Origin of the sequence: Kitasatospora sp. NPDC089913 (assembly GCF_044748625.1) — a bacterium.
In the GTDB taxonomy this organism is placed as follows: Bacteria; Actinomycetota; Actinomycetes; order Streptomycetales; family Streptomycetaceae; genus Kitasatospora.
The window spans coordinates 1-56,147 of record NZ_JBIVGI010000022.1; the positions used below are offsets into that span (position 1 = coordinate 1).

A 56,147-nucleotide genomic window follows, 5' to 3' on the forward strand; every position below is an offset into this window, starting at 1 on the left:
CCGCCCCCTCGCCGCCCCCCCCCCCGGGGGGGGGGGCGCGGCCGCGGGGGGGGGGGGGGCCGGCGGCGGCGCCCCCGCCCCCCCCCCCCCCCGGCGGGGCCCCCCCCCCCCCCCCCCCCGCGACCGGCGGACGGGCTCAGGGGCGGAGCGTCGCTCAGCCGCCGATGTGCGGGGCGAACAGGGCGGCGAGGTTGCCGTTGCCCTGGAGGGCGCCGATGTTGCCGGCGTTCCCGGTCGCCGCGAGGGTGTTGTTCTGGTTGCTGGCGCCGGAGCCGGTGGCGGTCTGCTGGGTGCTGACCACGTTGCCGTGGACGTTGCCGATGATGTTGCCGGAGCCGGTGTTGCTCACCACGCTGCTGTTGGAGTGGTGGTCCGCGCCGGCGCCGTTGTCGGCGTGGGCGGTGCCGATGCCGGCGAGGAGGAAGGCCCCGAGGGCGGTGACGGCGGCGGCTGCGCGGATACGGGACACGATGGTCTCCCTGAGGGTGGGGTGCGAATGGTGGCGCTTCCGGAGTGGCCGCTCCGCAGCGCCGTTGCCTGACGTCGCACGAACAGGATTCACCAGGGCCCCGGACGAACTCCACCATTCGGGCGAGGATTCGCCCGATGGTGGTACCCGGATGATTGTCCGACCGCCGCCCGGACCTGGGGTGTTCGAAGGTTCCTTGGTGAATGCTTTACTGTTCCATTGCCAAGAGTAGACCCTTCAGGCCCTCAGGAGTCCGCCCCGTGACCAGCCTCGCCCTCGGCCCGTCCTGGCTCGATCCGACCTACCTGATCTCCACCTTCGGGCTGATCGGCATCCTGGCCATCGTCTTCGCCGAGTCGGGCCTGCTGATCGGCTTCTTCCTCCCGGGCGACTCGCTGCTCTTCACCACCGGTCTGCTGGTGGCCGGCGGCACCTACCTGCACCAGCCGCTCTGGCTGGTCTGCGCGCTGATCGTGCTGGCGGCGGTGGCCGGCGACCAGGTCGGCTACCTGTTCGGGCGGAAGGTCGGACCGGGCCTGTTCCGCCGCCCCGACTCCCGGCTGTTCAAGCAGGAGAACGTGGAGAAGGCGGCCGCCTTCTTCGACCGGCACGGCCCGAAGGCGATCGTGCTGGCCCGGTTCGTGCCGATCGTGCGCACCTTCACCCCGATCGTCGCCGGGGTGAGCGCGATGAACTACCGCGTCTTCGTCCTCTTCAACGTCGTCGGCGGCGTGCTCTGGGGCGCGGGCGTCACGGTGCTCGGCTACTTCCTCGGACAGATCCCGTTCGTCCGGGAGAACATCGAGGCGATCCTGATCGGCATCGTGCTGCTCTCGGTGGTCCCGGTGGCCGTCGAGCTGCTCCGCGCCCGGCGCTCCGGCCGGGCCGCGCAGGCCGCCGGGGCCGGGCACCCCGACCGCGCCGCGGCGCCCGCCGCCGGGGCCGGCGGCCGCCATCGCGCCGGGTAGGCGTCCGCGACCGGCCGCCCCCGCCGCCCCGTACATGTGCGTCCGGCAGTTCGATCGGGCATGGTGTATCCGGAGATCGAACGGCGGCCCGGGGGACCGGCACCGCCAGGGGCGGCAAGGAGCGGAAGTGCCGAAGCGGGGCCGGCCGGGCGGCGGCAAGAAGGCCAGGGGCGGCCGGGGCGGCCGGTCGCCCCGGCCGCGGTCCGGGCCCGCCGCGGAGCCGCGCCCGCTCCACCCGTCCGCCGCGCCGCCCACCGAGGGTCTGCTCGGGCATCCCGCCCCGGTCGTCGAACCGACCGTGGAGATCCCGCTCCTGCTGCCCGCGCCCGAGACCAGGGGCCTGCTGGCGCCCGAGCCCGAACCCCGGCCCGAGCCTCAGCCCGAGCCCGAGCCCGAACCTCGGCCCGAGCCTCGGCCCGAGCCTCGGCCCGGGCCCGGGGCGCCGCCGGTCGACGAGGTACCGGCCGCAGCGGTACCGGCCGACACCGGACCGGCCGCCCCGGGCCGCCGCCGTTCGGTGGCCGAGGACACCCTCACCCCCGAGGAGTGGCGGGCCGCCGGCTACACCCCGCCGCTCGGCATCCCGGTCGGCGCGCTCAGCCCCGGCGCGCCCGGCGAGGCGCCCTGGCCGGACCGGATGCGCACCCTGCTGCGCACCCCGATGTCCGAGCGCCCGGCCTTCGAACGGACCGCCCGCGAGCTGCACCCCTCGGTCGCCGCCGGTCGCAACGTCCCGCGCGTCCTCGACCTGACCCTGCGCATCGGCGAACTGCTGCTGGCCAGCGGCGAGGCCGCCGAGGACGTCGAGGCGGCGATGCTCGGCATCGCGCACGCCTACCGGCTGGACCGCTGCGAACCGCAGGTCACCTTCACCCTGATCGGCATCTCGCACCAGCCCTCGCTGGTCGAGCCGCCGATCACCGCCGACCGGGTGGTGCGCCGCCGCACCTCCGACTACACCCGGCTGAACGCGGTGTACGAGCTGGTCGCGGACATCACCGCCGAGCGGGTGAGCGTCAACGACGCCTACCGCCGGCTCGCGGTGATCCGCCGCAACCGCCACCCGTACCCGGCCTGGATGCTCGCCCTGAACACCGGTCTGCTGGCCGGCGCGGCGACCTTCCTGGTCGGCGGGCGGATCGACGACAAGGCCTGGCTGGTCTTCCTCAGCGCCTTCGTCGCGGCCGTGCTCGGCGACCGGCTGGCCTCGCTGATCGCCCGTCGCGGGCTGCCGGAGTTCTACCAGTTCGTGCTGGCCGCGATGCCGGCCGCGGCCTCCGGCATCGTGCTCTCCTTCAACGACCTCGGACTGCGCGGCTCGGTGGTGATCACCGGTGGGCTGTTCGCGCTGCTGCCCGGACGCGCCCTGGTCGCCGCGGTGCAGGACGGTCTGACGGGTTTCTACATCACCGCCGCGGCCCGGCTGCTGGAAGTGATCTACCTGGTGGCGGGCATCGTCATCGGCGTGATGCTGATCCTCTACCTGGGGGTCGGCTTCCAGGCGAAGCTCAAGCCGGACGAGTCGCTGGTGGGGATCAGCTACCCGCCGGTCCAGATGGTCGCGGCGCTGGTGCTCACCTGCGCCTTCGCGATGCTGCTGCAGACCGACCGGCGCTCGCTGGCCCTGGTCACCCTGAACAGCGGCATCGGCTGGGCCAGCTACGGGGTGCTGGCCTACAACGCCCAGCTCTCGCCGATCGTCGCGACCGGTGTGGCGGCCGGCCTGGTCGGCCTGTTCGGCCAGCTGATGGCGCGCTACCGCAACGGCTCCGCACTGCCGTACGTCACCGCGGCGATCGGACCGCTGATGCCCGGTTCGGCGCTCTACCTCGGCATGCTGTCGTTCGCCCAGGGCCACCCCAGCGGCGGCCTGGTCCAGATCACCAGGGCGGCGGCGATCGCCCTGGCGCTGGCCATCGGGGTGAACCTGGGCGGGGAGATCGCCCGGCTCTTCATGAAGCTCCCGGTCGGGGTCGAGCGACCGTCGCTCGCCCCGGTGATCCCGCGCCGGGCGGCCAAGCGCACTCGCGGTTTCTGACGCCGATCGTTGGCCTCCGGGCCATGTCGTGGCAGACCGCACGCAGCACCAGGAACGAAGGTAAGACGCATGACCACACTGCTGGACGGCTACCGCGAGCACATCGTCGACGCGCACAAGCAACCGCTGTTCCTGCTGCTGGTCGGGTTCATCACCTCGTTCGTCTTCATCCGGTTCAGCGTGCGGATGATCAGGGCCCAGGTCCGCTGGTGGCCGGGCAACGTGACACCCGGCGGGTTGCACATCCACCACATGGTCTTCGGCCTGGGCTTCCTGCTGGTCGGCGGCATCGGGGTGTTCGCCACCTACGGCGGCCACCCGTGGATCGACCTCTTCGGCCTGCTCTTCGGCATCGGCTGCGGACTGGTGCTGGACGAGTTCGCGCTGATCCTGCACCTGGACGACGTCTACTGGAGCGAGCAGGGCCGCAAGTCGGTGGACGCGGTGATCTTCGGCATCCTCTTCACCGGCCTGCTGCTGGTCGGCTACGTGCCGCTCGGCGCCGAGCCCACCGGGGAGACCAGGTGGGGCCTGGTCACGGTGATCTCGGTGAACGCGCTGGCCATGATCGTCACGCTGCTCAAGGGCAAGATGTGGACCGGCCTGCTCGGCATCATGGTGCCCGGCCTCTCCTGGGTCGGCGCGATCCGGCTGGCCCGGCCGAGCAGTCCCTGGGCGCGCTGGCGGTACGCCGGGCGCCCGCGCCGCCGGGCCCGGGCACTCCGGCGCGAGCGTCGTCTGCACCGGCGTGCGGACATCGCCCGCACCTGGCTTTTCGACCTGATCGCCGGGGCGCCGGACAAGGTGTCGGCGAACCACCCGGCGGCCCACCGGGTGGCCGAGCGGATGGCCGCCCGGGCCAGCGCCCACCTGGACGCGCACGCCGCCCGGGCCCTGGCCCGGCGCTCCGCGCGGCTCGCCGACCGGCGCTCGGCGGCGGGCGGGGAGCACCCGTCCGGCAGTCACCGGAACGCCGGGGCGAACGGCAACGGCGGCGCCGCCGGCAACGGAGCGGCGTACGGCGGGCCGGGCGGATACGGCGGCTCGGCCGATCGGGTGGGGCCGCGGGACGGGTCCCAGCGGCGCCGTCGCGCCGTCCGGGCCGGCCGGGGCCGGACGTACGCCGTCCGGCCGACCGGGCAGCCACTCCGTCCGGGGCGACACCGCTGGTTGCGGCCGCGGACACGTCGGATGAGCCGTTAGTTCGTATACCCTGGCCGCCCGGTCGGGACCGTCCTGCAGTCAGATCATCAGATGGTCACCCGGCCGGCGGTGCGGATGTGAGGTGTGAATCCCGCCTCGCTTGAGAACATGGCGGGCAGTGACCGTCTTGTCACGGAACGGGATGTTTTCGCCGCACCTCTCGGCGCCGGACCGGCGACGGGCGGGCGACGGTCCGGCGATCCGTCGGAGCCGTTCGGCCCCCGCCGTCCCCGGTCCCGTCGCCGCGGCGCCCCCCCCCCCGGGGGGGGGGGGGGGGCGCGCCCCCCGGGGGGGGGGGGGGGGGGGGGGGGGGGGGGGGGGGCCCCCCCGGGGGGCCGGGGGCGGGGGCCCGCCCCCCCCGCCGGGGGGGGGGGGCCCCGCGGCCGCTCCCTCGTGACCGTACGAAGGGATGAATCGTGGCGCGCGGATTCCTGCCGACCCTCCTGTTGTCCCTCACCGCCCTGCTCGGGCTGCTTCCGGCCGCGGCGGCCGCCCCGGTGGAGCCGGGCGGGGCCAGCACGGCCGCCGAACCGCCGGGGGGCGGCGTTCCGGCCGGGCCCGGTTCCGCCGGTGGGCCCGGTTCCGCAGACGGGCCCGGTTCCGCCGGTGCTCCGGCGGAGCAGGCCTATCCCTCCGCCGAGGAGATCGACCGGTCCCGGGCCGAGGCCGACGCCACGGCCGGCTCGGTCGCCGTCATCGAGGCGGGCCTCACCGCCGCCAGGGCCGAACTCGACACCGCCGCCCGGACCGCCGAACAGGCCGTCGAGGCCTACAACGGCGCCCAGCTGGCCCTCACCCGGGCCAGGGCCGAGGAGTCCGCCGCCGCGGACCGGTCGGCGGCCGCCGAGGCGGAACGGTCCGCCGCCGCCGAGGACGCCGCGGCACTGGCCGCCGAGACGTACCGGCAGGGCACCAGCGCCGAGCTCTCCGCGATCAACGCCCTGCTCGGCGCACGCGGCCCGCGCGAGGCGGGGGACCGGGCCGCCGTGGTCGGGGTCGCCAGCGACCGTTCCCGGCAGATCCTCGACGCGGCCGTCTCCACGGCCGCCGGCGCCGCCCGGGCCGTCGCCGCCGCGCGCACCGCGGCCGAGGCCGCCGAACGGGCCGCCGCCGCGGTGGGCGCCGCCAGGGAACGGGCCGAGGCCAGGCTGACGGACCAGCAGAACCAGGTCGCAGCGACCGGCCTGAAACGCGAACGGCTGCTCGCGGAGCTGGCGGCCGCCCGCCACACCACGGTCGAACTGGAACGCCAACGGCGCGAGGCGCTGGAGGCCATCGCGGCCCGGGAGGCCGAGGCGGCGGCGCGCGCGGCGGCCGAGAAGGCCGCCGCCGAACGCGAGGCGGCGGAACGGGCCGCGGCCGAGCTGGCCGCGGCGGAGAAGGCGGCCGCCGAACGGGCCGCCGCCGAGGCCGCCGCCGCTTCGGCCGCCGCTGCCGCCTCCCCCGCGAAGACCGGCCCGGCCGCGGCCGCACCCCCGGCCGGACGGCCCTGGTCCGCGGAGAACGCGGCCTCCGCCGTGGCCTTCGCCCGCGCCAGGATCGGCCTGCCCTACATCTGGGGCGGCGAGGGCCCGGCCGGCTACGACTGCTCCGGGCTGACCATGATGGCCTGGCGCGAGGGCGGCAAGCGGCTCAACCACTTCGCCGCCGACCAGTACGCGCAGTCCACCCCGGTCACCTACCGCCAGCTTCGCCCCGGCGACCTGGTCTTCTGGAGCGCCACCGGCCGGGCCGCCGACATCCACCACGTCGGCCTCTACATCGGCGACGACCAGATGATCGAGGCCCCCCGCGCCGGGATGCCGATCAAGCAGGCCAGCCTCTGGATCATGGGCACCCCGGACTTCTACGCCCGTCCCTGACCGGCCGCGCGGGTGGAGCGCGGACTCCCCGGTCCGCCTCGTGCTTCCCCGCGGCGGCCGCGCCCGTGTTCCGCGCCCGCAGGACCGGTGGGACGGCGGACGGGCAGTCCGACGGCAGCGTCCGCCGATTCCCGCGGCGGTCCGGGAGCAGTCCCGGTCGGGGCTAGCGACAGAGCGCCATGATCCTGTCGTCGAAGTCGGGGAACTCCCGGGACGCCGCCTCGATGACGGCGCCGGGCGACTGCCGCCGATCGGGGGCGAAGCGCTCCGCGACGGCCGTCAGCTGCTGGTCGGGACTCGGGCTCCAGTCGGGCTGGTAGAGGGTGGCCGCCTCCCAGGGGCCGAAGCCGCCGGCGAGCAGCCACAGGAAGTCGCCCAGGTCGCGTGCCAGTACGGCGGTCTCGCCCTCGGAGCCGAGGAAGACGACGGGTTGGTCGACGAGCGGGCGACCCGGGCGGACCAGCCAGAACGCCGCGTATCCACCCGTGCCGTCCTGGCCGAACACGCGGAAGTCGTCACCGCTCGAGTCCGTGTTGCCGGTCCAGGCCCGGAACCAGTCGGCGGTGTCCTCGGCGGAACGGAAGGCCGGGAAGGGCTCGAAGTCGATCCCCCTGCCGTCGTCGTGGTCGAAGGGGACCGCCAGTGCGGCGGCGAGCGCGGCGGGGAACCGGCGATCACTGGTCTGCGTCACGCCGAGAGGCTAGCGGCCACCACCGTCATCGACGTCGGCTCGTCCCGGTCGGACGGGGTGTCAGGCTCCCCGGTCGGCCGTAGTGCCGGCCACCCGGGCCGATGTTCCGGGGACGCCGGGGTGTCCCGCTCCAGGATCCTCCCGGGCCCGGCCCGGGGGCCGACCGGGCGAGCGTGGGCCCCGGAATAAATCGGATGCCGTTGCCGAAACCCCGCCGTACGGTGGGCGAATGGGCAACGAGACGAACGGCGGGTCCGGAGGGCCGGGTGGCGGCCGACCGGGGGAGCGGGCGGACGCGGCGGACGGGATCGAGATCCGCGCGATCGGGCAGGACGAGGTGGAGGCGTGGGACCGGGCACTGGCCCTGGGCTTCCTGCGCTCGCACGTGGGCCGGGCGACCGAGTTCCGCCGCCGGCAGTGGGAGCCGGACCGGATGGTCGGTGCGGTGGACGACGGCCGGTTCGTGGCCACCTTCCGCAGCTTCGACACCGAGCTGACCGTCCCCGGCGGCGCGGTCGTCACGGCCGACGCGATCACCGCCGTCACCGTGACCGCCACCCACCGGCGGCGCGGCCTGCTCCGCCGGATGATGACCGGGGACCTCGAGGCCGCCCGGGAGCGTGGCGCCGCGGTCGCGATCCTGATCGCCGCCGAGTACAACATCTACGGCCGTTACGGCTTCGGCCCTGCGACCCGGGGCCACGGCTGGAACATCGACCTGCTCCGGGCCGGCGGCCTGCGGGACGGCCTGCCGACCGTGCCCGGCGGGCGGATCGACCTCGTCGAGATGGCGGAACTGCGCAAGCTGGGTCCCGAGCTGTTCGACCGCTGGCGGGTCACCCAGGCGGGTGCGATCGCCCGCGACGAGGTGACCTGGCAGCGGGCGACCGGTGAGATCGAGGTGCCGGGCTTCGACTGGAAGGAGCCGTTCGCGGCCGTCCACCGCGCCGCCGACGGCACCCCGACCGGTCTGGCCGTCTACCGGATCGACGACAACTGGGACGGCTCCTACCCCAACTGCACGCTCACCCTCACCGACCTGTTCGCCCTCGACCGGGCCTCGGCCACCGAGCTCTGGCGGTTCGTCCTCTCGATCGACTGGGTCCGCAAGGTCGTGGTCGAGAACGTCGGTCCGGACGACCCGCTGCCGCTGCTGCTGAACGACCCGCGGGCCGCGACGCCGCACGAGGACAACGCGGACTTCATGTGGCTGCGGGTGCTCGACATCGAGGCGGCGTTCAACGCCCGGACGTACGGCGCGGCCGGCCGTACGGTGCTGGAGGTCGACGACCCGGCGGGCTACGTCGCGGGCCGCTGGGCGTTCGAGGTCGCCGCCGACGGCACCGGTCGCTGCGTCCGGACGGCCGACGAGCCCGATCTGGCGCTGGACGCCTCGGCGCTGGGCGCGATCTACCTGGGTGGCGAGACACTGCCGAGGCTCGCCCTGGCCGGGCGGGTCACCGAGCTGCGCCCCGGTGCGGCGGCGGCCGCGGACCTGCTGTTCCGCACCCCGCTGGCGGCCTGGAACATCGACGGATTCTGATCGGGCCGCACGGTCCGGACCGGCCGGCCCGCTTTCCGCGGGCCGGCCGTTCTGCTGCGGGCGGCGATTCTGCTTCGGGGGCCCGTTCTGTCGCGTGCCGTTTTCTTCGCGCTATTTGACGGCGGTCTTCCCGATGGTGGGAAGAATGAAGTCCTGGATGAGCCCCTTGGCGTCACGGACGATCGGCCGGAACACCCGATAGCGCGAGAGGTTGATCACCCGGGCCGCCATGGGGGTGGACCGGCGGACGAATTCCCTGGTCCGCTCGGTGTCCTCGGTGCGGTCGAAGACCCAGTAGAGGACGACGACCATGAGGTGCAGCCAGAGCACGTCGGGCAGCAGCTCGACCAGTTCGGCGTCCAGCTTCGGTGCCAGGTCAGAGCCTTGAAGGACGTCGCGGAACAGGGCGACCGCGGTGGCCCGGGCCGGGTGCGACTCGTTGGAGAACGGGCTCAGGGCACTGGTGGGGTCGGCCGCCGTCCGGAAGAACTGCGCGGCGAACTCGTGGTACGGGGCCGCCGTGTCCAGCCAGGAGACCAGGGCGATTTCCAGGCGCTCGGCGAAGTCCCGGGTATCGGCCATGCGCTTTCTCGCGTCCGCCGCATGGTCGTACGTCATCCGGTCGTAGAAACCCTGAATGAGAAATTCTTTCGCCGAAAAATAGTAATAAGCATTTCCGACCGAAACGCCGGCCTCGGCGGCGATGGCGCGCATGGTGGTCTTCTCGTAACCGCGTTCCTGGAATAGCCGCATCGCGGTCTCCAGGATCAGGGCCCGGGTCTGCTCGCTCTTGTCCGTCTTCGGCCGGGCGCGACTGCCACGTGTCTCGGCGGCCGGTGCGGCGGCCGGTGCGGCCGGCTCCGAGGGAGTGTCGTCGGTGTGCTCCGCGCCGCCGGCGGTGCCGCCGGTGCCGGTGCCGCCGGTGCCGTCGTTCGTCGCGCTCGGGCCGTTCGTCGCTGCCAGGTCGTCCACGGCCCCGAGCCTAGCCCGATCGGCCGAGTCCCAGGCGGTGTCGGCGCGGACGGCACCGGATGCCCCCTCCGCATCCGGTGCCGACACGCGCGCCGTCCTCCGTGGACTCTCGGCGAGCCTCTTCGAACGCGTTCAAAAGCATGCCATGACTTCGACCGGGGCTTGAACGCGTTCAGGCCGGATGAGAGGCTCGTTGCGTGATCACCACCATCCGCCGGGGGAACGCCCGGGACGCCGAGGACGTCGCCGCCCTGCACGCCGCCAGCTGGTGCAGCGCGTACGCCGGCATCGTCCCCGACAGCGCCCTCGGTGACGGGCTGGCGGACGAGCGGCACGAGATCTGGGAACTGCGGCTGAGTGTCGACTACGGCGCCCCGGAGGCGACCCCCGAACTGCTGATCGCCGAACAGGCGGGCACCACCGTGGGATTCGCCTACCTGGTCCCGATGCCGGACGGCCGGGTGCTGCTCGACAACCTGCACGTCCGCCCCGGGCTGACCGGCTCCGGGATCGGCGGCGAGCTGCTGGACGCCGCCCGCGCCCACGTGACCCGACAGCACCCCGGGGCCGACCTCTACCTGGAGGTGCTGCAGGCCAACACCCGCGCGATCGCCTTCTACGAGCGCGCCGGCGGCCGGCGCACCGCGGCCGGTCAGGGCGTCTTCCCCGGCGGTCACACGCTGCCCGAGTACGAGTACACCTGGTCGGCCGTCGCGCCGGCCGGTCAGTCGCGGTCGTAGACCGTCACCGGCACCCCCGTTCCGTCGGTCGGGCCCGCACCAGGGGCTCCACCGGCTCCCAGCGCCCGCCCGCTTCCGACACCGGTGCGCCCTCTCGGCTCGGGGCGGGGTGCAGACATGCGGGACCACCACCCCCTTGCCCAGGGGTGCCGCGGCATCGCCCCGGACGTACTCGACGGCGCTCGCCGCCGTCGTCATGATCGCAAGCTGGCCGGTGGCACCGACAGTGGGCCGGAAGCCGTTCCGGCCGGAGGCCGCGGCCCCGCGCCCAGGTGGCGGCGGCCCGCGAGGGCGATCAGCAGGGCGAGCGCCGCCGCTCCCGCCGGGATCCAGTACCCCGCGCCGGGCCCGGCGTGTTCGGCGAGTGCGCCCGCCAGCGCCGAGCCGGTCGATATGCCGATCATGATCCCGGACACCGCGATCGCCATCGCCTCGTTCAACTGCCGCCGGGGCAGCTGCTCCTGGATCAGCGTCATGCCGGTGACCATGGTCGGTGCGGTGCCCGTGCCGGCCGCGAACAGGGCCGCCCCGAGCAGTGCGAGTCCCGCGCCGCCCAGCCCGGCGGCGAGCGGCAGCAGCAGGAGCCCCGCCATCGCCGCCAGGCCCCGCAGGAAGCGGGCACCCGCGGAGCGGGTCGGTCGCAGGGTGCCGAACACCAGCCCCGCCGCACACGACCCGGCCGCCACCAGGGCCAGCAGTCCGCCCGCGACCGGGCGGTGCCCCAGCGCGTCCGCGTACGCGACGGTGGTCAGATCGAGCGCGCCGAAGACCATGCCGGTGCTGAGGAAGGTCAGGGCGAGCACCCGGAGCGCCGGCACCCGCAGCGGCGAGCGCGGCCCGGCCGCGGCATCGGTGGCAGCGGCGTCGGTGGCAGCGGCGTCGGGACGGTCCGCCGGCGGCGGTTCGGTCCGCCGCTGGGCCGCGAAGAGCAGCGCGCCGACGGTGCCGACCCCGCCGGCGGTGAGCATCCCGGCCTCCGGGGCGACCGTCGTGCACAGGACCATGCCGAGCACCGGTCCGGCCATGAAACAGAGCTCGTCCAGGGCCTGTTCGAGGGAGTTGGCGAGGTGCCGGTCCTCCGGCGCGTCACGGAGCAGGTGCGCCCAGCGGGCCCGCGCCATACCGCCGAGGTTCGGCACCGCGGACCCGGCCGCCCAGCAGAGGTGGAGCGTCCAGTCGGGTGCGCCGAGGCGGACGCAGAGCAGCAGTCCGCACAGTGGCACCAGGTTGTACAGCACCGCCGGAACGGTGATCCGGGCCTGCCCGAACCGGTCGACGAGCCGGCCGATCAGCGGCATGCCGATCGCCACGGCGACCAGTCCGGCCGCGGCGACGGTGCCCGCGAGCGCGTAGGAGCCGCGACGTTCGGCGATCAGCACCACCAGCGAGACGCCGGTCATCGACATCGACAGCCGGGCGAGCAGCCCGGCCAGGGTGAAGGCGACGGCGCCGGGCCGGGTGAACAGGCGTCGGTAGGGGGCGAACACAGGACTCCGCGGGACAGAGGGGGAGGGAAGGGCTCCAGCCTCGGGCCGCCGGTGGTTCGCGGTCCAACACCTGTTCCGCCGCATCAACAACAAAGTGATGTCGGTACCGGGCGGGTGGGCTCCGACGGCAAGGATCGCCCGGCCGGGCGTTGCTAGCCTGCCGCCATGCCCCACGACCTGCATCCCCGCCTGCTGCGCGGCTTCGTCGCCACCGCCGAGACGCTGCACTTCGGCCGCGCCGCGGAGCGGCTGCACGTGGCCCAGCAGGCGCTCAGCCGTGATGTCAGGACGCTGGAGCGGCTGCTCGGCGACACCCTGTTCCTCCGTACCACCCGCAGTGTCGAACTCACCACCGCCGGGCACGGTCTGCTGCCCAAGGCCCGCCGACTGCTGGCCCTGCACGACGAGATCCTGGCCGGTGTCGCGCACCGGCCACTGCTGCTCGACCTCAACAGCGACGTCACCGGGCCGGACCTCACCAGCGACCGGCTGCTCCAACGGGCCCGCGCCGCTTGGCCGGAGGGCGAAATGCTGGCCCGCTTCCACGGCGGTCTGGCGGCCGCGGCCACCGAACTGCTCGCCCATCGGCTGGACGTGTCGTTCGGCCGCTACGCCGGACTGCCCGCCGAGGCGCGGGCCCGGCTCGCGCAGCGCCCGGTCCGGCTGGAGGCGGTCTCGGTGATGATGGCGGCCGGCCATCCGCTGGCCGGTCGGCCGGCCCTGCGGCTCGCCGAACTGGCCGGGCACCCGGTGGACATCTGCGCGGGCAATCCGGCGACCACCGAGTGGGCCGACCTCGGCCGGCGGCTGCTGGACGAGCACGGTCTGGACGCGGCGCCCCCGCGGGTCCCGCCGGTGGGGGTGGACGAGACGGCCCGCTACCTGGCCCGGCACGGCGACCCGATGCTGACCACCGTCGGCGGCCCGGCACTGCCGGGCTCGGTGAACGTGCCGCTGGTCGATCCGGTCCCGCTCAGCCTGGTGAGCCTGGTGCACCGCCCGGACCTGCGGCATCCCGGACTGACCGCACTGCTGACCGCGGCGGCCGAACTCGGCGGGCGCGAGGGCTGGTTGCGCCGCCCGGCGGGCAGTTGGCTGCCGTCGCCGGACGCCGCGCTGCTGGCGGTCTAGCCGGGGCTGTCCTTCCGGCCGTCGTTCCGGTCGGAACCACCGGAGCGGGAACTGCCGGACCGGGGATCGCCGGAACAGGAATCACCGTGCCGCGACGGGTTGTTGTGGCGGAATGCGACTCCACCCCTGCCGCTCGGGGGTCGGCAGGGGTGGAGTCGGGTGCGGACGGGCGGTCGGCCGGGGGCGTCGCGCGCCGCACGACCGGGGGTGCGGGGCCCGCGGGCGAGGTCGGCCGGGTCAGGCCGCCTTCACGGCGGAGATGTCGAAGGTGAGCTTGACCTTCTCGCCGATCAGCACGCCGCCGGTCTCCAGTGCGGCGTTGTAGGTCAGGCCCCAGTCGGTGCGGTCCAGGACGGCCTTGCCCTCGAAGCCGACCCGGTCGGCACCGTAGGCGTCGACGGCGTGGCCGGTGAAGTCGAGGTCCAGGGTGATCGGGCGGGTGACGTCCTTGATGGTGAGCTCGCCGCTCATCCGGTAGGACTCGTCGCCCACGCGCTCGGCGGCGGTGCTGCGGAAGCGCATCTCCGGGAAGGTCTCGGCCGCGAAGAAGTCGCTGGTGCGCAGGTGCTCGTCGCGCTGGGCCTGGTTGGTGTCGATGCTCGCGACCTTGATCACCAGATCGGCGCGCGAGTCGGTCGGGGTGGTGCCGTCCAGGTGCAGCTTGCCCTCGTACTCGGTGAAGCGGCCCTTGACGTTGGTGACCATCGCGTGGCGGACGGCGAAGCCGATCTCGCTGTGGGTGGTGTCGATGGTCCAGTCGCCGGTCAGGTGTCCGAGCCCGAGGTCCTGGCCGGCCGGGTTCTCGGCGACGGCGACGGCGGTGGTCGCAGTGTCGGTGGTCTTGGTGCGGTTGAACAGGCCCATGGCTCCTCCTCGGGTTCGAAGCCATTTGTTTAGGCTTCAACTTGATGGCTCCACTGTAGACCCGACTGGTTCAAAGTTCAACCACCTGCTCCGGGAATCTCGTGGCGTGTCGGACGGGGCCCGGTTCGCGTCCCCCGTCACCGCCCGCCCGGCCCCGGTGGCCGGCGGTATCGTCGGGCCGGTCCGGCGGTCCCGCTTGACCCTCGACCCGGTCGAGGCCCCAGAGTCCCCGGCATGGAGAGCGACCTGCGCAGCATCGGCGAGCTGGCCCGCGACAGCGGTCTGAGCATCAGTGCCCTGCGGTTCTACGACGGTGCCGAGGTGCTCGCCCCCGCCCGTGTCGACCCGCGCACCGGCTACCGCTGGTACGCCCCCGGACAGCTCGCCGACGCCCGACTGCTCGCCCGGCTGCGCCGGGTGGGTCTGCCGCTGGCGGACATCCGGGCCGTGCTCGGCGCGGTGCCCGGCAGCGGTGCCGCCCGGCGGGTGGTGGACGAGCATCTGCGCCGGCTGGAGGACGGCCTCGCCGACGCGCGCCGTGAACTCTCCCTGATCCGCCGGTTGATCGACCAGAGGGAGAGCCTCATGACCACGACCCCCGCCGAGTACCGCTTCACCGTCCCCGCCGTCGGGCTGGCCGAAGCCCTGGACGCGGTCCGCTTCGCCGTCGGTGACGACCCCGGGCTGCCGGTGCTGTCCGGCGTGCTGTTCGACCTCGACGGCGGCCTGCTGCGCCTGGTCGCCACCGATCGCTATCGGATCGCCCTTGCCGAGGTGCCCGCCCGGCCGGTGGAGCCCGCGGAGTCTGCTGTGCCTGCGGAGTCTGTCGAGTCCGCCGACTTCGCCGAGTCCGCCGCGCCGGCCGCGCCGGCCGCGCCGGCCGCGCCGGCCGCGTCGGCCGTCGTGCCGGTCGCGCTGGCCGATGCCGTCCGCGCGCTGCTCGGCTCCGCCGCGGGGGCGGTGGAACTGGCGCTCGGCGCCGGAACGGTGCACGTCACGGTCGGCGGCCACCGGATCGAGGGGGCCGCGCTCGACCACGACTACCCCGACTACCGGCCCCTCGTCCGGCTGGAGCCGGCCCACCGGATCGGCCTGCCCGCCGCCGAACTGCGCGCGGCGCTCGTGTCGGCCGTGACCAGCAGCCTGCCGTCCGGTCCGCACGGCGCGGCCTGCGAGGTCGCCCTGCTGACCGTCGACAGTGAGGGCCGGTTCGCCGTCGCCGCCCCTGGGGCCGATGCCGACGGGTCGGACGACATCCTCCGGGTGGCGGTCAACCGGGACTTCCTCCTGGAGGCCGTTCCGGTCGATGCCCCGGGGCAGCTGCTCCTCGAACTCGGCGGCCCGATCACCCCCCTCGCCGTCCGTACCGCCGACCGCCCCGGCACCTTCTCCGTCCTGATGCCCGTCCGCCTCCCCGCCTGACCCGGAGCGTCCCCGGTCCGACCTCGGAGCGGGTCGAGGCCGGGGCGGCGGTCGTCCCGGCCGTCCGGGGGCGCGATCCGCAGGGCGGGCGTTTGCTGGCGCTAGCACTGTGCTTGCAATTGCAAGCGCGGTGGGGCAGGGTGTTCGCATGGCCTCACTGAACGTCGGCCCGCTGGGCGAGTACATCCGCGAGCAGCGGCGCAACGCGCAGTACTCGCTGCGGCAGCTGGCGGAGGCCGCCGGCGTGTCCAACCCCTACCTCAGCCAGATCGAGCGAGGGTTGCGCAAGCCGAGCGCGGAGATCCTGCAGCAGATCGCCAAGGCGCTGCGGATCTCGGCGGAGACGCTCTACGTCCAGGCCGGAATCCTGGAGGAGCGGCGGGGTGAGGGCCTGGAACTGCGGGCCTCGATCCTGGCCGATCCGTTGATCAACGAGCAGCAGAAGCAGGCGCTGCTCGCGGTCTACGACGCCTTCCTCAAGGAGAACGCCGCCGGGCGGCCGTCCGGCGGCGGTCCGGTGAAGGCCGCGGCGACGGACCCGGCGACGGCTCCGGCGACGGAGACGGAGGCGGAGGCGGACCGACCCGCCGACGGACCTGCGGCCCCGGCCGGGGGCGTGGGCGGGAGCACGGACGAGCACCGGGGCGAGGCACCCTAAACACCACGGGAGGACCGGCCATGCCGATCACGGACGACATCAAGAAGACCCTGACCGACCCCACCCCGCTCTACGCCCTCGCCGGCGCCGGGGACCTCGCCTACGAGAAGCTGCGCGAGGTGCCGGGCCGGGTGGAGGCACTCGCGGCAGACCGCAAGGGCACCCAGGAGAAGGCCGCCGCCGCGCTGGCCGAGGCCCAGGCCCGGCTGGTCGACGCGCAGGCCAAGGTCAGCGGCTCGGTGACCGCCCTGCCGACCGATCTGAAGGTGCTGCAGGAGAAGGCGCAGAGCTTCGCCCTCCAGCAGGTCGGCCGCGCGGTCGAGCTGGCGGTCAAGGCCAAGGAGACCTACGACGAGCTGGCCGAGCGCGGCAAGGTCGCGGTGGACCGGGGCCGTGGCGCCGACGACGTCGCCGCCGGTGCGGGCGAGGCCGTCGCCGAGCGGGTGGACGCGGAGTCCGCGGAGGCCGGTGAGCTGGTCGAGGGCGAGCTGGTCGAGGACGAGGCGCCCGTCGCCCCGAAGCGCGGCCGGGCCCGCAAGAGCGCGGAGTAGCTCGGGGCGGGCCGGGCCGGAGGCCCGGCACCCCGGGGCACGTCTGGTGCCGCCGGGCCGTTTGACCCCGTGGTGGACCGTGCGCCGTGCCAGGATGGACGGGCAGGTGTGCCGCAGCGAGACGCAGAGGAGGCCGTGATGGGCGGAGTGGCCCAGATTCTGATCCTGGACTACTTGAACCCGTTCTGGTGGCTGGCCGTCGCCATCCTGGGCTACAAGCTGTTCGCGCTGGTCGACGCCGCCACCCGCCCGGAGGACGGGTACCGGGCGGCCGACAAGAAGACCAAGGGCTTCTGGCTGGCGGTCCTCGGTGTCGCGTTCGGCCTGGACCTGCTCTTCGGGGCCAACTTCATGACCAGCTTCCTCACCCTGGGGGGCCTGGTCGCCGCGATCGTCTACGTGGTCGACGTCCGCCCGGCGATCCGGGCGCTCACCGATCGCGGCGGCGGCCGGGGCGACCAGCGCAACATGGGGCCGTACGGGCCCTGGTAGGCCGTACCGGCCCCGGTGTCGGGTCCTGACAGCAGGCAGTGCCGAGCCCCGGTCGTCCGGCGGGTCCACCCGCCCGGACACCGGGGCTCCGTGCTGCCTGCTCGCGGCCGTCCTGCTCGCGGCCGTCCTGCTCCCGGCCGGCCGCCCTCGTGCCGTCCGGCTGCCGGCCGTCAGCCCAGGATCAGCTGCGCCGGGTTGCGCTCCAGCAGCAGCACCGCGACGTCGTCCGTCAGGGCGCCGCCGTTCAGCTCCTCGACCTCGGCGATCGCGCTGTCGACCAGCCGCCCCCGGGTGAGCCCGGCGGACTGGTGGTCGCCGATCAGCTCGGCCAGGCCGTCCTGACCGAGCCGGCGCGAACCGGCGCCGATCCGGCCCTCGATCAGCCCGTCCGTGTAGAGCAGCAGCCGCCAGCCGCGGCGCAGCTCGAAGGTGTGCGACGGCCAGACGGCCTGGCCGTCGTCGCAGGGGAGCAGCCCGAGGGCGGGGCCGGCGTGTTCGGCGGGGAGCCCGATCGGGGTGTGGTCCTCGCCGAGCAGCAGCGGCGGGGGATGGCCGGCGAGGTAGAGCCGGGCCCGTTCGACGGACCCGGGGGCGCCGGCGTCGGCCGGCTCGATGATCAGCATGCAGAGCGTCGCGAAGATCTCGTCGCTGCGCCGTTCGTGCTCCAGGACGTGCTGGAGGGTGGTCAGCAGGGTCTCGCCGGTGAGGCCGGCGAAGACCAGGGTGCGCCACGCTATCCGGAGCGCCACCCCGAGCGCGGCCTCGTCGGGGCCGTGGCCGCAGACGTCGCCGATCACCACGTGGACGGTGCCGTCGTCGGTGCGGACCGCGTCGTAGAAGTCGCCGCCGAGCAGGGCGCGGCGGCGGCCGGGCCGGTAGCGGCGGGTGAAGGAGAGGTTCGCGCCGTCCAGCAGCGGGGTGGGCAGCAGATGGCGCTGGAGGCGGGCGTTCTCCTGGCCGCGCAGCTCGGCCTCGACGAGCCGGCGCTGCGACTCGTCGGCGCGCTTGCGTTCGACGGCGTACCGCAGGGCGCGGGCGAGCAGCGGGCCGTCGGTCTCGTTCTTGATCAGGAAGTCCTGGGCCCCGGCGGCCACGGCGGCCGCTCCGAGCTCGGCGCCGGCGGCGTCGGTGAGCACCACGACGGCGGTGTGCGGGGCTCGGCGGAGCAGTTCGTGCAGGCCCTCCAGGCCGTCGGACGGGTCCGAGGGGTGGGGCAGGTCGGCGGGGGCGGCGAGGTCGAGCAGGACGCAGCTGAAGTCGCCGCGGCCGTGGTCGCCGCCGCGCGACCGGCCGCGCCGGGAGCCGGAGGAGGTGGGGGCGAGGAGCCCGAAGGCCTGGTCGAGGCCGCGGGTCCAGTGGATCTCGATCGGGGCGCCGCTGTCGGCCACCGCGGCCTTGAGCAGCTGGGCGTCGGTGGCGTCGTCCTCGATGACCAGCAGTTTGAGCGGGGCGGTGGCGGGGGGAGCGGCCGGTCCGGTGGACGGCGCCGGGCCGGCGGCGGCCTTCGACCGGGGGTGGGGTATCGGCGCGGCGGCCCTGGCGGGGCGGTCCGACCGCCGGTCCGCCCGGCGTTCCGGTGGCCGGGCCGGATGCTGCCCCGGCGCCGGGGCGCGGTCGGGGGTACAGCCGTGGGCGGGTGCTTCGGGGGCGGACCGGTCCTGGGCATGCCCGGTACGGGCGCCGCCCGTGGCGCCCGGCGAGCCCGTGGCACCAGGTGCCCGCCCGTCTCCCGTTGCGGGCATCGACTGATCCTCCCTTTCCCCGAATGCGTAACGGCCGAGGTCCGTCCGCAGTGCCCGCTCGGCACCCTGCGTCGGGGAACTTCTCGCGACCATAACGTGATCTCCGGGGATTTCTCTGGCCGGCCGGCGCCGTTGTGGCTCGTGCCACGCCGGTGGCAGTGTGACGGACGGGGCGGGGAAGTCGGCGGTGGCCCGTGGGGCGGGCACCGGGTCGGGTCTGGAGAGGGGTTGTGACATGGTGACGCGCATCACCCTGGTCGAGGGTGACATCACGGCGCAGCAGGTGGACGTGGTGGTGAACGCCGCCAATTCCTCGTTGTTGGGCGGCGGCGGGGTGGACGGGGCGATCCACCGCCGGGGCGGACCGCGGATTCTGGCGGAGTGCCGCGAGCTGCGGGCCTCACAGTACGGGCGGGGGCTGGCCACCGGGCGGGCGGTGGCGACCACGGCCGGTGATCTCCCGGCCCGCTGGGTGGTGCACACCGTGGGGCCGGTCCATCTGGCGGACGAGTACGAGGAACGGGCGGAGCTGCTGGCCTCCTGCTACCGCGAGTCGCTCCGGGTGGCGGCGGAGCTGGGCGCGCGCACGGTGGCCTTCCCGGCCGTGTCGGCCGGGGTCTACGGGTGGCCGCCGGCTGATGCGGCCAGGATCGGGCTCCGGACCGTCGCGGCGGTGGTGGCGGAGCGCGAGGACGGGCCGGAGGAAGTGCGGTTCGTGTTGTTCGGGGCGGAGATGTACGACGTCTTCGCCGGGGTCGGACGGGAGCTGGGGCTGACGGGGCGGGAGTGAGGTGCTGACCGGGTGCCCCCATGGTGGCGTGACGGGGCGTCAACACGCCAGAGATATTCGATAACTCGTTCGAGTGAATCCGTGGACTCGCTCGCGGGCGCCCGGTCGGCCGGGGCCGGGGCCGCCGTCGGCAGGAGGGGCTTCGGCGGCTTCGGCGGCCGGGCCCGGCGCGAAAGGCCCGGCGCGAGGGGCCCGGCGGTCACGGAGCCAGGGTCGTCCAGGGCAGGGTGACCTCGCCCTGCCGCCACCGGCCGCGCGCGTCCACCAGCGGCCAGGCCCCGGCCAGCGCGGTGCAGGCGGCCACCCAGCGCTGCCGGGCGCCGAACGCCCCGTAGGGCGCGGCCGCGGCCCAGGCGCGGTCGAAGTCGCGGAGGAACGCGTGCACCGGCCGGCCCGGCACGTTGTGGTGGATCAGCGCCTTCGGCAGCCGTTCGGCCAGGTCGGACGGCCGCTCGAGGCCGCCCAGCCGGGCCGCGAAGGTGACCGTCCTGGGCCCCTCCGGGCCGAGCGCCACCCAGACGTGCCGGCGGCCGATCTCGTCGCAGGTGCCCTCGACCAGCAGCCCGTCCGGGGACAGCCGGGAGCGCAGCCGCTCCCAGACCGAGGCCACCTGGGACTCGTCGTACTGGCGCAGCACATTGGCGGCCCGGATCAGCTGGGCGGACCCGCCGCCGTCCAGCGGGACCTCGAAGCCGCCGCGCCGGAAGGTCAGCAGCGGCGGCACCGCGTACGGCAGCGCAGCGGCGACCCGGGCCGGTTCGATCTCGATCCCGACCACCCGGACGTCCGGCCGTACCGTCCGCAGCCTCCCGGACAGCTCGACCGCCGTCCACGGGGCGGCGCCGTACCCGAGGTCGACGGCGGTCGGCGGGCGGTCGGCGGACCGGAGCGCGGGCCCGAGCGTGTGGGCGATCCAGCGGTCCATCCGCCGCAGCCGGTTGGTGTTGGTGGTGCCGCGGGTCACGGTGCCCACCGGCCGCCGGACCGGTCCGCGGGCGGGCGCGGGCGCGGAATCGAAGGAGGAGGCGGCCATGTCCCTCAGGGTACGGGCCCGGCGGGGGCCGGACGGCGGGCCCGTCCCGGGCGGGCCCGCGCTGCCCGCATGCGGTACCGCGGGTCGCCCCCCGGGGCGGGCCCCGAGCACACCCGCGACGGTGCCGGGAGGGTGCCGGGACCGGGCCTCCGGGCACCGGCCCCGGCCGACGCGGGCCATCTCGTCCGGCGACCCGGGAATGCCGGTCGCCGATCGCGTGGTTGGCAGACTGGTGGTGATGTGTGCCCGGACGGGGCGGCAGGCCGGCGCGCGCCCCCGGGGCGGGTGTCCCGGCCGGGCGCTGCGGGCGGCGGCGCACACATCGGAACAGCACACATCGGAACAGCACACACCGGAACAGCCGGCAGCAGGCAGGGGCTGCGAGGCGGGCAGCACACGAGGAGGCTTCAGCCAGGTGATCCAGCACCCCGTCCGTTCGGTACGCCGTGCCCAGCCGGCCACGCCCGCGCGCGGCCGGCTCCAGTCGCTCGTGCAGGCCGGCCGGCGCCGCCCGCGCCGGATAGCGATGCTCAGTGTCCACACCTCCCCGCTGCACCAGCCGGGCACGGGCGACGCGGGCGGCATGAACGTCTACATCGTGGAGCTGGCGAAGCGCCTGGCCGCGCTCAACATCGAGGTCGAGGTCTTCACCCGGTCGATCTGCTCGGACGACGAGCCGACCGTGGAGCTGGCCCCGGGCGTGCTGGTGCGGCACGTCACGGCCGGCCCGTACGAGGGCCTGGTCAAGGAGGACCTGCCGGCCCAGCTGTGCGCCTTCACCCACGGGGTGCTGCGCACCGAGGCCGGCCACCGGCCCGGGCACTACGACCTGGTCCACTCGCACTACTGGCTCTCCGGCCAGGTCGGCTGGCTGGCCGCGCAGCGCTGGGGCGTCCCGCTGGTGCACACCATGCACACCATGGCGAAGGTGAAGAACGCGGCGCTGGCCGAGGGCGACACCCCCGAGCCGGCGGCCCGGGTGATCGGCGAGACCCAGGTGGTGGAGGCGGCCGACCGGCTGATCGCCAACACCACCGAGGAGGCCGCCGAGCTGGCCCGCTTCTACGCCGCCCGCCCCGAGCAGCTGGCCGTGGTCCACCCGGGCGTCAACCTGGACGTCTTCCGCCCCGGCGGGGCCGGTGCCCCGGGCACGGCGGAGGCCCGCCGCGCCGCCCGGGCCGGGCTGGGGCTGCCCGCCGACGCGGCGGTGCTGCTCTTCGCCGGCCGGATCCAGCCGCTGAAGGCCCCGGACGTGCTGCTGCGCGCGGTGGCGGTGCTGCTGGAGCGGCGTCCCGAGCTGCGCGAGCGGCTGGTGGTGCCGGTGGTCGGCGGTCCGTCCGGCACCGGCCTGGCCCGTCCGGAGAGCCTGCACAAGCTGGCCGCCCAGCTGGGCATCGGCGACGTGGTGCGCTTCCACCCGCCGGTCGGCCAGGCGATGCTCGCCGAGTGGTACCGGGCCGCGACCGCGCTGGTGATGCCCTCGTACAGCGAGTCCTTCGGGCTGGTCGCGCTGGAGGCGCAGGCCTGCGGCACGCCGGTGGTCGCGGCCGCGGTGGGCGGCCTGCCGGTCGCCGTCCGGGACGGGGTGACGGGCACCCTGGTGCACGGCCACGACCCGGCGGACTGGTCGCGGGCGCTGGAGCCGTACGTGGTCGACCCGGAGCTGGTGGTCCGGCGGGGCGGTGCGGCGGCGCGGCACGCGGCGGGCTTCGGCTGGGACACCGCGGCCGCGACCACCGCCGAGGTGTACGCCGGCACCCTGGCCCGTCCGTCCGGCCGGCTGACCGGGGCCCGCAGGCTGCTCGCCTGAGCGGCCGGGGCGCGGGCGGCGGACCGGCCGCCCGGCGCCGGCCCCGGACCGGTGGGTGCTGCTGCGCGCGGCCGTACTCCCGAGTAACGTCAGTCCCATGGCATTCCGCACCAAGGACGAGGCCCTGACCCTCCTGCGCACCGCCCTGGACGAGGCCGGGGTGGCCTGGGAGCCGGCCGCCGCCGACCCGTACACCGTGGTGGCGACCCTCCCGGGCACCCGGAAGCTGAGCACCACCTGTGCGCTGCGGATCGGTGACCACACCCTCTCGGTCAACGCCTTCGTGGTCCGGCGTCCGGACGAGAACCACGAGGCCGTCTACCGCTGGCTGCTGGAGCGCAACACCCGTCTCTACGGCGTGGCGTACGCGGTCGACCGGCTCGGGGACGTCTACCTGGCGGGCCGGCTGCCGCTGGAGGCGCTGACCCCGGACACCGTGGACCGGCTGCTGGGCACGGTGCTGGAGAACGCCGACGAGCCGTTCAACACCCTGCTGGAGCTGGGCTTCGCCACCGCGATCCGGCGGGAGTGGGAGTGGCGCACCAAGCGCGGGGAGTCGACCCGCAATCTGGCGGCCTTCGCCCACCTGGCCGGTCCGGTCCCGGACCCCGTCGCGGCGGCGCCCGCCGCCGAGTAGCGGGCGGCGACGGCCGGACCGGAGGGTCGGGCCGGAGTCGCGGGCCGGAGGTGCGGGTCCGGCGGGCGCCGGGCGGGCCGGAAGGCTCAGCCCCCGGTCGCGGCCCGCTCCGGCTCGGCACTCGCCGCCGGGACCACCCGCGCCGTTCCCGTGCCCGCCGTTCCCGTGCCCGCCGTTCCCGTGGCCGCTGATCCCGTGGCCGTGCCCGCCGTTCCCGTCCCCACCACGTCCGACTTCGCCAGCGCCGCCCCCGGCCGTCGGCCGAGCAGGACGTACCCGCCCGCGGCGACCGTGCCGAGCACCGCGCAAGCCCCCCACATCACTCCGCTGCCGGCCCGCTCCAGCAGCACCCCGCCCGCGGCCGGCCCGAGGAACGAGGCGAGCGACCAGGAGAGCGAGTACACGCCCTGGTAGCGCCCGCGGGCCTCGGCCGGCGACAGCTCGGCGACCAGGCCCATCATGGTCGGCGCGTTCAGGATCTCGCCGAGCGTCCAGACCGCGACGGTGAAGGCGTAGAACCACGCCGAGGAGCCGGCCAGCGCGGTCAGGCCGAAGCCCCAGCCGATGAACAGCGCGCTGGCGACGAGCAGCGCCGTCCGGTCCCGGTTCTCCATCCACCGGGTGACCGGGATCTGGAGCACCACGATGAGCAGGCCGTTGAGGCCGATCACCAGGCCGTACTGGGTGGCGGTGATGCCGGCCCGGCCCATGTCCACGGCCAGCGTGGTGGAGCCCTGCTGCGCGACCAGGGCGAGCAGCAGGTTGAGCACCACCACCGCCATGAAGCGGGCGTCCCGGAAGACCGCGGCGAGGCCGATCGCCGGCCGCGTCCTCGGGCCGTCCGCGGTCGCGGCGGGCGTGTCCGGCCTGGTCTCGGGGATGCGGACGAAGATCACCACCGCGCAGACCACCGTGGAGAGCGCGTCCAGCAGGAAGAGCGTGAGGTAGCCGTGGGTGGCGATCAGGCCCGCCGCCGCCGCGGAGAGGCCGAAGCCGATGTTGATCGCCCAGTAGTTCAGCGCGAAGGCGCGGACCCGGTCCTCGGCGGGCACGATGTCCGCGATGATCGCCGAGGTGGCGGGCCGGGTCGCGTTGTTGCAGAAGCCGACCAGGAAGGCGACCACGGCGATGGCCACCTGGCCGTCGGTGAAGCCGAGCACCGCGGTGAACAGCGCGGTGCCGAGCTGCGCGGCGACCAGCGTCGGCCGCCGTCCGATCCGGTCGCTCAGCACCCCGGCGACGAGCGAGGCGACCGCCGAGCCCAGGCCGAACAGCGAGGCGACCAGCCCCGCGTAGGAGGCCGAGTAGCCCCGCTCGGTGGTCAAGTAGAGTGCGAGAAAGGTGACCACGAACGCGCCCAGCTTGTTGATCAGGGTGCTGGTCCAGAGCCACCAGAACTGCCGCGGCAGTCCGCTCATGGCTTCGGTGACGGCTCCGACCACGCGGGCCGGAACGAAAACGGGCATGTGGGGGCTCCCGGGCAGGCGGCCGACCGCCGGGCATGCGGGCAGGACCGCTCGGCGGAAAGGTAAGTGTCACTGATGCGATGCACACCTTACCTGTCGGGGGGTCCGCCCACCAGGGGTTTTATCGGGCTCCACTAAGCTGGGCGCCATGGCTGACACGACGTACCGACTCATCCTGCTCCGCCACGGCGAGAGCGAGTGGAACCAGAAGAACCTGTTCACCGGTTGGGTCGACGTCGACCTCAACGAGAAGGGCGAGAAGGAGGCCGCGCGCGGCGGCGAGCTGCTCGCCGCCGAGGGCTACCTCCCGGACGTCCTGCACACCTCGCTGCTGCGCCGGGCGATCCGCACCTCGCAGATCGCCCTGGACAAGGCCGACCGCCACTGGATCCCGGTCAGCCGCAGCTGGCGCCTGAACGAGCGCCACTACGGTGCGCTCCAGGGCAAGGACAAGGCCCAGACCCTGGCGGAGTTCGGCGAGGAGCAGTTCCAGCTCTGGCGCCGTTCGTACGACACCCCGCCGCCGGTGCTGGCCGACGACTCCGAGTACTCGCAGGCCGGCGACGCCCGTTACGCCGGGATCCCGAGCGAGCTGCGCCCGCGCACCGAGTGCCTCCAGGACGTCGTCGAGCGGATGCTGCCGTACTGGTACGACGCCATCGTCCCGGACCTCGCCGCTGGCCGGACGGTGCTGGTCACCGCCCACGGCAACAGCCTGCGCGCGCTGGTCAAGCACCTCGACGGCATCTCCGACGCCGACATCGCGGGCCTGAACATCCCGACCGGCATCCCGCTGGTCTACGAGCTGGACGCCGACTTCAAGCCCACCGTGCCCGGCGGCCGCTACCTCGACCCGGACGCGGCCGCCGCCGCGATCGAGGCGGTCAAGAACCAGGGCAAGAAGTAAGCCACTTGCCGCTACGGCCCCTCACCGGCGCATTCTGCGCCGGTGAGGGGCCGTCGTCGTTCCGGGCCCCGCCCCGTCGTCGTGGGAGGGGCCTTCGCCTCCAACCTCCTTGTGGTGAGGGGGAGTTCGGCGCAACGCAAAAGTGGTTCAGACCATTGACGCCTTCGGCGTGCGCTCCTACCGTGTGAGCAGCCACCCGGCGCAGGCATGCCAAGCCCCCACGCGCGCGTGTCCGCGCTCGGCGCACTCTCCATCCACCCCCACGGAGGAGCACCATGCGCACACGTCATGTCGTCGGAGCCGTGATCGCCGCCCTGTCGGTGCCGGTCGCGGTCGCCCTGCCGGCCCAGTCGCACGGCTACATCAGTACTCCGCCCAGCCGGGCCGCGCTGTGCGCGGCGGGCACCGTGCAGAACTGCGGCGCGATCCAGTGGGAGCCGCAGAGCGTCGAGGGGCCGAAGGGCTTCCCGAGCAGAGGCCCGGCCGACGGCGCGATCTGCGCCGGCGGCAACAGCCGGTTCGCCGAACTGGACGACCCGCGCGGCGGGAACTGGCCGACCACCGCCGTCTCGGCGGGTCAGCGGCTCACCTTCACCTGGAAGTTCACCGCCCGGCACGCCACGACCGGCTTCAAGTACTACCTGACCAAGGCGGGCTACGACGCCACCCAGAAGGTCACCCGGGCCAACCTGGAGTCGACCCCGTTCCTGAACGTCCCCTACAACGGCACGCAGGTGCCCAGCACCCTCAGCCACACCGCGACCCTGCCGAGCGGCAGGACCGGGCACCAGGTGGTGGTCGCGGTCTGGGAGATCGCGGACACCGGCAACGCCTTCTACTCCTGCACCGACGTCAGGTTCTGACGCCGGTCGTTCCGGTGGACCCCGTCGGCGTCCCGGCGGTGAGGAGTCCGGGGCGTGCGGCCGTCTCCCACGGCGGTCGCGCGCCCCGGAGCTCCGCGGCGGTACCGGGGACGGGGCCGGCGGAGCGGCCGGGCCGGACGCCTCTCAGTGGCCGCAGCAGCCGCCGTCGACCCCGCCGCACTGGCAGGGCGCGCCGGACTGGCAGCCGCAGCCGCAGCCCGGACCGCAGCCGCATCCGGCGGCGAGGACGGGGAGCAGCCCGGGGGCGGGCGGTTCCACGGTGTCGGGAGCCGATGCCGGGCCGGTCGGGTTTGCCTTCATCGCGCGGACCCCTCCTTCTGACGGGCACACTTCGGTGCCCACGGGATCGAGTGAAACCGCCGACCGGAGGAGGCGTCAACGGGCGCGCGGTGGTGGGGAGTCCACGCTCGCGTGCTTCCCCACCACCCTCGGCCGGGGTTTACCCGTTCCCGGGGCCGGGTGCCGTCCGGGACAGGAGTCCGGGACGGCATCCGGCGGGAGGTCAGTCGAGCTGGGCCGCGGCCTCGGAGGCGGCGACGAACTCGTCCACGTGCTCGCCGGTCACCAGGTACACCACGCGCTTGGCGACCGAGACCGCGTGGTCGGCGAAGCGCTCGTAGTAGCGGCCGACCAGGGTGACGTCCACCGCGGTCTCGATGCCGTGGTGCCAGCGCTCGTCGATGAGGTGCGCGAACAGCTCACGGTGCAGCGCGTCGATCGCGTCGTCGTCCTGCTCCAGCTCGAGCGCCTTGTCGACGTCCTTGGTGGCGATCACCAGGCCGGCCTTGGCCACCAGTCGCTGGGCGAGCTGGCCCAGCTCCAGGACGGTCGAGTGCAGGTCGGCCGGGACGGCGCACTCGGGGTAGCGCAGCCGCGCGACCTTGGCGACGTGGCGGGCGAGGTCGCCGCAGCGCTCCAGGTCGGCGCTCATCCGCAGCGAGGTGACGACGATGCGCAGGTCGGTGGCGACCGGCTGCTGGCGGGCGAGCAGGTCGATCGCCCGGTTCTCCAGCTCGTGGTGCAGGTCGTTGACCTTGCCGTCGGCGGCGATCACGCTCTCCGCCAGCGCCAGGTCCGCGTCGAGGAGGGCGGTGGTGGCCCGCCCCAGGGCGGAACCGACCAGCCGGGCCATCTCGACCAGGCTGTCGCCGATCGAGTCGAGTTCCTCGTGGTACGCGTCGCGCATTGTTCTCTCCTCAGTAGCTGTGTCGGTGGCGGTGCCGACCGGTCACCCGGTGCGGCCGTCCGAACGGCGCACCGGCGACCGCTGCTGGTGGCGCGCATCGTACGCGCGCACCCGGGGTGGCGGACGGCTGTTCGGCCGGGCCACCCGTCCCACACGGGCTCCGGCGCCCACTCTGGGCCGTCCGGGCGACCGCGCACGGCCCCTCCGGTGAATCGGCAGCTACCTGAAGGTGAATTCTCGGCAACGCGTGGTCGATCCCTTGACCTGGCCCTGGGGGAGCGGCCGCATCGTGCGCTTAGGCTGGCGCTATGGACGTGAACGTGGCCGCCGCCGCTGCCTGCGCCATAGCCGGGCTCGGCGTCGGCCTCACGGCCTCGATCGCTTTCCGCTGGAGCGAGCGCGAGCAGGCGAAGGGCAGGAACAGCGGCAGCAACCGGAATCAGGGCCTCGGCCCCGCGCAGGAACCCCCGCTCCCGCCGGGTGTCGACACGGTCCTCTCCGTGCTGCGCTCCTGCGCGATCGTGCTCGGCGAGGGCGACGAGGTGGTCAAGGCCAGCTCGGCGGCCTACGCGATGGGACTGGTCCGCGGTGGCGCGGTCGCCCTGGACCAGCTGCTCGCGCTGGCCAGGGGCACCCGCCGGGACGGCGAGATCCGGCAGATCGAGCTGGAGCTGCCCCGTCCGGGCGCGGCGCGGGCCGCCGAACCGCTGGCGGTCTCGGTCCGGGTCGCCCCGCTGGGCTCCCGGCTGGTCCTGGTGCTGGTCGAGGACCAGACCGAGCGCCGCCGGGTGGAGGCCGTCCGCCGGGACTTCGTGGCCAATGTCAGCCACGAGCTCAAGACCCCGGTCGGCGCCCTCTCGCTGCTCTCCGAGGCGGTCGCCGACGCCGCCGACGACCCGGAGGCGGTGCAGCGCTTCGCCGGGCGGATGCAGATCGAGGCGACCAGGCTGGCCAGCCTGGTCCAGGAGATCATCGACCTGTCCCGGGTCCAGGACGACCGGCTGATGGTCGACCCGGAGCCGGTCGCGGTGGACGAACTGATCGCCGAGGCGATCGACCGTTGCCGCCAGCAGGCCGCCGCCAAGCAGATCCTGATCGCAGCCGGCGGCATCGCCGGCCTCTACCTGCACGGAAACCGGGGGCAGCTGGCCGCCGCGCTCGGCAACCTGGTCGAGAACGCCGTCAACTACAGCCCGCCCCGGACCAGGGTGGCGATCGCCACCCGCCGGATCTCCAGCGCCGCCGCCCTGGGCGAGGCGGACGGCGAACTCATCGAGATCTCCGTGACCGACCAGGGCATCGGCATCTCGGAGAAGGACCGCGAGCGGGTCTTCGAACGGTTCTACCGGGTGGACCCGGCGCGCTCCCGGCAGACCGGCGGCACCGGTCTCGGCCTCTCCATCGTCAAGCACGTGGCCGCCTCCCACGGCGGTACCGTCTCGGTGTGGAGCGTCGAGGGCCAGGGCTCCACCTTCACCCTCCGCCTGCCCGCAGGGCAGGCCCCCGTGGACCGCCCCCTGGTGGGCGGATCCCCGCACTCCCTGTCAGAAACAACTCCCCAGCTTGCCCCGGAGGCCTGATCGTGACCCGAGTACTGGTGGTCGAGGACGAGGAGTCGTTCAGCGACGCCCTCTCGTACATGCTCCGCAAGGAAGGCTTCGAGGTGGCCATCGCAGCCACCGGCCCCGACGCCCTGGAGCAGTTCGAACGCAACGGCGCCGACCTCGTCCTGCTCGACCTGATGCTGCCGGGGCTGCCCGGCACCGAGGTCTGCCGCCAGCTCCGCGTCCGCTCCAACGTCCCGGTGATCATGGTCACCGCCAAGGACAGCGAGATCGACAAGGTGGTCGGGCTGGAAATAGGCGCGGACGACTACGTCACCAAGCCCTACTCCACCCGTGAGCTGGTCGCCCGGATCCGCGCCGTGCTGCGCCGCCGCGGCGAGAACGAGGGCCCCGGCGACGGCGGCGGCCCGGGTGCGCTCGAGGCCGGCCCGGTCCGGATGGACGTCGACCGGCACGTGGTGACCGTGGACGGCGCCAAGGTGGACCTCCCGCTCAAGGAGTTCGACCTGCTGGAGATGCTGCTGCGCAACGCCGGCCGGGTGCTCACCCGGATGCAGCTGATCGACCGGGTCTGGGGCGCGGACTACGTCGGCGACACCAAGACGCTGGACGTCCACGTCAAGCGCCTGCGCGCGAAGATCGAGCCGGACCCGGGCGCTCCGCGCTACCTGGTCACGGTGCGTGGCCTCGGCTACAAGTTCGAGCCGTAGACCGAACGGCCGGCCTCGCGGGCCGGTCCGAAGCACGGGCGAACGCCCCCTCCGGATCCTTCCGGAGGGGGCGTTCGTCCTGCCCGGTCCCGGGCGCGGGTCACCCGGTTCCGCGTGTGCGTCCCGCGGGCGAGTGCCCGGAACCGCGGCCGTGACTCAGTGGGCGGCCGGCGCGGTGGTAGCCGTGGCCGGAGCGGCCGGGGTGGTGGCGCCGGTGGCCTTCGGCGGCACGGCCGCCGGGGCGGTGGTCGGGCCGTAGCCCTTGTAGAGGCCCTTGTTCGGGCTGACCTGGGCCGTGGCGTCGACCTTGTCGTGGTTCTTGAACCCGAACGAGGCCGGCACGTAGCCGCCCACGCTCACGGTGGTGGAGGCGACCTTGGCGGTCGGGCTGCCCGGGCCGCCGAGCAGCAGCGCGCCGCCGGCCGGGACGACGACGGCGGGCAGGGCGGCGCCCTTGTCGTCGACGAAGGAGGCGGCCGCCCCGTCGCCGACGGTGATGGACTGCAGCTCGATCGGCTCGGTCCCGCTGTTGCTGATGTTCACCGTCACGTTGGCGGGGCCGGTGTGCTCGCCGGAGGACTCGTCCCCGGTGACCACGACGATGTTGTTCAGGCGGATGTCGGTGCCCAGGGTCGCCGACGCGTTGTCGGGCTTGACCTCCAGGGTGGCCGGGGTGTTCCCGGCGGCACAGGAGGACAGCGAGGCGATGGCGAGGGCGGCGATGGCGGCGATGCTGCCGCGTCGAAGGCTGCGGCTCACGGCGGCGGCTTCTCCTAGGTCACGTGTCGATAGGTCAGGTTCAGATTATCGACCACGCTTATGCCGTCCTCACGGGGTGGTCCCTTCGGGTCACGATCCGCCCGCCCGGACGTCCGGACGGCGGCATGTCCGCGTGTCCAGGTCAATCATCGACCAAGATCGGATCACGATCGGGAAACGGCCCGATAAACGGTGAAAACCCAAGATCAAATCATGGTTCCGGGAGTGTTGCCAGAGGTTTCGGCGGGCAGCGGAACCGCCTCCGACCTGCGGGAAGCCCTCCTCGAACACCGGTCGCAGCACGTCATGGGGGTGCTTGTCAAGCCCCGAGACCGGCCCTGACCTGCGAAAACGCCCTTCGGGTGCGCCGAAAAGCGTGTTATTCTGGAAAGCCACGGAAGGGGTCCTGTCACATGACGTTCAAGGTTGGCGACACGGTGGTCTACCCCCATCACGGGGCCGCGCTGATCGAGGCCATCGAAATTCGCCAGATCAAAGGTGTGGACAAGACCTACCTGGTGCTCAAGGTGCAGCAGGGAGACCTGACGCTCCGCGTGCCCGCCGAGAACGCGGAGTTCGTCGGCGTGCGCGATGTGGTCGGCCAGGAGGGTCTGGACCGGGTCTTCGAGGTGCTTCGCGCACCGTACACCGAAGAGCCGACCAACTGGTCCCGTCGCTACAAGGCGAATCTCGAGAAGCTCGCCTCGGGTGACGTTATCAAGGTCGCCGAGGTTGTGCGCGACCTCTGGCGTCGCGAGCGCGAGCGCGGCCTCTCCGCCGGAGAGAAGCGCATGCTCGCCAAGGCGCGCCAGATCCTCGTCAGCGAGCTCGCGCTGGCGGAGAACACCAACGAGGACAAGGCGGAGACGCTGCTCGACGAGGTGCTCGCCTCGTAGCGGCCGTCCGCTCCACAACGCTCACAGCGCCCGATGCCGGCGCGCCGCCCACCGGACCGACGGTCCGCGGGTGGTGCAGTGGCACTTCGGGCGCTGAGGCGTGTCCGGACGACGCCCCGCACCCGGCGGCCCGGTGGGCCTCGGGTCTGCATGACCGTTTCTGCTGATCTTGCGGGCGGAGGACGGTGGTGCTTCGGAAGGGGTCCACGCCCGTCGTGCACGCCATGGCCATACCCACTTCGCCGAAGGAGTGAAACCTGAACGCCACAGGAGCAATCGCAGCAGCAGTGGTTCCCGCCGCCGGCCGCGGCGAGCGACTGGGACCCGGCGCCCCCAAGGCCCTGCGTGACCTGGGCGGCGTGCCGCTCCTGGTGCACGCGGTCCGGGCGCTGACCCGCAGCCGGGCGGTCGGCCTGGTCGTGGTCGCGGCCCCCGCCGACGGCGTGGCCGAGGTGGTCGCCCTGCTCGACAGCCACGGCCTGGAGGACAAGGACATCCGGGTGGTGGCCGGCGGCGACACCCGCCAGGAGTCGGTCCGGCTGGGCCTGGCCGCCATCCCGGCCGAGGTCGGGATCGTGCTGGTGCACGACGCGGCCCGGCCGCTGGTCCCGGTCGAGGTGGTGGACGCGGTCGCGGCCGCCGTCCGGGCCGGGGCCGAGGCGGTGGTGCCGGCGGTGCCGCTGGCCGACACCGTCAAGCGGGTCGAGCCCGTCCGGGGCGGGCCCGAGCCGGTGCTCGACACGCCCGACCGGGCCACCCTGCGCGCGGTGCAGACCCCGCAGGGCTTCCGCCGGGACACCCTGGCGGAGGTGCACGCCAAGGCGCTGGCCGAGGAGTCGGCGGGGGCCGGGGGCGACCTGCCGCCGGTCACCGACGACGCCGGGCTGGTGGAGCGCTTCGGCGGCCGGGTGGTCGTGGTGCCCGGTCACGAGGAGGCCTTCAAGGTGACCCGTCCGCTGGACCTCGTCCTCGCCGAGGCCGTACTCGCCCGCCGGAGGGCCGCCGATGCCTACTGAACCGCACGCCCCCGTACTGCCCCGGGTGGGCATCGGCACCGATGTGCACGCCTTCGAACCCGGCCGCCCGCTGTGGGTGGCCGGGCTGGAGTGGCCGGACGCCGAGGTCGGCCTGGCCGGGCACTCGGACGCCGACGTGGCCGCGCACGCGGCCTGCGACGCGCTGTTCTCGGCCGCCGGGATCGGTGACCTGGGCGCGCACTTCGGCACCGACCGCCCGGAGTGGGCCGGCGCGTCCGGGGTGAAGCTGCTCGCGGAGGCGGCCCGGCTGGTGCGCGAGGCCGGGTTCGAGATCGGCAACGTGGCGATCCAGGTGATCGGGATCCGGCCGAAGATCGGCAAGCGCCGGGCGGAGGCGCAGGCCGCGCTCGGTGCCGCGGTCGGTGCCCCTGTCTCGGTCTCCGGCACCACCACGGACGGACTCGGTCTCACCGGCCGGGCCGAGGGTCTCGCCGCGATCGCCACCGCCCTGGTGTACGAACGGCGTTGACCTGTCCGGCGGCCCGCCGCCCGTCGGCGGCGGTGGCCCGGTGTTCGGCCGGGGCGCCCGCAGCGGAAATAGACCGGGGGTGACGGGTGTTCAACACCCTTTGCCGGAGCCCGGATCGCTACTCTTCGATGCGGGTTCGCCCCAGCAGTCGCCTTTCCACCGCCGCTCGACGAGAAGAACGAGGTCCCGATGGCCGCAAACCTCTCCGACCAGGCCAAGGCCCTGATCGACGACAAGAGCTTCGCCGTGATCACCACCCTGCAGCCGGACGGCAGTCCGCAGTCGTCGGTGGTCTGGGTGAAGCGCGACGGCGAGGACATCCTGTTCTCCACCGTCGAGGGGCGCCGCAAGCACCTCAACCTGCTGAAGGACCCGCGGGTCTCGCTGCTGGTCAACCCGCCGGAGAACCCGTACACCTACCTCGAGGTCCGCGGCGAGGTCACGCTGACCCGGGAGGGCGGCCGGGAGCTGATCGACGAGCTGTCGCTGAAGTACCGGGGCGAGGCGACGTACGGCTTCGACGGTCCGGACGACGTGCGGGTGGTCGTGCGGCTCACCCCGCGGAAGGTCGTCGGCTCGATCTGAGCCCGCCGGCAGTGGAGGGGGTGTCCCGGGGCGGTCCCTCGGGGCACCACCCGGACGTCACCCGGCGGAAAAGCATCCGCCGCGGTCTTGACATTTCGGAATGTCGCGAGGCACCCCCTGCTGCCCACTACGCTTGACGCTGTGAGCATTCGCCTGTACGACACCAGCACCCGCCAGGTACGCGACTTCGTCCCGCTTGTACCGGGTTGTGTCTCGATCTACCTGTGCGGCGCTACCGTCCAGTCGGCGCCACACATCGGGCACATCCGGTCCTACCTCAACTTCGACGTGATGCAGCGGTGGTTCGCCTACCGCGGCTACCAGGTGACCTTCGCCCGGAACGTCACAGACATCGACGACAAGATCATCGCCAAGGAGCGCGAGCTCGGCACGCCGTGGTGGCAGATCGCCTACGAGAACGAGCGTGCCTTCAACGACGGTTACGACGCGCTGGGCTGCCTGCGGCCGACCGTCGAGCCGCGGGCCACCGGGCACATCCCCGAGATGGTCGAGATGATGCGCGGACTCATCGAGAAGGGCCACGCCTACGCGGCGGAGGGCAACGTCTACTTCGACGTGAAGTCCTACCCCGACTACCTCGCGCTCTCCAACCAGAAGCTGGAGAACCTCCAGCAGCCCAGCGGCGAGGGCGAGACCGGCAAGCGCGACCCGCGCGACTTCGCGATGTGGAAGGCGGCCAAGCCGGGCGAGCCCAGCTGGGACACCCCGTGGGGCAGAGGCCGTCCGGGCTGGCACCTGGAGTGCTCGGCGATGGCCCACAAGTACCTGGGCGAGGCCTTCGACATCCACGGTGGCGGCCTCGACCTGATCTTCCCGCACCACGAGAACGAGATCGCCCAGTCCAAGGCCTTCGGCGACGCGTTCGCCGGCTTCTGGGTGCACAACGCCTGGGTCACCATGGCCGGCGAGAAGATGAGCAAGTCGCTCGGCAACTCGGTGCTGGTCTCCGAGATGGTCCGCCGCTGGCGGCCGATCGTGCTCCGCTACTACCTCTCCGCCCCGCACTACCGCTCGATGATCGAGTACAGCGAGGAGTCGCTGCGCGAGGCCGAGGCGGGATTCGGCCGCATCGAGGGCTTCATCCAGCGCGCCGTGGAGCGCTGCGGCACGGTCGACGCGGCGCCCGAGGTGCCGCCGGCCTTCGCCGAGGCGATGGACGACGACCTGGGCGTGCCGCAGGCGCTCGCGGTCGTGCACACCGCCGTCCGCCAGGGCAACAGCGCCCTCACCGCGGACGACAAGGAGAACGCGGTGGCGCGATTGGCCGAGGTCCGTGCGATGCTCGGAGTACTGGGACTCGACCCGCTCGACCCGCGGTGGGCCGGGACGGAGCGCGGCGAGGACCTGCACGGCGTCGTCGACTCGCTGGTCCACCTGGTCCTGGAGCAGCGCCAGGCGGCCAGGGCCCGCAAGGACTTCGCGACCGCGGACGCCATCCGCGACCAGCTCGGCCTGGCCGGGCTGGCGATCGAGGACACCCCGTCCGGCCCGCGCTGGACGATCAACAGCCAGTAACCCCCGGGTGACCGAGGGGTGAGCGGTGGGCCGTACCGGACCGGTGCGGCCCTCCCGCATGACGGAACGCATGCCGTCGACCGCACCGGCCCGAGCCGGCGCGGCCGGCCATGCCGGACAGACAGACAGGAAGTACAGCCATGGCCGGCAACAGCCAGCGCAGGAACCGCCGCAACCCCGGGTCGAAGAAGGGCGCGAGTGTCGGTACCGGCGGCCACAGCCGGAAGGCACTGCAGGGCAAGGGCCCGACGCCGCCCGGCGCGGAGCGCAAGGGGCACCCGAAGCAGCGGGCCGCCAACGCCGCGATCAAGCGCGAGCGGGACGCCAAGGCCCGCGCCGGCATGCGCCGGTCCGGTGCCGGCGGCCGGGGCGGCCGCGGCGGCGCCGGCTCCGCCGAGCTGGTCTTCGGCCGCAACTCGGTGGTCGAGGCCCTGCAGGGCGACGTGCCGGCCAACGCGCTGTACGTCCAGCAGTTCATCGACACCGACGACCGGGTCCGCGACGCCTTCCAGGCCGCCAACGACCGCGGCATCCCGCTGATGGAGGCCCCGCGCCCGCAGCTGGACCAGATGACCGGCGGGATGAACCACCAGGGCCTGGTGCTCCAGGTCCCGCCGTACGAGTACGCCCACCCCGACGACCTGCTGGACGGGGCCGCGGACTCCGGCGACGACGCGCTGATCGTGGCGCTGGACGGGGTGACCGACTCCCGCAACCTGGGCGCCGTGGTCCGCTCCGCCGCCGCCTTCGGCGCGCACGGCGTGGTGATCCCGGAGCGCCGGGCGGCCGGTATGACCGCCGGTGCCTGGAAGACCTCCTCGGGCGCCGCGGCCCGGCTGCCCGTCGCCCGCGCCACCAACCTCACCCGCGCCCTGGAGGCGTACCAGAAGGCCGGGCTGACCGTGGTCGGCCTGGCCGCCGACGGCGAGGCCGAGATCGGCGACCTGGAGGTGCTGACCGGGCCGGTGGTGATCGTCGCGGGCAGCGAGGGCAAGGGCCTGTCCCGGCTCGTCGCGGAGACCTGCGACGTGCTGGTGCGGATCCCGATGTCCGGGCTCACCGAGTCGCTGAACGCCGGTGTCGCGGCGGGCGTCGTCCTGTACGAGGCGGCCCGGCTGCGCCGCAAGGTCGGCTGACCCACCCCCGGGTCCGGCCGGCGGTAGCCGCACACGGCGGGTGCTCGGCGCAAGGCGTTCTCCGGAACCGCCCACCGTCCGCCCGCAATCAATGGAAAGCGATCGGATCCGCCCGGATCCGATCGCTTTTCTCATGATCACTTCAAGGGGACTCCCGATATCCACTCGGGAGAGTGTCCTAACCGGGTGTCACCCGGTTAGACGGGCGTGGACACCAGAACACCTCGGCGCCCGCTCCTGGGCGGTGGCAGCACCGGGATAGAAGCGGGCCCCGGCCTCAACACCGTCAAGGTGCCGTCGGACCCGGCACGCCTCAGCAGCACCCAGGCGAGCTTCCGGCTCCGGCTCGGCACCCCGGTGGCGCCGCTGATCGACGCCCCGGCCGGACTGCTGTCCACCGGCGCCGCTTTCGGCGACCCGTACGGCAGCCAGGGCCTGATCCGCCGCCCGTCGGTCACCCCGCAGGTGGTCGTCCCCGTCGGCGACGTGTCGGCGCTCGCCGGGGCGCCACCGCGCCGCAAGGGGCGGGTCACCGCGGTCACCTGGACCGGCGAGGCGCGGCCGGACGACGTCGCGGCCACCCGGCTGCTGGAGGCCGTCCGGCTGGGCGGCGTCCCGGCCGGGGTCGGCGGCCGCGGCGGCGGCCGCTCCGGCGGCTCGCCGGCGGACGCGGACACCCTGCTGGTCCCGCCGTACGGCGGCGCCCGGACGGTGCCGCGCCAGCCGCGCGAGGGCGACGGCACCGCCACCGAGGGCGGCGTCGGACCGGTCGGCGCGCCGCAGGGCTGGACGCCCAGCGGTGAGCTGCCCGAGGTCTCGGCCGCCGGGGCCGAGGGCAAGCAGCCCTGGTACCCCGGCCGCCGGGTGGACCTCGGTCTGGTGCTGCTGCCGCTGCGCGCGGTGCTCGGCTCGCTCTCCGTCTACGCCGGGTTCAGCAAGCTCTGCGACCCGGTGTACTTCGACGGCGGCGAGCGCGGCTCGATGATGCGCTGGCTGTCCTCGCTGCACCCCTGGAAGGTCGCCGAGCCGCTGCTGGCCTTCGCGATGGCGCACCCGGTCGGCTCCGGTCTGGTGGTGTCGTTCACCGAGATCGTGGTCGGCGTGCTCACCCTGCTCGGGCTCTGGCAGCGGCTCGCGGCCGGGGCGGCGATGGCGCTGTCCGCCGTGCTGCTGTTCACGGTGAGCTGGCGGGCCGTGCCGGTGTACGACACGCCCGACCTGATCTTCCTGGCCGCGTGGAGCCCGCTGCTGATCGCCGGGGCGCCGTTCGCCTCGCTGGACGGGCGGCTCAACCTGGAGGCCTGGCGGCGGTACGGCGCGGGCGCGCCGGCCGCGCTGCGCCGCCGGGTGCTGCGGCGCGGCGCCGTGGTCACCGCGGCTGTGGTCGGTCTGACGCTGCTGCTCGGCTCGATGCTGGGCGGAGCGGTCCGCACCGGCGCCCGGCCGCACCCGGCGCCGTCCCGGCCCGCCACCGATTTCGGCACACCGGTCTGGCCGAGCGGCGGACCGTCGGTGACCCCCGGCGGCAGGAGCCCGGCCGGATCGGTGCCCTCGCCGGCCCCGTCCCGGCCGGCCGCGCCGAGTGCCGCGGCCACCACCGCCGCGCCGTCCGGCGCCCCGTCCTCGCCGAAGGCGGCCCCGGCCACCCCGAGCGGCAAGGCGAAGTCCTCGGCGAAGCCGGAGACCGGCACGGCCCCGTCGGCCGCTCCGGCGGCCTCCGCGCCGCCGGCCGCGCCCGCCCCGGCCGGGTCGACACCCGCGCAGCGCGCCACGCCCGCGGCCCCGGCGGCCGGGACCGGGACGGCGCCGAAGCCGGCCCCGAGCACCGGGACCGGCGGCACCCCGAGCGGGTCCGGCGCCTCCCCGGGTGGTTCGGGACTGCTGGGCGGGGTGCTGGGCAGCGCGCCGCTGGCCGAGCTGTCCGGCGGCGGCGCCCGCGGCTCCCGCCCGGAGCCGGCCACGGCGACCTGACGGGCGGGCCGGGGGAACCGGCCCGGGAACGGCGACCGGCCGGGTGCTCCGTGGGGGAGTACCCGGCCGGTCGCCGTCGTGCGTGGAGCGGTTCGGCGGAGCGCGTCGGGGCAGCGCGTCGGCGCGGCGCGTCGGGGCGCTCCGCCCGGGCCCGCCCTACTGCGGGGCGCGGCCGGCGCCCCCGGCGAGCTCCTTGGCGGCCTCGGTGAGGTCCTTCGCGGTGTCGATGGCCCGCCAGTAGACGCCCTGCGGCAGTTGGTAGCCGGCCAGCCGCTTGCTGCGGGCCAGCTGCGGGAAGGTGGTCCGCTCGTGGTCGCCCACGTCCGGCAGCAGCTCGGCGAAGTCCGGGCCGAAGACGTAGAGGCCAGCGTTGATGAGGAACGGCGAGGGCGGGGCCTCGATGAAGTCGAGGACGTTGCCGAACTGGTCGGTCTCCACCGCGCCCCACGGGATCCGCGGCCGGGCCAGCGCGAGCGTCGCGACGGCGTCCCGCTCGTGGTGGAAGGCGGCCATGTCGCGCAGGCTGAACCTGGTCCAGATGTCGCCGTTGGTGGCGTACCAGGGTTCGTCGGGGCGGGGCAGCGCCTTGGCGGCGTACTTGAGGCCGCCGCCCCGGCCGAGCGGCTCGGCCTCGACCACCGTGCGGACCCGCAGCGGCAGTTCGGCCCGGTCGAGCCAGTCCTCCAGCACGTCGGCCAGGTGGCCGCAGGAGATGACCGCGTCGGTGACGCCCTCGGCGGCCAGCCAGGCGAGCTGGTGGCCCAGGATCGGGATGCCCGTGCCCGGGATCTCGACCAGCGGCTTGGGGCGGTCGTCCGTGTAGGGGCGCAGCCGGGAGCCCTGGCCGCCGGCCAGGATGACGGCCTGGGTCACCGGCACCGGGCCGATGGCGGGAGCGGGCTGGGGAGCGGCCGTGGGGCCGGAGTCAGCGGTCATGGCTGAACAATAGGCGTGCCGGGCCGGGCGGGAGACCCGCCCGGTGCGGCCGGCCGTGCCCGCGGCCCGGTGGCGGTCCCGCCACCGGGCCTGCCCGGACTCGCTGCCCTTGCCCCTGCCCCGGTCCTGCCCCGGTCCTGCCCCGGTCCTGCCCCGGTCCGCCGTCGTGACCCGGCCCCGGTGGGCACCGGACGGACGACGGCCGGGGTCCCGGGTGGCTGCCGGGGGCTCCCGGTCCGGTCAGCCCGCCGCGCCGGCGGCGAACGAGCCGTCGCAGACCGCGCGGGCGAAGGTCCGGGCCCGCTGGACGTCGCCCTGGTACTTGCGCACCGCCGCCTTGCCGAGCTCGGTGGCGAGCGAGCTGCAGTAGGGGGTCAGCGCGGGCTGCTCGCGCATCGCGCGCTCCAGCAGGTCGAGCGCGCTGCCCGGGTTGTGGGCCCGCAGCTCGTCCATGAGCGCGACGCGCAGCGCGTCCTGCGGGGCGAGCCCGTCGGACGTCGTGGCGGTGGTGGCGGTCCGGCCGATCCCCGCGCCGTCCCCGCTGGACGCCGCCACGACCTGCTGGTCCAGCGACGTGGGCGGGGCCCACGGGACCCTGGTCACGGCGAGGGTGCCGGTGGTCACCAGGACGACGGGCAGGGTGAGGGCGACGGTCTGGCCGATGCGGCGAACTAGCTGCTTCACGCACAGGAGAGTAGCGGTGGGTAGGGCTCGGATCGCCCTCCGTTACACCATCGAGTGACACGGTGTCCTGGTTCGTCCCGTCACCGGGTTGACGCCGTCGTCCGTCGGAGTGGCCCGGAGCGGCGGGAGCCCCGCCGGACCGGGTGACGGTCGGACGGGGCTCCGTGCCGCGGGCGGTGGCCCGGCGTGGCTCAGCTGGAGAGGCGGGCGCCGGTGCTGCTGGAGAACACGTGGGTCTCGTTGGCGACGGGCACGACGTGGATCGTCTCGCCGCGGGCCGGGATCTGGCGGCCGTGCACGCGGACGACCAGGTCCTTGTCCTCGCCGCCGATCTTGGTGGTGCCGTAGACGAAGCCGTCCGAGCCGAGCTCCTCGACCACGTTGACGGTGACCGCGACGCCCTCGATGCCGCCGCCGGGGACGATCTCGAAGTGCTCGGGACGGATGCCCACGGTCACGTTCTTGTCGGAGCCGGCGCCGGCCAGGTCCTCGCGGGAGATGTTGACGACCGAGCCGCCGAACTTCACGCCGCCGTCCACCAGCGGCACCTCGACCAGGTTCATCGCGGGCGAGCCGATGAAGCCGGCCACGAAGAGGTTGGACGGCCGGTCGTACATGTTGCGCGGGGTGTCGACCTGCTGCAGGACGCCGCCCTTGAGGACCGCGACGCGGTCGCCCATGGTGAGCGCCTCGGTCTGGTCGTGGGTCACGTAGACGGTGGTGATGCCCAGGCGGCGCTGCAGGCCGGCGATCTGGGTGCGGGTCGAGACGCGGAGCTTGGCGTCCAGGTTGGACAGCGGCTCGTCCATCAGGAAGACCTGGGGCTCGCGGACGATCGCGCGGCCCATCGCGACACGCTGGCGCTGGCCGCCGGAGAGCGCCTTCGGCTTGCGGTCCAGGTAGTCGGTGAGGTCGAGGATCTTGGCGGCCTCTTCGACCTTGGTGCGGATCTCGGACTTGTTGACGCCCGCGATCTTGAGCGCGAAGCCCATGTTCTCCGCGACGGTCATGTGCGGGTACAGCGCGTAGTTCTGGAACACCATCGCGATGTCCCGGTCCTTCGGCGGCAGGTGGGTCACGTCGCGGTCGCCGATGCGGATGGCGCCGCTGTTGACGTCCTCGAGCCCGGCCAGCATGCGGAGGCTGGTGGACTTGCCGCAACCGGAGGGGCCGACCAGGACGAGGAACTCGCCGTGCTCGATCTGCAGGTCCAGGGCGTCGACCGAGGGGGTGGTCGCCCCGGGGTAGACACGGGTCGCCTGGTCGAACGTCACAGAAGCCATGGCTGAACTCTCCTTCACCGGCAGGAACGTGCCGGACGATCCGAGTAAAGGGTGGGGGACTGCATTCGGCCGGTTCCCAGAGGTGGTCTGAACCTCTGTACGAATCCGGCTCCGGGCGACGCTACCTGCGTGTACGCCGCTTGTCAGCCCCTCGACGGCCGGATTTCGGCATCGGTTCCATCACGCCCGCCCCGCCCGCCCCGGCCCTCGGCTCACCACCGACCCCCGGCCGCCCGAGCCCGGATATCCCCACACCGCCCGCTCCACGCCCGGTAGACTGCCCCCGGTGCCGCCGTGATCCGTCGCGGACGGTCACCATGCCTCCTTAGCTCAGCTGGCCAGAGCACCGCTCTTGTAAAGCGTAGGTCGTCGGTTCGAATCCGACAGGGGGCTCCGGCGCGAGTGTGGCGAAGCCCCGGACCGGTCCCCGGTTCGGGGCTTCGCCGTCTCCGGCGCGCGCTCGTCGGTCGGTGGGTACCGCCCTTCTCGCTCTGCGGACACCACTGCCCGGGTTGTCGGAGCGGTCTGGCAGGATCCGAGCTGTCGTCAAGATCGTTCGGAGGGGAACCTGTGCGTAGTACACGTACCGTCGGTGCTGCTGTCCTTGCTGTTTCGGCCCTCGGCGGGCTGCCGCTGGCGGCACCCGCCCATGCCGAGTCGTCGTTGCAGCCGAATCTGACGGTCAACGTCTTCCGTCCCGGGTACGCGGAGGCGGACCGGCCGCTCCGGGCGGTCGCGAGCACGGGCGGGCCCGCCGAGAGCGCCGATCCGGTCGTCGCCAACACGCTCGACTTCGGCGACGGCACGGTCGTGAACGCGGCCGAGGCGCCCCAGTCCTCGTACTCCCACGACTACGCCCGGGCCGGCACGTACACGGTGACCCGTACGATCACGGACGACAAGGGCCGTACGGGCACGGTCTCGCGCTCCGTCACCGTCGGCAGCAGCTATGTGCCGCTGTACTACCCCACGAGGTACCTCGACACCCGCACCGGTCAGGGCGCTCCGGTCGGCCAGCTCGGCCCGCGCGGCGTGCTGAAGCTCCAGGTCACCGGTGTCAACGGTGTCACCGGGGTGCCGACCGACCGCCCCGTCACCGCGGTGATGCTCAACCTGACGGTCACCAATGCCACCGAGCCCACGCACGTCACCGCCTTCGCGGGTGGGGAGGTGCCGACGGCGTCCAACGTGAACGCCGTGCCGGGCCGGGACGTCGCGAACGCCGTACTGGTGCCGCTGGCCGAGGACGGCAGCGTCTCGTTCTACAACAATGCCGGGGAGGCCGACCTGGTGGTCGACATCCTGGGCTACTACACCCCCGAACCGAGGAGCGCCTCGGTGCGGCTGGGCACGACCCGGAACGCCGTCCGTGTCCTCGACACCCGCACCGGGACCGGCGGTCACCCCCGGCCGCTGGCGGCGGGCGAGCTGATGACCACCAAGGTGCACGGTCCGGGGCTCCTCCCCACCGACGCCCGGATCGCGGTCGTCAACCTCACCGCCACCGAGGGCACCGCGAGCAGCTACATCACGGTCGCGCCGGCCAATGCCCACCCGACGACGTCCAGCCTCAACTTCGCCGTGGGGCAGACCGTCGCCAACCACCTGTCCGCACCGGTCAACGCCAACGGCACCATCACGTACTACAACCACGTCGGCGAGGTGAACCTGCTGACCGACATCCAGGGCTACTACGCGAGCGCCATTTCGAACGCCGACGTCAAGCCGGTCGTCGTCACCGCGCCGACCCGGGTGGTGGACACCCGGGTCTCCCACGGGGCGCTGGGGGAGCGGGAGACCCTCAAGGTGAAGGTCAAGGGCGTGGGCGGTGTGCCCGACGGCGTCTCGGCGGTCATGGTCAACCTGACCGCGACCAACGCCACCCAGGACAGCTGGCTGAAGGTCTCCATGCCGGGCAGTGACTGGACCGACGCCTCGAACGTCAATGTCACCCCCGGTGCCACCGTGCCCAACGTCGCGCTGGTGCCGGTGGATTCCGAAGGCTTCATCGAGGTGTACAACAACGCGGGATCGACGGATGTGGTCGTCGACCTCCAGGGCTACACGGCGTAGTGACCCCGAGCCCGGCGGCCCGCCCGGGCGCGCCGAGGCGCAGTGGGAGCCCCGAACCGGCCGCCGGTTCGGGGCTCTTCGCGTTCCGGGTGCCGGCCGGCCCGGTCATCGCTGCTTGAGCCGGCGCAGGGTGTGGCCGGGGGCGTGGGTGGTGAACAGCTCGGCGGCGCGGCGGTAGGAGAGCCGGGCGCGGCCGGTGTGGGGGCAGCGGTCGGCGGCGGGGGTGGTGGCCGGGGCGCGGCGGTCGGTGAGGAGGAGCGGGCCGGTGGGGCGGCCGGCGAGGTGGAGCGGGAGCAGCCGGGCGGTGCCGGCCTGCCAGGTCAGGGGCGGGGCCGGGGGGCGGGTGCGGCGCTGCGGGAGGTCGAGGTCGTCGACGTCCAGGGCGAGCACGGTCTCGACGGGGGCGCCGCTCTCGTGGAGGAGGCGCCAGAGGAGCTGTTCGCGGAGCGGGACGCGCAGGGCGAACAGGGCGCGCAGCTGCTCGGCGGTGAGCGGGCCGGGGCCGTGCTCGGGGCCAGGCAGCGGGCGGGGGCGCAGGCCCTCGGTGGGGTCGGTGCGGATCCAGCCCCGGGCGCGCCACCAGCTGACGGCGGCGCGCAGGGTGGAGAGCTCGCGGTTGAGGGTGCGCGGGTCGGTGCCGGTGGAGCGGCGGGCGACGGCGGTCCGTAGCCGGCCGGCGCAGTCGGGGTGGTCGAGCAGCGCGAGCGGGAGGACGGGCGGCTCGGCCCGGCGGCGGTCGGGGCCGGCCGGGGCGGGCCGGTCGGCGAGGGCCCAGGCCCAGGTGTCGAGCGCGATCCGGTAGATCCGGCGGGAGCCGGCGCCGAGCCCGGAGGCGGCCAGGTAGCGGTTGACGGCGACCGCGTACTCGACGGGTGGGAGCTGGGGCATCGGGTGCTCGCTTTCCGCAGTAAACCGTGGCGGTGGAGGTGGCTCGATCGTAGCGCCAAGGCGCAGTAAATCGCAGGTGAGGAGGGATTTTTGGGCGTTTTACTGCGGCAATGGACAGCTGGGCAAAAATTGATGGCCATAGGCTCGAGTTTTCGCTCGGAAGGTCTTGTCCGGCACTCCTGCCGCGACCAGACTTGCCGCCCGTGGCAGTGGATGAGGGAATCCCCCGCACGGGCCGGTCGGCCGTGCTGGGCGAACGCGACTTCAGGTGGTTCTTCGTCGGCTACGCGACCTCGCTGGTCGGCTCCTCCATGGCGCCCGTGGCGGTGGCCTTCGCGGTGCTCGGCAGCGGGGGCGGCGGGACGGAGCTGGGCTGGGTGATGGCCGCCCGGATCCTGCCGATCGTGCTGGTGATGCTGTTCGGCGGGGTGGTGGCCGACCGGCTGGGCAGCCGCCGGGTGATGCTCGCCGCCGACGTGCTGCGCTGCGCGGTGCAGGGTGCCTTCGCGGTGCTGCTGCTCACCGGGCACGCGCGGCTCTGGGCGATGGTGGCGCTGGTCGCCGTCTGGGGCCTGGGCGAGGGGGTGTTCCTGCCCTCGCTGGGTGCGCTGGTGCCCGCGCTGGTCCGTGACGAGGAGCGGCGGCCGGACGCCAACACCTTGCTGGGGCTGGCGCGTTCGGTGTCGACGGTGGCCGGCCCGGCGCTCGCGGGCGTGATCACGGCGGGATACGGGCCGGGGGCGGTGCTGGCGATCGACGCGGTGACGTACGGGGTCGGCGCGCTCGCGCTGGCCCGGCTGTCCGTCGCTCCGCCGGGCGCAGCGGGGAAGGCAGGGAAGGCGGGGAAGGCGGGGAAGGAGGCCGGGGCGGCCGACCGCGAGCACTCGACGGTCGCCGATCTCCGCAACGGCTGGAGCGCGTTCCGTTCCCGGCGCTGGCTCTGGGTGACCACCGTGCAGATGGGGCTGTTCAACCTGCTGGTCTGGGCGCCCTTCCTGGTGCTCGGCCCGCTCACCGCGCAGCGGGAGCTGGGCGGCGCGCGGGCCTGGGGCCTGGTGATGGGCGTGTACGGGGTCGGGGCGGTGCTGGCCGGGCTGCTGATGCTCGGGCGCCGGCCCGGGCGGCCGCTGGCGGTGGCGACGGTGGCGACCCTCGGCTGGGCGCTGCCCTCGGCCTCGCTCGCGGCGGGGCTGCCGCTGGGCTGGACGGTCGCGGCGGCGCTGGTGGCGGGGGCCGGTTCGGCGGTCTGCGGCTCGCTGTACGAGTCCACGATGCAGCGCTGGGTGCCGGCCGAGGTGCTGGCGCGGGTGACGGCGTTCGGTGGGCTGGGGGCCTTCGTGCTGGGGCCGCTGGGGCTGGCGGCGGCCGGCCCGCTGGCCGACCGGGTGGGGGCGGCCGCCGTGCTGGCCTTCGGCGCGGGGTGGCAGCTGTTGGCCGCGGCGGTGGTGCTGGGGGTGCGCGCCGTGCGCTGCCGGGGCTGGGACGGGGAGCCGGGGGCGGACGCGGGGCCGGTGGAGAGGGTCCGGTCGGCGGCGGGTGCCGGGTGAGGCGGGCGGTCGTACCGTGGGTGGTGCGGGGGCGAACGGAGGAGGCAGACCATGCCCGGTTCTCTCACCATCGGCCACCACGAGGCGGCCGCGTCGCTGGACCACACGGACGCCGTGCGGCTCGCGACCGTGCTGGACGAGCTCGCGTACCTGCTGGAGATCCCGGGGCCGAACCGGATCAACGACGCCCAGGTCGCCGCGCTGTGCGAGGGGATGCCCGCCGACCGGGCCGAGCTCGCGAACTGGTCGCGGACGGTCGCCGCGGAGCTGAAGGGGCGGCGCTCCTGACCGCCGCCGCGCCGGGGCGTCCGCCCGGTCCGCCGTACGATGACGCGCGGGCCGGGTGGCCGGCGCGGGTCCGGACGGACCCGGGCGGCACCGCCGGCGCGGCGGACAGCAGGGGGGAAGACGTGGCGGGGAGTACGGCGACGCCGTTGTCCTGGTTGACGGTGGAGACGCCGCTGCCGAGCGGGCCGCTGCACATCGCGGTCACCGCGCGGGGCGTGGCGGCGGTCGGCTACCTCGGGCGGGAGGGCGAACTGCCCCGCTGCACCGACGAGTCGAAGATCGCCGCGGTCACCGGCCGGGTCGGCGAGTACCTGGCGGGCCGGCGGCGGGAGCTGGAGCTGCCGATCGACTGGAGCCTGAGCACCGGCCCGCACCGGGAGGTGCTGCGGACCCTGTTCCACGGGGTGCCGTACGGGCGGACCATCACCTACGGCGAACTGGCCGCCCGTAGCGGGGTGTTCGCCGGGGTCGAGGAGCCCGGCCTGGCGGCCAGGACGGTCGGGCAGATGATGGCCGCCAATCCCGTCGCGCTGCTGGTGCCCTGCCACCGGGTGGTGGCGGCGGACGGGATCGGCGGTTTCGGCGGCGGCCGGGTCGGGATCGACGTCAAGCGCTGGCTGCTGACCCTGGAAGGGGTGCTGGAGCCGACGCTCGACTGGAACGGGCCGCTGTAGCCGGATCGGTGACGACCGGTCAGTGCACCAGCTCGCCGGCCGGCCGGCCGGCCGGGGCGAACGGCGGCAGCCGGCGCGGCAGGACCGGCTGGATGCCGGACACCAGGGTGTACTCGATGCCCGTCGGATCCCCGGTCCAGTCGGTGTCCGGGCGTTCGCCGAGCGCCAACTGCACCGCGTTCCAGGGGAGGTTGAGCCCGCACAGGCGCAGCTGGTGCAGTCCGCCGGAGGGGCGGGTGTTGACGTCGATGACCACCGGCTCCCCGTGCAGGTGCCGGAACTGCACATTGGAGAGGTAGGACATGCCGGTGGCCTCGACCACCCGGCGGGCCGGTTCGAGGTACCGCGGCTCGGTGGTGAAGCTGCGGCGGCGGTGGTGCTTGCTGCGGCCGACGCCGGCCAGCAGGGTGCCGTCCAGGTCGGCGAGGCAGTCCACGGACACCTCGGGGCCGTCGAGGTAGGGCATGACCAGCAGGTCGGCGAGGGTGCCGGGGGCCTCGCCGGCCGCCCGGTCGAGCGCGGCGGCCACCTGGTCCACCTGGACGCGGCTGTCCCAGCCGGCCAACCGGTGGAGTCCGAAGGCCTCGCGGGTGAGCACCCGGAAGCCCTCCCCGCCGGCGCCGGAGGCGGGCTTGAGGCAGGCGGTGAGACCGGCCGCCTCGATCAGGTCGACGGCGCCGACCAGCTCCTCGGCGGTGCGCACCAGCCACCAGGGCGGGGTGGGCAGTCCGGCGGCGGCGATCGCCGCGTAGCCGTCGGCCTTGCTGTCGAAGGCGGCGATCGCGGTGGCGGGCGGGCAGGCGAGGGCGGTGCCGACGGCCTCGAACTCGTGCCGGTGCAGCGATATCGCGAGCTGGTGCAGCCGGGGCACGAACACGTCGACGCGGTGGCGGGCGCAGTGGTCGAGGGCGTAGGCGACGTAGGCGTCGGGGGTGAGGTCGGCGGGTTCCAGGCCGGCGGTGTCGGCGGCGGCGAGCACGGGGGAGTCGGGATCGACGTGGGTCGCGTGGACCCGGACCGCGCGGGGGGCGGCGTGCAGCTGTTCGATGAAGAACACGTTCTCGGCGTACGTGCGGTTGAGCCAGACGGTGACGGGGGCGCTCAAGGGGGCTCCCAGGGCAGGGGTGAACGAGGAGAAGGGCGCTGGTTCGGCCGCATTCGTCCTGGCTCCGTGGCCCTTTGAGGTGGCACCTTAGCGGTCTGTCGAACGGGCCCGAACGCGGGGTGGCTCCGTCGCGGGTCCGCCGCGGACCGACCCGGAGGGCGAACCGGACCGTCCCGTTCCGGAAATGATTGGATCACTTGATCGATTCAATATCGATCAGACATTCTATTCGTACTATTTTTTCGGTTATTCCGACCACTCGAAAGAGTGATTGCGGCCGCCCTCCGAATGGGCCCACCATGATTGTTGCAAGTTGCAAGGCGACACTTCATCGGGTACGGGTACGCGAAGGGCTCCCTATGTCGACCGAAACCAACGTCGGTATTCCTGCACCGGGCGGTGAAGCGCAGACCCGGGACCAGCAGAGTCTCGCGACCGCGGCCGCGCGCAACCTGGCGACGACGACCAAGTCCGCGCCGCAGATGCAGGAGATCAGCCCCCGTTGGCTGCTCAGGACGCTGCCCTGGGTCCAGGTCTCGGGCGGCACCTACCGGGTCAACCGCCGGCTGCGCCACGCCGTCGGCCGCGGCCGGGTGAGTTTCGACCGCACGGGCAGCCAGGCCCGGATCCTGCCCCAGACCCTGCGCGAGGTGCCGGTCCTGCGGGGCTTCCCGGACGACGCGGTGCTGGAGGAGCTGGCCGGGCGCTTCGTCCAACGCGAGTTCTCCGCGGGTGAGGTCCTGGTCGCCGCCGGAGCGCCGATCGACGAGGTCTTCATCATCGCGTACGGCAAGCTCAACCGGTTGGGAACGGGCAAGTACGGCGAGGAGACCGTGGTCGGCACCCTGGCCGACGGCGACCACCTCGGCGACGAGGCGGTCCGGCAGGAGGGCGGCGACTGGTCGTACACCGTCCGGGCGGCCACCGCCGGTACCGTGCTGTCGCTGCGCTGGGCCGACTTCCAGCAGCTCGTCGACCGCTCCGACGCCCTCCAGCTGCAGATCATGGAGTACCTGGAAGGCTTCCAGCAGCCGCAGAACAAGCACGGCGAGGCCGCGATCGGCCTCTCGGCCGGCCACCACGGCGAGTACGAACTCCCCACCGCCTTCGTGGACTACGAGCTCAGGCCGCGCGAGTACGAGCTCAGCGTCGCCCAGACGGTGCTCAAGGTGCACTCCCGGGTCGCCGACCTCTACAACCAGCCGATGAACCAGACCGAGCACCAGCTCCGGCTGACCGTCGAGGCGCTGCGCGAGCGCCAGGAGCACGAGCTGATCAACAACCCGGAGTTCGGCCTGCTCCGGAACGCCGACCACGAGCAGCGGATCCAGACCCACTCCGGCCCGCCCACCCCGGACGACATGGACGAGCTGCTGAGCCGCCGCCGGGGCACCAAGCTCTTCCTGGCCCACCCGAGGGCCATCGCCGCCATCGGTCGCGAGTGGAACCGGCGCGGCCTGTACCCGGACACCGTCGAGCTGCAGGGCCGACAGGTCCTCGGCTGGCGCGGAGTTCCGCTCCTCCCGTGCAACAAGATCCCGATCGTCAACGGCAGCACCACCTCGGTCCTCGCGATGCGCACCGGCGAGCAGAACCAGGGTGTCATCGGTCTGCACCAGACCGGAATTCCGGATGAAGTCGAGCCGAGCCTTTCGGTGCGATTCATGGGAATCGACGAGAAGGCCATCATTTCCTATCTGGTGAGCGCCTACTACTCGGCCGCGATCCTGGTGCCGGACGCCGTCGGCGTGCTCGAGAACGTCGACATCGCCCACCGCCAGGACTGACCGGGGCGGCCGGGATCGCGTCGTCCGACCGGCCGGGGGCACCCCCGGCCGGTCGGCACCCCTGACGATCCCCGCCCGCCGCAGGGCCCGTCCGCCACCGGGCCGGCCCGTCGTACCACCAAGGGGGAGGACCCATGGGAATGTTCACGCTGGAGCGCGACCATCGTGAGGGGCACGAGGCGCGGGACGTCCTCGCGCGCACCCGCACCCTGGTCGACCCGGTACTGCGGGCCGCCGTGGACTCGCTGCCCGGCACCATGCGCCGGGTGGCCGGCTACCACTTCGGCTGGTGGGAGGCGGACGGCTCGCCGTCGGCCGCACCCTCCGGGAAGGCCATCCGGCCCGCCCTGGTGCTCGCCGCCACCCAGGCCCTCGGCGGGGACCCGGCCAAGGCCACCGCCGCCGCGGCCGCCGTCGAGCTGGTGCACAACTTCACGCTGCTGCACGACGACATCATCGACCGGGACGAGACCAGGCGGCACCGCCCCACCGCCTGGCTGGTGTTCGGCACCACCGAGGCGATCCTGGCCGGCGACGCGATGCACTCGCTGGCCCTGCGCCTGCTGGCGGAGGACGGCCACGCGGTGGCGGGCGACGCCGTCCGCCGGCTGGCCGACTGCGTGGTGGAGCTGTGCGAGGGCCAGCAGATCGACTGCGCCTTCGAGCAGCGCAGCGACGTCTCGCTGACCGAGTGCCTGGCGATGGCCGAGGCCAAGACCGGCGCCCTGCTCGGCGCCGCCTGCGCGATGGGCGCCCGCTACGGGGGCGGCTCCGCGGAGGCCGCGCAGGCGCTGGACGGCTTCGGCCGGGAGATCGGTCTGGCCTTCCAGCTGATCGACGACCTGATCGGCATCTGGGGGGACCCGGAGGTCACCGGCAAGCCGGTCGGCGCGGACCTCCTGGTCCGCAAGAAGTCGCTGCCGGTGGTCGCCGCGCTCCGCTCCGGGACGCCCGACGGGGACCGGCTGGCGGAGCTGTACGCGCTGGAACGACAGCTGACCGCCGAGGAGTTGGCGAGCTGCGCGGCCGCCGTCGAGGGTGCGGGCGGGCGGGCCTGGGCCCAGGGCGAGTCCTGCGAGCGGATGGCGGCGGCGATGTCCCAGCTGGCGCTCGCGGTGCCCGAGCCCTCGGCGGCCGACGAACTGCTCGCGCTCGCCGAGCTGGTCACCCGCCGGACGCACTGAGGCCGGGCGCCGCCGCCGGGGGAGCGGGCGCCCCGCTCTCCCCGGGGCTGTGACGCACTGGCTCGTGACGCACCGGCTCGTGGCGCGCCGGCCCGGGACGCGGGCCGGAGCCGTGGCGCCGAGGTCCGGGCCCGCCGCCGTCAGGCCGACGCCTCCAGCAGCCGCCGTTCCTTCGCCGGCTCGATGCCGTGCGTGATCCGGCCGCGCTTGCGCCCGTCCGGCTCGGTGTCCTCGGCCGGTCCCCGCCGGCGCAGCCAGGCCCAGGTGTCCCGGGCGGTCTCGACGAAGGGCCGGCAGCGCAGTCCGGCCGCCTCCGCCCGCCCGGTGTCGACCCGCCAGGTCCCCGCCGACTCGGCTCCCTCGGGCAGCCAGAGCGGCAGTTCGCTCCACGGCTGGACGCTGTCCGGTCCCTCCTTCAGCAACCGCTCGTCCGGGACCCAGACCAGCTCGACGTCCGGGCCGCCGGCCACCGCCGCGCACCCCGCCAGGAACTCCCCGTAGGTGAGCAGGTCGGGCGGCGCCGTGGTGAGGAAGCTCCCGGTGGTGCCCGCCGTCAGCAGGTCCAGCCCGAAGGCCGCGAAGTCCCGGACGTCGATCAGCTGCATCGGCCGGCCCGGCTCGCCAGGCGCCAGGACCCGGCCGCCCCGGGCCATCCGCTCCAGCCACCAGGGCAGCCGGCCGCCCTGCTCGTACGGGCCGATCAGCAGGCCGCTGTTGAGGACCAGCGAGCGCCCGGCACCGAAGTACTCCAGCACGGCGCGCTCGCACCCGGCCTTGAGCGCGGCGCCGAACTCCTGCCCGGGCGGGGTGTCGGCGGGGCAGGGGTGCAGCGGCGAGGTCTCGTCGACGGCCCGGGCCGGCCAGTCGGCGAAGGCGTGGACGGAGGAGATCAGCGTGTAGTGGCCGGCGCGGTCGCGCAGCAGCCGGGCCGTGGCGGCGGCCTGGGCGGGCTGCTGGGCCGAGGTGTCGACCACGGCGTCCCAGTGCCGGCCCTCGACCAGCCGCGCCAGGTCCTCGGCCGAGTCGCGGTCGCCGCGGACGGCCTCGACGCCGGGCAGGTCGGCGGCCGTGCGGCCGCGGTTGAAGGTGGTGACCCGGTGGCCCCGGTCCAGGGCCTCGGAGGCGAACGCCCGACCCAGGAAGGAGGAGCCGCCGAGCAGAAGGATCTTCATACCGGCAAGACTGTCCCGGTCGATCGCTCCGCATACCCCCGTTCGCCCTGGGCGGAGGCCCGCCCTCCGGACACCCCGCCCTCCCGCCTGTCGCCCCGGACCCGGCGCCGCGTCCGGCCCCTCCGCCGCGTCCGGCCCCTCCGCCCCGTCCGGCCCCTCCGCCCCGTCCGGCCCCTCCGCCCCGTCCGGCCCCTCCGCACCCGCCCACCCCGGCCGCCCCGGCCGCCCGCCACCGGGATGCCGCCCCCCGGAGACCCGCATAGCATCCGCTTTGTACCCGTATCCACGCCATGCCCGATGCAGGGGAGAGCGGCACCATGGTCAACCCGGCACTCGTGGACCCGGACACCGTCCGCGCGACCGCCGCCCGGGCCTGGATCCGCGGTTGGCCGATGCTGCAGAACTACCGCACCCTCTTCACCCAGGTGCTGGACGACGCGGACCCCCGCCATGTCGGCGGCTTCGGCGTCTTCCGGCACTACCCGCACCCGTTCACCCCGGCCGACACGGATGTCGTCACCCCCAACAACGACACCCCGTACTCCTGGGCCTGGCTCGACCTGCGGACCGAGCCGTGGGTGCTCTCGGTGCCCGCGACGGACCGCTACTACGTCCTGCCGGTGCACGAGCTGGACACCGTCTACGCCGGGTTCGTGGGCTCCCGGAGCACCGGACCGGAGGCCGGCGACCACCTGGTGGCCGGCCCGGACTGGCACGGCGAGCCGCCGCCCGGCATCAGCAGCGTGATCCGCGCCGCGACCCGGCTGGTCGGCATCGTCGGCCGCACCCGGTCCGACGGCGCCGCGCCCGACGCCGTCCGCGAGCTCGAGGCGATCCAGCGGGCCTACCGGCTGCGCCCGCTGCACGAGTACACCGGCGCCCCGGAGCCCGAGCCGGCCCCGCAACCGGTCTGGCCGGTCTGGCGCGAAGAGGCGCTGGACACCGTCGAGTTCTTCTCCTACCTCGACTTCCTGCTCGGCTTCTTCCCGGTGCTGCCCGCCGAGGCCGAACTGCGCGGCCGGCTGACCGACCTCGGCGTCGACGGCCGGGGCGAGTTCGAACCGGCCGTCCTGCCCCTCGCGGTCCGCGCCGAGATCGAACGCGGCATCGCCGACGGCAAGGCCGAACTCGCCCGCGCCGCCGCCCGCACCGAGTCCTCGGTCGGGCTCTTCGGCACCCGCGACCGGATCGGCACCCGGTACCTGGACCAGGCCGTCGGCGCGCTCACCGGCCTGTACGGGCTGCCCGTCGAGGAGGCCTGGTACGGCGCCTGGCAGGCGGACAGCGAGGGGGAACGGCCGCCCGACGCGAGCCGGCACGGCCATCTGCTGCGGTTCCCGCCGGACGGGCTGCCGCCGGCCCGCTACTTCTGGTCCGTCACCGTGTACTCGCTGCCCGGCCGCCGACTGGTCGACAACGCCCTGGACCGCTACGCGATCGGCGACCGGACCCCCGGCCTGGTCCGCGACCCGGACGGCGGTCTGACCCTGTACCTGTGCCACGAACGGCCCGCCGACCCGGACCGGGCCGCCAACTGGCTGCCCGCGCCCGACGGCCCGTTCACCGCGGTGCTGCGCGTCTACGGCCCGGACGAGGCGGTGCTCGACGGCCGCTGGACACCGCCCCCGCTCGACCCGTGCTGACCCGAGGGCCGCCGCAGGGCCCGGGAAGGACGCCCCCATGACCCAGCCCGAGCTGGAGGCGATGGCCGCCGACGCCTATGTCTACGGCTATCCGCTGGTGGCCGGCCTCACCATGCTCGACCGCTTCGTCAACGGCGGTACGGGCGTCCTGCCGCCCGCCCCGTTCAACCGCTTCGCCCACGCCGCCCGCCCCGCGGGCCCCGAGGACGACCTCGGCCGCGCCAACGTCGACGTCCTCTACTCGGTCGCCCCGCTCGACCTCTCCGAGGGGCCGCAGCTGCTGCGGGTGCCCGAGGCCGGACCGGCCTATTACGTGCTGCAGTTCGTCGACGCGTGGACCGCCAACTTCGCCTACCTCGGCAGCCGCGCCACCGGCACCGCCGCCCAGACCTGGCTGGTCGTCCCGCCCGGGTGGCACGGCACCCCGACCGACCCCGACCGGGTGATCGTCGCACCGACGACCGTCGCCGTCCTTGTCGGCCGGTTCGCCTGCGAAGGCCCGGACGACCTGCCCCGGGTGCGGGCGCTCCAGGCCGGGCTGGTGCTCGAACCGATGGAGCCGGGCGGAATCGCCGCCGGACTGCCGGCCCCGGACCCGGAGGTGCCCGAGCGGCTGGCCTTCTTCGAACGGCTCCGGGTCTGGGCGGCCGCCTTCCCCCCGGCCGGGCCCGACCGGGACTACCAGCAGCGGTTCGCGCCGCTCGGCCTGCTCGACCCCGGGCCGTCGCCGTACCGCGCGGCCGTCCCGGAGTGGACGCTCGCGCTGGCGACCGGCCTCGCCGCCGGACGCGAACGGGTCGAGGACGCCACCCGCCCGCCCGAGGACCACCCGGCCGGCGAATGGCGGGCGGCGCTCCACCTGGTCGACCACAACGTCGACTTCCTCGGCCCGGGCACCCTGGACGGCCCCGAGTGGCGGATCGTGGACCGCCGCGCCGCCTACCTGAGCCGGGCCGCCGCCGCCCGGGCCGGTCTCTGGGGCAGCCACGCCTACGAGGCGCTGTCGGCGGCCACCAGCGAGGACGCCGACGGCCGCCCGCTGGACGGCGCCCACGAGTACTCCCTCCGCTTCCCGCCGGGCGGCCTGCCGCCGGTGGCGGCCTTCTGGTCCCTCACCGTGTACGGCCTGCCCGGCCACCGACTGGTGCCCGACCCGGGCGGCCGGTACGCGATCGGTGACCGGACCCCCGGCCTGGTCCGCGACCCGGACGGCGGTCTGACCCTGTACCTGTGCCGCGAACGGCCCGCCGACCCGGACCGGGCCGCCAACCGGCTGCCCGTGCCCGACGGCCCGTTCACCGCGGTGCTGCGGCTCTACCGGCCGGGCCCGGCGGCCCTGGACGGGTCGTACCGCCTCCCGCCGCTGCGCCGGCGGTAGGCGGGCGCCGGACGTCCCGCCCCGGGCGGCTCAGCGGGGCTCAGTGGCTCACACGGCTCAGTCCGGCTCGGTGGCTCAGCACGGCTCAGTGCGGCGCGGGGCCGGTGGAGGCGGCCGGTTCGGACGGAGCGGCACTGGACGGGGCCGGGGACGGGGTCGCCGATCCGGTCGGGCTCGGTGCGGAGGTCGGGGGCGGCGTGGTCGGTACGGGCGTCGCGGTGGGGGTCGCGCCCCCGGTCGCGCCGCCGGTCGGGGTCGTCGTCGGGGCCGGGGCGGTCGTCGGCGGAGCGGTGGGTGCCGGGGTGCCGGACGGGGCGGGGCTCGGCGCGGCGGTCGGTTCGCCGGTGCCCGGCTCGGACGGGGCCGGGGTGGACCCGCCGCGGTGCTGCGGTCCGCCCTCCAGGGTGACCACGGCCTGCGAGGGCGGCAGCGCGATCCGGGCGGTCCAGCGGGTCGCCGGGGCGAGGTCCTCGTCGACGCTGACGATCACCGTGATCCGCTGCCCGGGCGCGAGCGTCCCGGAGTCGCGGCTGAGCCGCAGCCAGGACGCGTCCACCACGGCGTGCCAGCGGATCTCGGTGCCGCCGGAGTTGGTGAGGGTGAGTACCGTCCGGCTGCCGTAGTCGCCGGCCTCGACGGTCAGCAGACCGGAGGGTGCGGACGCCCCGTTCGGGGAACCGTCCGGGCCGGACGGCACGACCGCCGCCCCGCCGACGGGGGCCGGTGCCGCGACCAGGGTGGGGCTGGCGAGCGGGGTCGCACCGTGGGCCGGGACCGGAATCAGCGGGCCCTGGATCCCGGGCAGCAACGTTTCTGCACCGAGGGGCCCCGCCCCGGCGAGCTCCATCCCGGCCACCGCCGGTCCGGCGCCCCGGGCCGGTGCCCCGCCGATCCCGCCGCCGCCGGTCCCCCTGTCCGCGCCGATCACGGCGCCGAGCACCGTGCCGTCCACCGGGACGGCCGGAGCGTCCGGGCCCCGGTCCGCCGTACCGTCCGCAGCGCCCCCGGGGCGCCTCCCGCCCGCCGGCCGCCCGTCCTCCTCGACGCGGACCGAGGAGACCGCGGCGGCCGCCCCCGGCCCGCCGCCGCTCCGGTGCCCGGCCCACAGCGCGACCACGGGCGCGGCCAGGACGGCGGCCAGCACCCCGGTGGTCACCACCCGGCGCCGCACCGTGGGCCCGCGTCCGGTGTCCGGCGCGCGGTGGCGGGGGAACCCGCCCTGGTCGAAGCGGAGCCCCGGCTCGGTCACCGGGACGGGCGTGCCCGCCCGCCGCCCGATCGGCTCCCGGGTGGCC

At 74.3% G+C, this 56,147-nt stretch carries 51 protein-coding genes and 1 tRNA gene (1 of these 52 running past the window's edge); 34 read left to right on the forward strand and 18 right to left on the reverse strand.

Features of this window, described 5'->3' with window-relative positions:
• Positions 1-154: 154 nt before the first annotated feature.
• Positions 155-469 carry a hypothetical protein gene (locus ACIPYS_RS28040; RefSeq protein WP_093861524.1) on the reverse strand — a complete coding sequence of 105 codons (315 nt, stop codon included), beginning with the start codon at positions 467-469 and terminating at the stop codon, positions 155-157.
• A 260-nt stretch (positions 470-729) separates the two neighbouring features.
• Here ACIPYS_RS28040 and ACIPYS_RS28045 point away from each other — a divergent pair, with 260 nt between their 5' ends.
• The 4 genes from ACIPYS_RS28045 to ACIPYS_RS28060 all read left to right on the forward strand — a co-directional run bounded on the left by ACIPYS_RS28045 (position 730) and on the right by ACIPYS_RS28060 (position 6,540).
• On the forward strand, positions 730-1,437 hold the full coding sequence (locus ACIPYS_RS28045; protein WP_093861525.1) for a DedA family protein: 708 nt from the start codon (positions 730-732) through the stop codon (positions 1,435-1,437).
• Between the two features lie 127 nt (positions 1,438-1,564).
• Entirely contained in the window at positions 1,565-3,475 is a 1,911-nt protein-coding gene (locus tag ACIPYS_RS28050) for a threonine/serine exporter ThrE family protein (protein ID WP_400751072.1), read from the forward strand.
• 69 nt (positions 3,476-3,544) lie between these two features.
• Entirely contained in the window at positions 3,545-4,678 is a 1,134-nt protein-coding gene (locus tag ACIPYS_RS28055) for a hypothetical protein (protein ID WP_197698609.1), read from the forward strand.
• 416 nt (positions 4,679-5,094) lie between these two features.
• The gene (locus ACIPYS_RS28060) at positions 5,095-6,540 is read left to right on the forward strand and encodes a C40 family peptidase (RefSeq protein ID WP_400751077.1); all 1,446 of its coding nucleotides are present in this window, start codon (positions 5,095-5,097) and stop codon (positions 6,538-6,540) included.
• A 163-nt stretch (positions 6,541-6,703) separates the two neighbouring features.
• Here the strand turns inward: ACIPYS_RS28060 and ACIPYS_RS28065 are convergent, their stop codons facing one another.
• Positions 6,704-7,231 (reverse strand): SMI1/KNR4 family protein, encoded by a 528-nt coding sequence (locus ACIPYS_RS28065; RefSeq protein WP_400751080.1) that lies wholly within the window; start codon positions 7,229-7,231, stop codon positions 6,704-6,706.
• Positions 7,232-7,460: 229 nt separating this feature from the next.
• Here ACIPYS_RS28065 and ACIPYS_RS28070 point away from each other — a divergent pair, with 229 nt between their 5' ends.
• A complete protein-coding gene (locus ACIPYS_RS28070; protein ID WP_400751083.1) occupies positions 7,461-8,774 on the forward strand; it encodes a GNAT family N-acetyltransferase in 1,314 nt (437 codons plus the stop codon).
• 111 nt (positions 8,775-8,885) lie between these two features.
• Here the strand turns inward: ACIPYS_RS28070 and ACIPYS_RS28075 are convergent, their stop codons facing one another.
• Positions 8,886-9,746: a TetR family transcriptional regulator gene (locus ACIPYS_RS28075; RefSeq protein ID WP_400751086.1), complete on the reverse strand. Its 861-nt coding sequence runs from the start codon at positions 9,744-9,746 to the stop codon at positions 8,886-8,888.
• Between the two features lie 197 nt (positions 9,747-9,943).
• Between ACIPYS_RS28075 and ACIPYS_RS28080 the strand changes: the two genes are divergently transcribed.
• The gene (locus ACIPYS_RS28080) at positions 9,944-10,486 is read left to right on the forward strand and encodes a GNAT family N-acetyltransferase (protein WP_400751089.1); all 543 of its coding nucleotides are present in this window, start codon (positions 9,944-9,946) and stop codon (positions 10,484-10,486) included.
• A gap of 194 nt (positions 10,487-10,680) precedes the next feature.
• On the opposite strand, the gene ACIPYS_RS28085 is transcribed toward ACIPYS_RS28080, so the two are convergent.
• Complete coding sequence (locus ACIPYS_RS28085) at positions 10,681-11,973, reverse strand: MFS transporter (protein WP_400751092.1); 1,293 nt, start codon at positions 11,971-11,973, stop codon at positions 10,681-10,683.
• A 165-nt stretch (positions 11,974-12,138) separates the two neighbouring features.
• Here ACIPYS_RS28085 and ACIPYS_RS28090 point away from each other — a divergent pair, with 165 nt between their 5' ends.
• A complete protein-coding gene (locus ACIPYS_RS28090) occupies positions 12,139-13,104 on the forward strand; it encodes a LysR family transcriptional regulator (protein WP_400751095.1) in 966 nt (321 codons plus the stop codon).
• Positions 13,105-13,341: 237 nt separating this feature from the next.
• On the opposite strand, the gene ACIPYS_RS28095 is transcribed toward ACIPYS_RS28090, so the two are convergent.
• The gene (locus tag ACIPYS_RS28095; RefSeq protein ID WP_093861532.1) at positions 13,342-13,968 is read right to left on the reverse strand and encodes a YceI family protein; all 627 of its coding nucleotides are present in this window, start codon (positions 13,966-13,968) and stop codon (positions 13,342-13,344) included.
• Between the two features lie 234 nt (positions 13,969-14,202).
• Here ACIPYS_RS28095 and ACIPYS_RS28100 point away from each other — a divergent pair, with 234 nt between their 5' ends.
• From ACIPYS_RS28100 to ACIPYS_RS28115, 4 genes are all read left to right on the forward strand, one after another.
• The gene (locus tag ACIPYS_RS28100) at positions 14,203-15,390 is read left to right on the forward strand and encodes a MerR family transcriptional regulator (RefSeq protein WP_400751099.1); all 1,188 of its coding nucleotides are present in this window, start codon (positions 14,203-14,205) and stop codon (positions 15,388-15,390) included.
• Positions 15,391-15,538: 148 nt separating this feature from the next.
• Complete coding sequence (locus ACIPYS_RS28105; RefSeq protein ID WP_093861534.1) at positions 15,539-16,048, forward strand: helix-turn-helix domain-containing protein; 510 nt, start codon at positions 15,539-15,541, stop codon at positions 16,046-16,048.
• A gap of 20 nt (positions 16,049-16,068) precedes the next feature.
• On the forward strand, positions 16,069-16,599 hold the full coding sequence (locus tag ACIPYS_RS28110) for a hypothetical protein (RefSeq protein ID WP_400751103.1): 531 nt from the start codon (positions 16,069-16,071) through the stop codon (positions 16,597-16,599).
• A 138-nt stretch (positions 16,600-16,737) separates the two neighbouring features.
• Positions 16,738-17,091: a DUF2516 family protein gene (locus tag ACIPYS_RS28115; protein WP_093861536.1), complete on the forward strand. Its 354-nt coding sequence runs from the start codon at positions 16,738-16,740 to the stop codon at positions 17,089-17,091.
• A gap of 170 nt (positions 17,092-17,261) precedes the next feature.
• On the opposite strand, the gene ACIPYS_RS28120 is transcribed toward ACIPYS_RS28115, so the two are convergent.
• Entirely contained in the window at positions 17,262-18,833 is a 1,572-nt protein-coding gene (locus tag ACIPYS_RS28120) for a SpoIIE family protein phosphatase (protein WP_400751106.1), read from the reverse strand.
• A 238-nt stretch (positions 18,834-19,071) separates the two neighbouring features.
• On the opposite strand from ACIPYS_RS28120, the gene ACIPYS_RS28125 reads away from it, so the two are divergent.
• Positions 19,072-19,623 (forward strand): O-acetyl-ADP-ribose deacetylase, encoded by a 552-nt coding sequence (locus ACIPYS_RS28125; RefSeq protein ID WP_093865043.1) that lies wholly within the window; start codon positions 19,072-19,074, stop codon positions 19,621-19,623.
• A gap of 199 nt (positions 19,624-19,822) precedes the next feature.
• Here ACIPYS_RS28125 and ACIPYS_RS28130 read toward each other — a convergent pair whose 3' ends face one another.
• Positions 19,823-20,656 carry a class I SAM-dependent methyltransferase gene (locus ACIPYS_RS28130; protein ID WP_400751109.1) on the reverse strand — a complete coding sequence of 278 codons (834 nt, stop codon included), beginning with the start codon at positions 20,654-20,656 and terminating at the stop codon, positions 19,823-19,825.
• Between the two features lie 418 nt (positions 20,657-21,074).
• Between ACIPYS_RS28130 and mshA the strand changes: the two genes are divergently transcribed.
• The gene (gene mshA / locus ACIPYS_RS28135) at positions 21,075-22,466 is read left to right on the forward strand and encodes a D-inositol-3-phosphate glycosyltransferase (protein ID WP_400751330.1); all 1,392 of its coding nucleotides are present in this window, start codon (positions 21,075-21,077) and stop codon (positions 22,464-22,466) included.
• A 97-nt stretch (positions 22,467-22,563) separates the two neighbouring features.
• Entirely contained in the window at positions 22,564-23,103 is a 540-nt protein-coding gene (locus ACIPYS_RS28140; protein ID WP_400751111.1) for a YbjN domain-containing protein, read from the forward strand.
• A gap of 86 nt (positions 23,104-23,189) precedes the next feature.
• Here the strand turns inward: ACIPYS_RS28140 and ACIPYS_RS28145 are convergent, their stop codons facing one another.
• On the reverse strand, positions 23,190-24,569 hold the full coding sequence (locus tag ACIPYS_RS28145) for an MDR family MFS transporter (protein WP_400751114.1): 1,380 nt from the start codon (positions 24,567-24,569) through the stop codon (positions 23,190-23,192).
• Between the two features lie 148 nt (positions 24,570-24,717).
• Here ACIPYS_RS28145 and ACIPYS_RS28150 point away from each other — a divergent pair, with 148 nt between their 5' ends.
• Positions 24,718-25,476 carry a phosphoglyceromutase gene (locus ACIPYS_RS28150; RefSeq protein ID WP_093861542.1) on the forward strand — a complete coding sequence of 253 codons (759 nt, stop codon included), beginning with the start codon at positions 24,718-24,720 and terminating at the stop codon, positions 25,474-25,476.
• A gap of 275 nt (positions 25,477-25,751) precedes the next feature.
• Entirely contained in the window at positions 25,752-26,339 is a 588-nt protein-coding gene (locus ACIPYS_RS28155; protein WP_093861543.1) for a lytic polysaccharide monooxygenase, read from the forward strand.
• Positions 26,340-26,483: 144 nt separating this feature from the next.
• Here the strand turns inward: ACIPYS_RS28155 and ACIPYS_RS28160 are convergent, their stop codons facing one another.
• Together ACIPYS_RS28160 and phoU are read right to left on the reverse strand one after the other, a co-directional pair.
• Positions 26,484-26,660, reverse strand: a complete 177-nt coding sequence (locus ACIPYS_RS28160) for a hypothetical protein (protein ID WP_159424970.1) — start codon at positions 26,658-26,660, stop codon at positions 26,484-26,486.
• Between the two features lie 202 nt (positions 26,661-26,862).
• Complete coding sequence (phoU, locus tag ACIPYS_RS28165; RefSeq protein ID WP_093861544.1) at positions 26,863-27,546, reverse strand: phosphate signaling complex protein PhoU; 684 nt, start codon at positions 27,544-27,546, stop codon at positions 26,863-26,865.
• A 308-nt stretch (positions 27,547-27,854) separates the two neighbouring features.
• Between phoU and ACIPYS_RS28170 the strand changes: the two genes are divergently transcribed.
• Positions 27,855-29,126 (forward strand): cell wall metabolism sensor histidine kinase WalK, encoded by a 1,272-nt coding sequence (locus ACIPYS_RS28170; protein WP_093861545.1) that lies wholly within the window; start codon positions 27,855-27,857, stop codon positions 29,124-29,126.
• 2 nt (positions 29,127-29,128) lie between these two features.
• Positions 29,129-29,821 (forward strand): response regulator transcription factor, encoded by a 693-nt coding sequence (locus ACIPYS_RS28175; RefSeq protein ID WP_030305055.1) that lies wholly within the window; start codon positions 29,129-29,131, stop codon positions 29,819-29,821.
• A gap of 156 nt (positions 29,822-29,977) precedes the next feature.
• Here ACIPYS_RS28175 and ACIPYS_RS28180 read toward each other — a convergent pair whose 3' ends face one another.
• The gene (locus ACIPYS_RS28180; RefSeq protein WP_400751122.1) at positions 29,978-30,580 is read right to left on the reverse strand and encodes a DUF461 domain-containing protein; all 603 of its coding nucleotides are present in this window, start codon (positions 30,578-30,580) and stop codon (positions 29,978-29,980) included.
• 413 nt (positions 30,581-30,993) lie between these two features.
• Between ACIPYS_RS28180 and ACIPYS_RS28185 the strand changes: the two genes are divergently transcribed.
• The 7 genes from ACIPYS_RS28185 to ACIPYS_RS28215 all read left to right on the forward strand — a co-directional run bounded on the left by ACIPYS_RS28185 (position 30,994) and on the right by ACIPYS_RS28215 (position 38,210).
• Positions 30,994-31,476, forward strand: a complete 483-nt coding sequence (locus ACIPYS_RS28185; protein ID WP_030244332.1) for a CarD family transcriptional regulator — start codon at positions 30,994-30,996, stop codon at positions 31,474-31,476.
• A 257-nt stretch (positions 31,477-31,733) separates the two neighbouring features.
• On the forward strand, positions 31,734-32,492 hold the full coding sequence (gene ispD, locus ACIPYS_RS28190) for a 2-C-methyl-D-erythritol 4-phosphate cytidylyltransferase (protein ID WP_231978817.1): 759 nt from the start codon (positions 31,734-31,736) through the stop codon (positions 32,490-32,492).
• Positions 32,482-32,982, forward strand: a complete 501-nt coding sequence (ispF, locus tag ACIPYS_RS28195) for a 2-C-methyl-D-erythritol 2,4-cyclodiphosphate synthase (RefSeq protein ID WP_093861548.1) — start codon at positions 32,482-32,484, stop codon at positions 32,980-32,982. The genes ispD and ispF overlap by 11 nt, the downstream gene beginning before the upstream one ends.
• Before the next feature lie 189 nt (positions 32,983-33,171).
• Positions 33,172-33,567, forward strand: coding sequence for a PPOX class F420-dependent oxidoreductase (locus ACIPYS_RS28200; RefSeq protein ID WP_093861549.1), 396 nt, complete (start codon positions 33,172-33,174; stop codon positions 33,565-33,567).
• Positions 33,568-33,708: 141 nt separating this feature from the next.
• Complete coding sequence (cysS, locus tag ACIPYS_RS28205; RefSeq protein ID WP_093861550.1) at positions 33,709-35,103, forward strand: cysteine--tRNA ligase; 1,395 nt, start codon at positions 33,709-33,711, stop codon at positions 35,101-35,103.
• 140 nt (positions 35,104-35,243) lie between these two features.
• On the forward strand, positions 35,244-36,239 hold the full coding sequence (rlmB, locus tag ACIPYS_RS28210; protein ID WP_093861551.1) for a 23S rRNA (guanosine(2251)-2'-O)-methyltransferase RlmB: 996 nt from the start codon (positions 35,244-35,246) through the stop codon (positions 36,237-36,239).
• 207 nt (positions 36,240-36,446) lie between these two features.
• Positions 36,447-38,210: a DoxX family membrane protein gene (locus ACIPYS_RS28215; protein ID WP_400751128.1), complete on the forward strand. Its 1,764-nt coding sequence runs from the start codon at positions 36,447-36,449 to the stop codon at positions 38,208-38,210.
• Between the two features lie 156 nt (positions 38,211-38,366).
• On the opposite strand, the gene ACIPYS_RS28220 is transcribed toward ACIPYS_RS28215, so the two are convergent.
• The 3 genes from ACIPYS_RS28220 to ACIPYS_RS28230 form a co-directional block, all read right to left on the reverse strand.
• A complete protein-coding gene (locus tag ACIPYS_RS28220; RefSeq protein ID WP_173862103.1) occupies positions 38,367-39,146 on the reverse strand; it encodes a nucleotidyltransferase family protein in 780 nt (259 codons plus the stop codon).
• Positions 39,147-39,386: 240 nt separating this feature from the next.
• A complete protein-coding gene (locus ACIPYS_RS28225) occupies positions 39,387-39,830 on the reverse strand; it encodes a hypothetical protein (RefSeq protein WP_093861553.1) in 444 nt (147 codons plus the stop codon).
• Between the two features lie 191 nt (positions 39,831-40,021).
• Positions 40,022-41,113 (reverse strand): ABC transporter ATP-binding protein, encoded by a 1,092-nt coding sequence (locus ACIPYS_RS28230; RefSeq protein WP_093861554.1) that lies wholly within the window; start codon positions 41,111-41,113, stop codon positions 40,022-40,024.
• 319 nt (positions 41,114-41,432) lie between these two features.
• Here ACIPYS_RS28230 and ACIPYS_RS28235 point away from each other — a divergent pair.
• Positions 41,433-41,506: transfer RNA gene (locus ACIPYS_RS28235), tRNA-Thr, on the forward strand.
• 177 nt (positions 41,507-41,683) lie between these two features.
• Positions 41,684-43,186, forward strand: coding sequence for a PKD domain-containing protein (locus ACIPYS_RS28240; RefSeq protein ID WP_159424971.1), 1,503 nt, complete (start codon positions 41,684-41,686; stop codon positions 43,184-43,186).
• A 105-nt stretch (positions 43,187-43,291) separates the two neighbouring features.
• On the opposite strand, the gene ACIPYS_RS28245 is transcribed toward ACIPYS_RS28240, so the two are convergent.
• A complete protein-coding gene (locus ACIPYS_RS28245; protein ID WP_400751133.1) occupies positions 43,292-44,074 on the reverse strand; it encodes a hypothetical protein in 783 nt (260 codons plus the stop codon).
• A gap of 203 nt (positions 44,075-44,277) precedes the next feature.
• On the opposite strand from ACIPYS_RS28245, the gene ACIPYS_RS28250 reads away from it, so the two are divergent.
• The 3 genes from ACIPYS_RS28250 to ACIPYS_RS28260 all read left to right on the forward strand — a co-directional run bounded on the left by ACIPYS_RS28250 (position 44,278) and on the right by ACIPYS_RS28260 (position 46,583).
• Positions 44,278-45,621, forward strand: coding sequence for an MFS transporter (locus ACIPYS_RS28250; protein ID WP_400751136.1), 1,344 nt, complete (start codon positions 44,278-44,280; stop codon positions 45,619-45,621).
• Between the two features lie 51 nt (positions 45,622-45,672).
• Positions 45,673-45,909 (forward strand): hypothetical protein, encoded by a 237-nt coding sequence (locus ACIPYS_RS28255; RefSeq protein ID WP_093861558.1) that lies wholly within the window; start codon positions 45,673-45,675, stop codon positions 45,907-45,909.
• A 122-nt stretch (positions 45,910-46,031) separates the two neighbouring features.
• Positions 46,032-46,583, forward strand: a complete 552-nt coding sequence (locus ACIPYS_RS28260) for a methylated-DNA--[protein]-cysteine S-methyltransferase (RefSeq protein WP_400751140.1) — start codon at positions 46,032-46,034, stop codon at positions 46,581-46,583.
• Positions 46,584-46,602: 19 nt separating this feature from the next.
• Here ACIPYS_RS28260 and ACIPYS_RS28265 read toward each other — a convergent pair whose 3' ends face one another.
• Complete coding sequence (locus ACIPYS_RS28265) at positions 46,603-47,688, reverse strand: ATP-grasp domain-containing protein (protein ID WP_400751143.1); 1,086 nt, start codon at positions 47,686-47,688, stop codon at positions 46,603-46,605.
• A 359-nt stretch (positions 47,689-48,047) separates the two neighbouring features.
• On the opposite strand from ACIPYS_RS28265, the gene ACIPYS_RS28270 reads away from it, so the two are divergent.
• Together ACIPYS_RS28270 and ACIPYS_RS28275 are read left to right on the forward strand one after the other, a co-directional pair.
• Complete coding sequence (locus ACIPYS_RS28270; RefSeq protein ID WP_093861561.1) at positions 48,048-49,475, forward strand: family 2B encapsulin nanocompartment shell protein; 1,428 nt, start codon at positions 48,048-48,050, stop codon at positions 49,473-49,475.
• 134 nt (positions 49,476-49,609) lie between these two features.
• Complete coding sequence (locus tag ACIPYS_RS28275; protein WP_093861562.1) at positions 49,610-50,659, forward strand: family 2 encapsulin nanocompartment cargo protein polyprenyl transferase; 1,050 nt, start codon at positions 49,610-49,612, stop codon at positions 50,657-50,659.
• A gap of 140 nt (positions 50,660-50,799) precedes the next feature.
• Here ACIPYS_RS28275 and ACIPYS_RS28280 read toward each other — a convergent pair whose 3' ends face one another.
• Complete coding sequence (locus tag ACIPYS_RS28280) at positions 50,800-51,831, reverse strand: NAD-dependent epimerase/dehydratase family protein (protein ID WP_400751148.1); 1,032 nt, start codon at positions 51,829-51,831, stop codon at positions 50,800-50,802.
• Positions 51,832-52,121: 290 nt separating this feature from the next.
• Between ACIPYS_RS28280 and ACIPYS_RS28285 the strand changes: the two genes are divergently transcribed.
• Positions 52,122-53,474 (forward strand): DUF1254 domain-containing protein, encoded by a 1,353-nt coding sequence (locus ACIPYS_RS28285; protein WP_400751151.1) that lies wholly within the window; start codon positions 52,122-52,124, stop codon positions 53,472-53,474.
• A gap of 37 nt (positions 53,475-53,511) precedes the next feature.
• Positions 53,512-54,852 (forward strand): DUF1254 domain-containing protein, encoded by a 1,341-nt coding sequence (locus ACIPYS_RS28290; RefSeq protein ID WP_400751154.1) that lies wholly within the window; start codon positions 53,512-53,514, stop codon positions 54,850-54,852.
• 85 nt (positions 54,853-54,937) lie between these two features.
• On the opposite strand, the gene ACIPYS_RS28295 is transcribed toward ACIPYS_RS28290, so the two are convergent.
• A protein-coding gene (locus ACIPYS_RS28295; protein ID WP_400751157.1) for a sigma-70 family RNA polymerase sigma factor crosses the window boundary here: on the reverse strand, positions 54,938-56,147 show its 3' portion. It continues 917 nt past the right edge of the window; the window shows 1,210 of its 2,127 coding nt (coding positions 918-2,127); its start codon lies beyond the right edge, outside the window; the stop codon is at positions 54,938-54,940.

Excerpts from the sequence above, each read along its gene's own strand:
- ACIPYS_RS28100 (WP_400751099.1), top strand. The coding sequence starts at position 14,203 with ATGGAGAGCGACCTGCGCAGCATCGGCGAGCTGGCCCGCGACAGCGGT.
- ACIPYS_RS28200 (WP_093861549.1), top strand. The coding sequence starts at position 33,172 with ATGGCCGCAAACCTCTCCGACCAGGCCAAGGCCCTGATCGACGACAAG.
- ACIPYS_RS28115 (WP_093861536.1), top strand. The coding sequence starts at position 16,738 with ATGGGCGGAGTGGCCCAGATTCTGATCCTGGACTACTTGAACCCGTTC.
- ACIPYS_RS28105 (WP_093861534.1), top strand. The coding sequence starts at position 15,539 with ATGGCCTCACTGAACGTCGGCCCGCTGGGCGAGTACATCCGCGAGCAG.
- ACIPYS_RS28290 (WP_400751154.1), top strand. The coding sequence starts at position 53,512 with ATGACCCAGCCCGAGCTGGAGGCGATGGCCGCCGACGCCTATGTCTAC.
- ACIPYS_RS28055 (WP_197698609.1), top strand. The coding sequence starts at position 3,545 with ATGACCACACTGCTGGACGGCTACCGCGAGCACATCGTCGACGCGCAC.
- ACIPYS_RS28110 (WP_400751103.1), top strand. The coding sequence starts at position 16,069 with ATGCCGATCACGGACGACATCAAGAAGACCCTGACCGACCCCACCCCG.
- ACIPYS_RS28160 (WP_159424970.1), bottom strand. The coding sequence starts at position 26,660 with ATGAAGGCAAACCCGACCGGCCCGGCATCGGCTCCCGACACCGTGGAA.
- ACIPYS_RS28220 (WP_173862103.1), bottom strand. The coding sequence starts at position 39,146 with ATGACCGCTGACTCCGGCCCCACGGCCGCTCCCCAGCCCGCTCCCGCC.
- ACIPYS_RS28140 (WP_400751111.1), top strand. The coding sequence starts at position 22,564 with ATGGCATTCCGCACCAAGGACGAGGCCCTGACCCTCCTGCGCACCGCC.
- rlmB (WP_093861551.1), top strand. The coding sequence starts at position 35,244 with ATGGCCGGCAACAGCCAGCGCAGGAACCGCCGCAACCCCGGGTCGAAG.
- ACIPYS_RS28280 (WP_400751148.1), bottom strand. The coding sequence starts at position 51,831 with ATGAAGATCCTTCTGCTCGGCGGCTCCTCCTTCCTGGGTCGGGCGTTC.
- ACIPYS_RS28185 (WP_030244332.1), top strand. The coding sequence starts at position 30,994 with ATGACGTTCAAGGTTGGCGACACGGTGGTCTACCCCCATCACGGGGCC.
- ACIPYS_RS28255 (WP_093861558.1), top strand. The coding sequence starts at position 45,673 with ATGCCCGGTTCTCTCACCATCGGCCACCACGAGGCGGCCGCGTCGCTG.
- ACIPYS_RS28070 (WP_400751083.1), top strand. The coding sequence starts at position 7,461 with ATGGGCAACGAGACGAACGGCGGGTCCGGAGGGCCGGGTGGCGGCCGA.
- ACIPYS_RS28120 (WP_400751106.1), bottom strand. The coding sequence starts at position 18,833 with ATGCCCGCAACGGGAGACGGGCGGGCACCTGGTGCCACGGGCTCGCCG.
- ACIPYS_RS28145 (WP_400751114.1), bottom strand. The coding sequence starts at position 24,569 with ATGCCCGTTTTCGTTCCGGCCCGCGTGGTCGGAGCCGTCACCGAAGCC.
- ACIPYS_RS28230 (WP_093861554.1), bottom strand. The coding sequence starts at position 41,113 with ATGGCTTCTGTGACGTTCGACCAGGCGACCCGTGTCTACCCCGGGGCG.
- ACIPYS_RS28155 (WP_093861543.1), top strand. The coding sequence starts at position 25,752 with ATGCGCACACGTCATGTCGTCGGAGCCGTGATCGCCGCCCTGTCGGTG.
- ACIPYS_RS28090 (WP_400751095.1), top strand. The coding sequence starts at position 12,139 with ATGCCCCACGACCTGCATCCCCGCCTGCTGCGCGGCTTCGTCGCCACC.
- ACIPYS_RS28095 (WP_093861532.1), bottom strand. The coding sequence starts at position 13,968 with ATGGGCCTGTTCAACCGCACCAAGACCACCGACACTGCGACCACCGCC.
- ACIPYS_RS28285 (WP_400751151.1), top strand. The coding sequence starts at position 52,122 with ATGCCCGATGCAGGGGAGAGCGGCACCATGGTCAACCCGGCACTCGTG.
- ispF (WP_093861548.1), top strand. The coding sequence starts at position 32,482 with ATGCCTACTGAACCGCACGCCCCCGTACTGCCCCGGGTGGGCATCGGC.
- ACIPYS_RS28150 (WP_093861542.1), top strand. The coding sequence starts at position 24,718 with ATGGCTGACACGACGTACCGACTCATCCTGCTCCGCCACGGCGAGAGC.
- ACIPYS_RS28275 (WP_093861562.1), top strand. The coding sequence starts at position 49,610 with ATGGGAATGTTCACGCTGGAGCGCGACCATCGTGAGGGGCACGAGGCG.
- ACIPYS_RS28130 (WP_400751109.1), bottom strand. The coding sequence starts at position 20,656 with ATGGCCGCCTCCTCCTTCGATTCCGCGCCCGCGCCCGCCCGCGGACCG.
- ACIPYS_RS28245 (WP_400751133.1), bottom strand. The coding sequence starts at position 44,074 with ATGCCCCAGCTCCCACCCGTCGAGTACGCGGTCGCCGTCAACCGCTAC.
- ACIPYS_RS28170 (WP_093861545.1), top strand. The coding sequence starts at position 27,855 with ATGGACGTGAACGTGGCCGCCGCCGCTGCCTGCGCCATAGCCGGGCTC.
- phoU (WP_093861544.1), bottom strand. The coding sequence starts at position 27,546 with ATGCGCGACGCGTACCACGAGGAACTCGACTCGATCGGCGACAGCCTG.
- ACIPYS_RS28270 (WP_093861561.1), top strand. The coding sequence starts at position 48,048 with ATGTCGACCGAAACCAACGTCGGTATTCCTGCACCGGGCGGTGAAGCG.